Origin of the sequence: Roseovarius sp. CAU 1744 (assembly GCF_039839345.1) — a bacterium.
In the GTDB taxonomy this organism is placed as follows: Bacteria; Pseudomonadota; Alphaproteobacteria; order Rhodobacterales; family Rhodobacteraceae; genus Roseovarius.
This window is the reverse complement of record NZ_JBDOQV010000007.1, coordinates 56,077-110,732: the sequence shown is the minus strand read 5'-3', so window position 1 is coordinate 110,732 and position 54,656 is coordinate 56,077. Positions and strand designations below refer to the sequence as shown.

At 59.3% G+C, this 54,656-nt stretch carries 63 protein-coding genes (2 of these 63 only partly in view); 27 read left to right on the top strand and 36 right to left on the bottom strand.

All coding sequences use genetic code 11. The features are described from left to right. The 4 genes from lspA to AAFO92_RS15235 all read left to right on the top strand — a co-directional run. Window positions 1–161, top strand: partial view of a signal peptidase II gene (gene lspA / locus AAFO92_RS15250; protein WP_036050142.1) — the end only. Its footprint begins 349 nt before the window's first position; the window shows 161 of its 510 coding nt (coding positions 350–510); its start codon lies off the left edge, out of view; it ends in the stop codon at window positions 159–161. A gap of 37 nt (window positions 162–198) precedes the next feature. Further along, complete coding sequence (locus tag AAFO92_RS15245; protein ID WP_232279250.1) at window positions 199–720, top strand: TRAP transporter small permease subunit; 522 nt, start codon at window positions 199–201, stop codon at window positions 718–720. After that, window positions 671–2,083 (top strand): TRAP transporter large permease subunit, encoded by a 1,413-nt coding sequence (locus AAFO92_RS15240; protein WP_235868762.1) that lies wholly within the window; start codon window positions 671–673, stop codon window positions 2,081–2,083. The genes AAFO92_RS15245 and AAFO92_RS15240 overlap by 50 nt, the downstream gene beginning before the upstream one ends. Before the next feature lie 128 nt (window positions 2,084–2,211). Next, a complete protein-coding gene (locus AAFO92_RS15235) occupies window positions 2,212–3,459 on the top strand; it encodes a cytochrome P450 (RefSeq protein WP_085818087.1) in 1,248 nt (415 codons plus the stop codon). Here AAFO92_RS15235 and AAFO92_RS15230 read toward each other — a convergent pair. The 19 genes from AAFO92_RS15230 to cueR all read right to left on the bottom strand — a co-directional run bounded on the left by AAFO92_RS15230 (window position 3,443) and on the right by cueR (window position 14,678). Continuing rightward, window positions 3,443–4,102 (bottom strand): cation diffusion facilitator family transporter, encoded by a 660-nt coding sequence (locus AAFO92_RS15230; protein ID WP_175543425.1) that lies wholly within the window; start codon window positions 4,100–4,102, stop codon window positions 3,443–3,445. The two genes, AAFO92_RS15235 and AAFO92_RS15230, sit on opposite strands and share 17 nt — an antisense overlap. A 107-nt stretch (window positions 4,103–4,209) precedes the next feature. Continuing rightward, on the bottom strand, window positions 4,210–4,824 hold the full coding sequence (locus tag AAFO92_RS15225; RefSeq protein WP_005613352.1) for a class I SAM-dependent methyltransferase: 615 nt from the start codon (window positions 4,822–4,824) through the stop codon (window positions 4,210–4,212). Window positions 4,825–4,830: 6 nt separating this feature from the next. Next, complete coding sequence (locus tag AAFO92_RS15220; protein WP_027263685.1) at window positions 4,831–5,565, bottom strand: cytochrome c biogenesis protein CcdA; 735 nt, start codon at window positions 5,563–5,565, stop codon at window positions 4,831–4,833. After that, on the bottom strand, window positions 5,559–6,059 hold the full coding sequence (locus tag AAFO92_RS15215) for a hypothetical protein (protein ID WP_027263684.1): 501 nt from the start codon (window positions 6,057–6,059) through the stop codon (window positions 5,559–5,561). The genes AAFO92_RS15220 and AAFO92_RS15215 overlap by 7 nt, the downstream gene beginning before the upstream one ends. A gap of 20 nt (window positions 6,060–6,079) precedes the next feature. Beyond that, complete coding sequence (locus tag AAFO92_RS15210) at window positions 6,080–6,637, bottom strand: cytochrome-c oxidase (protein ID WP_027263683.1); 558 nt, start codon at window positions 6,635–6,637, stop codon at window positions 6,080–6,082. Window positions 6,638–6,642: 5 nt separating this feature from the next. Then, on the bottom strand, window positions 6,643–7,077 hold the full coding sequence (locus AAFO92_RS15205) for a copper chaperone PCu(A)C (protein ID WP_009824510.1): 435 nt from the start codon (window positions 7,075–7,077) through the stop codon (window positions 6,643–6,645). A 17-nt stretch (window positions 7,078–7,094) separates the two neighbouring features. Further along, window positions 7,095–7,736, bottom strand: a complete 642-nt coding sequence (locus AAFO92_RS15200; protein WP_027263682.1) for an SCO family protein — start codon at window positions 7,734–7,736, stop codon at window positions 7,095–7,097. Continuing rightward, on the bottom strand, window positions 7,726–8,565 hold the full coding sequence (locus AAFO92_RS15195; RefSeq protein ID WP_245962846.1) for a DsbA family protein: 840 nt from the start codon (window positions 8,563–8,565) through the stop codon (window positions 7,726–7,728). Before AAFO92_RS15195 ends, AAFO92_RS15200 begins: the two co-directional genes overlap by 11 nt. Further along, window positions 8,534–8,815, bottom strand: a complete 282-nt coding sequence (locus AAFO92_RS15190; protein ID WP_027263680.1) for a hypothetical protein — start codon at window positions 8,813–8,815, stop codon at window positions 8,534–8,536. The genes AAFO92_RS15195 and AAFO92_RS15190 overlap by 32 nt, the downstream gene beginning before the upstream one ends. 37 nt (window positions 8,816–8,852) lie before the next feature. Continuing rightward, entirely contained in the window at window positions 8,853–9,125 is a 273-nt protein-coding gene (locus AAFO92_RS15185; RefSeq protein WP_074920681.1) for a hypothetical protein, read from the bottom strand. A 3-nt stretch (window positions 9,126–9,128) separates the two neighbouring features. After that, a complete protein-coding gene (locus AAFO92_RS15180; protein ID WP_085818085.1) occupies window positions 9,129–9,653 on the bottom strand; it encodes a TlpA disulfide reductase family protein in 525 nt (174 codons plus the stop codon). Next, window positions 9,650–10,222, bottom strand: coding sequence for a DsbE family thiol:disulfide interchange protein (locus tag AAFO92_RS15175; protein WP_176236609.1), 573 nt, complete (start codon window positions 10,220–10,222; stop codon window positions 9,650–9,652). The genes AAFO92_RS15180 and AAFO92_RS15175 overlap by 4 nt, the downstream gene beginning before the upstream one ends. After that, complete coding sequence (locus AAFO92_RS15170; protein ID WP_085818084.1) at window positions 10,219–10,704, bottom strand: cytochrome c; 486 nt, start codon at window positions 10,702–10,704, stop codon at window positions 10,219–10,221. Before AAFO92_RS15170 ends, AAFO92_RS15175 begins: the two co-directional genes overlap by 4 nt. Further along, the gene (locus AAFO92_RS15165; RefSeq protein WP_254903793.1) at window positions 10,701–10,829 is read right to left on the bottom strand and encodes a hypothetical protein; all 129 of its coding nucleotides are present in this window, start codon (window positions 10,827–10,829) and stop codon (window positions 10,701–10,703) included. The genes AAFO92_RS15170 and AAFO92_RS15165 overlap by 4 nt, the downstream gene beginning before the upstream one ends. Before the next feature lie 4 nt (window positions 10,830–10,833). Beyond that, a complete protein-coding gene (locus AAFO92_RS15160) occupies window positions 10,834–11,331 on the bottom strand; it encodes a DUF411 domain-containing protein (protein WP_093743767.1) in 498 nt (165 codons plus the stop codon). 11 nt (window positions 11,332–11,342) lie between these two features. After that, entirely contained in the window at window positions 11,343–12,275 is a 933-nt protein-coding gene (locus AAFO92_RS15155; protein WP_245962845.1) for a sialidase family protein, read from the bottom strand. A gap of 20 nt (window positions 12,276–12,295) precedes the next feature. Beyond that, complete coding sequence (locus tag AAFO92_RS15150) at window positions 12,296–13,747, bottom strand: multicopper oxidase family protein (RefSeq protein ID WP_347536520.1); 1,452 nt, start codon at window positions 13,745–13,747, stop codon at window positions 12,296–12,298. 141 nt (window positions 13,748–13,888) lie between these two features. Beyond that, window positions 13,889–14,230 carry a hypothetical protein gene (locus tag AAFO92_RS15145; RefSeq protein ID WP_347536518.1) on the bottom strand — a complete coding sequence of 114 codons (342 nt, stop codon included), beginning with the start codon at window positions 14,228–14,230 and terminating at the stop codon, window positions 13,889–13,891. Between the two features lie 19 nt (window positions 14,231–14,249). After that, window positions 14,250–14,678, bottom strand: a complete 429-nt coding sequence (gene cueR / locus AAFO92_RS15140; protein WP_347536516.1) for a Cu(I)-responsive transcriptional regulator — start codon at window positions 14,676–14,678, stop codon at window positions 14,250–14,252. A gap of 564 nt (window positions 14,679–15,242) precedes the next feature. Here cueR and AAFO92_RS15135 point away from each other — a divergent pair. Then, window positions 15,243–17,558: a heavy metal translocating P-type ATPase gene (locus AAFO92_RS15135; RefSeq protein ID WP_347536515.1), complete on the top strand. Its 2,316-nt coding sequence runs from the start codon at window positions 15,243–15,245 to the stop codon at window positions 17,556–17,558. 132 nt (window positions 17,559–17,690) lie between these two features. Here AAFO92_RS15135 and AAFO92_RS15130 read toward each other — a convergent pair whose 3' ends face one another. From AAFO92_RS15130 to AAFO92_RS15100, 7 genes are all read right to left on the bottom strand, one after another. Next, window positions 17,691–18,050, bottom strand: coding sequence for a hypothetical protein (locus AAFO92_RS15130; RefSeq protein ID WP_008335971.1), 360 nt, complete (start codon window positions 18,048–18,050; stop codon window positions 17,691–17,693). A gap of 4 nt (window positions 18,051–18,054) precedes the next feature. Then, window positions 18,055–19,506: a mercury(II) reductase gene (gene merA / locus AAFO92_RS15125; RefSeq protein WP_009807474.1), complete on the bottom strand. Its 1,452-nt coding sequence runs from the start codon at window positions 19,504–19,506 to the stop codon at window positions 18,055–18,057. A 57-nt stretch (window positions 19,507–19,563) separates the two neighbouring features. Continuing rightward, on the bottom strand, window positions 19,564–20,913 hold the full coding sequence (locus tag AAFO92_RS15120; protein WP_008335974.1) for an NAD(P)/FAD-dependent oxidoreductase: 1,350 nt from the start codon (window positions 20,911–20,913) through the stop codon (window positions 19,564–19,566). Window positions 20,914–20,976: 63 nt separating this feature from the next. Next, window positions 20,977–21,207, bottom strand: coding sequence for a mercury resistance system transport protein MerF (gene merF / locus AAFO92_RS15115; protein ID WP_050759304.1), 231 nt, complete (start codon window positions 21,205–21,207; stop codon window positions 20,977–20,979). 97 nt (window positions 21,208–21,304) lie between these two features. Next, entirely contained in the window at window positions 21,305–21,601 is a 297-nt protein-coding gene (locus AAFO92_RS15110) for a hypothetical protein (protein WP_222481190.1), read from the bottom strand. 22 nt (window positions 21,602–21,623) lie between these two features. Then, the gene (locus tag AAFO92_RS15105; protein WP_009807473.1) at window positions 21,624–21,929 is read right to left on the bottom strand and encodes a hypothetical protein; all 306 of its coding nucleotides are present in this window, start codon (window positions 21,927–21,929) and stop codon (window positions 21,624–21,626) included. A 12-nt stretch (window positions 21,930–21,941) separates the two neighbouring features. After that, on the bottom strand, window positions 21,942–22,349 hold the full coding sequence (locus AAFO92_RS15100) for a mercuric transporter MerT family protein (protein ID WP_176244179.1): 408 nt from the start codon (window positions 22,347–22,349) through the stop codon (window positions 21,942–21,944). Between the two features lie 96 nt (window positions 22,350–22,445). On the opposite strand from AAFO92_RS15100, the gene AAFO92_RS15095 reads away from it, so the two are divergent. After that, entirely contained in the window at window positions 22,446–22,847 is a 402-nt protein-coding gene (locus tag AAFO92_RS15095) for a helix-turn-helix domain-containing protein (protein ID WP_008335980.1), read from the top strand. A 329-nt stretch (window positions 22,848–23,176) separates the two neighbouring features. On the opposite strand, the gene AAFO92_RS15090 is transcribed toward AAFO92_RS15095, so the two are convergent. Then, entirely contained in the window at window positions 23,177–24,244 is a 1,068-nt protein-coding gene (locus tag AAFO92_RS15090) for a hypothetical protein (RefSeq protein ID WP_008335981.1), read from the bottom strand. Between the two features lie 227 nt (window positions 24,245–24,471). On the opposite strand from AAFO92_RS15090, the gene AAFO92_RS15085 reads away from it, so the two are divergent. After that, the gene (locus tag AAFO92_RS15085; RefSeq protein WP_132446245.1) at window positions 24,472–25,353 is read left to right on the top strand and encodes a recombinase family protein; all 882 of its coding nucleotides are present in this window, start codon (window positions 24,472–24,474) and stop codon (window positions 25,351–25,353) included. A gap of 59 nt (window positions 25,354–25,412) precedes the next feature. Here AAFO92_RS15085 and AAFO92_RS15080 read toward each other — a convergent pair whose 3' ends face one another. Continuing rightward, window positions 25,413–28,301: a Tn3 family transposase gene (locus tag AAFO92_RS15080; RefSeq protein WP_347536510.1), complete on the bottom strand. Its 2,889-nt coding sequence runs from the start codon at window positions 28,299–28,301 to the stop codon at window positions 25,413–25,415. Between the two features lie 60 nt (window positions 28,302–28,361). Between AAFO92_RS15080 and AAFO92_RS15075 the strand changes: the two genes are divergently transcribed. The 15 genes from AAFO92_RS15075 to AAFO92_RS15005 all read left to right on the top strand — a co-directional run bounded on the left by AAFO92_RS15075 (window position 28,362) and on the right by AAFO92_RS15005 (window position 41,715). After that, window positions 28,362–28,907, top strand: coding sequence for an NUDIX domain-containing protein (locus AAFO92_RS15075; RefSeq protein WP_347536508.1), 546 nt, complete (start codon window positions 28,362–28,364; stop codon window positions 28,905–28,907). Further along, the gene (locus AAFO92_RS15070; RefSeq protein ID WP_347536506.1) at window positions 28,900–29,469 is read left to right on the top strand and encodes a recombinase family protein; all 570 of its coding nucleotides are present in this window, start codon (window positions 28,900–28,902) and stop codon (window positions 29,467–29,469) included. Before AAFO92_RS15075 ends, AAFO92_RS15070 begins: the two co-directional genes overlap by 8 nt. A gap of 173 nt (window positions 29,470–29,642) precedes the next feature. Further along, entirely contained in the window at window positions 29,643–30,836 is a 1,194-nt protein-coding gene (gene repA / locus AAFO92_RS15065; protein ID WP_009827042.1) for a plasmid partitioning protein RepA, read from the top strand. Further along, the gene (gene repB, locus AAFO92_RS15060) at window positions 30,820–31,749 is read left to right on the top strand and encodes a plasmid partitioning protein RepB (protein WP_347536503.1); all 930 of its coding nucleotides are present in this window, start codon (window positions 30,820–30,822) and stop codon (window positions 31,747–31,749) included. Before repA ends, repB begins: the two co-directional genes overlap by 17 nt. A 213-nt stretch (window positions 31,750–31,962) precedes the next feature. Beyond that, window positions 31,963–33,174: a plasmid replication protein RepC gene (repC, locus tag AAFO92_RS15055; RefSeq protein ID WP_347536501.1), complete on the top strand. Its 1,212-nt coding sequence runs from the start codon at window positions 31,963–31,965 to the stop codon at window positions 33,172–33,174. A 1,218-nt stretch (window positions 33,175–34,392) separates the two neighbouring features. After that, entirely contained in the window at window positions 34,393–34,863 is a 471-nt protein-coding gene (locus AAFO92_RS15050) for a hypothetical protein (RefSeq protein WP_347536499.1), read from the top strand. A gap of 40 nt (window positions 34,864–34,903) precedes the next feature. Beyond that, window positions 34,904–35,836, top strand: a complete 933-nt coding sequence (locus AAFO92_RS15045) for a zincin-like metallopeptidase domain-containing protein (protein ID WP_347536497.1) — start codon at window positions 34,904–34,906, stop codon at window positions 35,834–35,836. A 23-nt stretch (window positions 35,837–35,859) separates the two neighbouring features. Further along, window positions 35,860–36,069 (top strand): DUF6330 family protein, encoded by a 210-nt coding sequence (locus tag AAFO92_RS15040; protein ID WP_347536495.1) that lies wholly within the window; start codon window positions 35,860–35,862, stop codon window positions 36,067–36,069. Window positions 36,070–36,156: 87 nt separating this feature from the next. Then, a complete protein-coding gene (locus AAFO92_RS15035; protein WP_347536493.1) occupies window positions 36,157–36,546 on the top strand; it encodes a DUF3768 domain-containing protein in 390 nt (129 codons plus the stop codon). Window positions 36,547–36,704: 158 nt separating this feature from the next. After that, window positions 36,705–38,687: a ParB/RepB/Spo0J family partition protein gene (locus tag AAFO92_RS15030; protein ID WP_347536492.1), complete on the top strand. Its 1,983-nt coding sequence runs from the start codon at window positions 36,705–36,707 to the stop codon at window positions 38,685–38,687. Window positions 38,688–38,759: 72 nt separating this feature from the next. Further along, on the top strand, window positions 38,760–39,353 hold the full coding sequence (locus AAFO92_RS15025) for a regulator (RefSeq protein ID WP_347536490.1): 594 nt from the start codon (window positions 38,760–38,762) through the stop codon (window positions 39,351–39,353). Beyond that, on the top strand, window positions 39,353–40,006 hold the full coding sequence (locus AAFO92_RS15020; protein ID WP_024099305.1) for a hypothetical protein: 654 nt from the start codon (window positions 39,353–39,355) through the stop codon (window positions 40,004–40,006). The genes AAFO92_RS15025 and AAFO92_RS15020 overlap by 1 nt, the downstream gene beginning before the upstream one ends. A 126-nt stretch (window positions 40,007–40,132) precedes the next feature. Beyond that, window positions 40,133–40,459 (top strand): type II toxin-antitoxin system PrlF family antitoxin, encoded by a 327-nt coding sequence (locus AAFO92_RS15015; RefSeq protein ID WP_005668772.1) that lies wholly within the window; start codon window positions 40,133–40,135, stop codon window positions 40,457–40,459. Continuing rightward, a complete protein-coding gene (locus tag AAFO92_RS15010; RefSeq protein ID WP_012187354.1) occupies window positions 40,456–40,974 on the top strand; it encodes a type II toxin-antitoxin system YhaV family toxin in 519 nt (172 codons plus the stop codon). Before AAFO92_RS15015 ends, AAFO92_RS15010 begins: the two co-directional genes overlap by 4 nt. A gap of 324 nt (window positions 40,975–41,298) precedes the next feature. Next, window positions 41,299–41,715, top strand: coding sequence for a GFA family protein (locus AAFO92_RS15005; RefSeq protein WP_347536488.1), 417 nt, complete (start codon window positions 41,299–41,301; stop codon window positions 41,713–41,715). Between the two features lie 206 nt (window positions 41,716–41,921). Here the strand turns inward: AAFO92_RS15005 and AAFO92_RS15000 are convergent, their stop codons facing one another. The 4 genes from AAFO92_RS15000 to AAFO92_RS14985 form a co-directional block, all read right to left on the bottom strand. Beyond that, a complete protein-coding gene (locus AAFO92_RS15000) occupies window positions 41,922–42,266 on the bottom strand; it encodes a copper-binding protein (protein ID WP_347536486.1) in 345 nt (114 codons plus the stop codon). Window positions 42,267–42,302: 36 nt separating this feature from the next. Further along, a complete protein-coding gene (locus AAFO92_RS14995; RefSeq protein ID WP_347536484.1) occupies window positions 42,303–45,482 on the bottom strand; it encodes an efflux RND transporter permease subunit in 3,180 nt (1,059 codons plus the stop codon). Continuing rightward, complete coding sequence (locus tag AAFO92_RS14990) at window positions 45,479–47,653, bottom strand: efflux RND transporter periplasmic adaptor subunit (RefSeq protein WP_347536482.1); 2,175 nt, start codon at window positions 47,651–47,653, stop codon at window positions 45,479–45,481. Before AAFO92_RS14990 ends, AAFO92_RS14995 begins: the two co-directional genes overlap by 4 nt. A gap of 109 nt (window positions 47,654–47,762) precedes the next feature. Continuing rightward, a complete protein-coding gene (locus AAFO92_RS14985; RefSeq protein WP_347536480.1) occupies window positions 47,763–48,275 on the bottom strand; it encodes a hypothetical protein in 513 nt (170 codons plus the stop codon). A gap of 93 nt (window positions 48,276–48,368) precedes the next feature. Between AAFO92_RS14985 and AAFO92_RS14980 the strand changes: the two genes are divergently transcribed. Then, entirely contained in the window at window positions 48,369–48,710 is a 342-nt protein-coding gene (locus AAFO92_RS14980; RefSeq protein WP_347536478.1) for a copper resistance CopC family protein, read from the top strand. A 3-nt stretch (window positions 48,711–48,713) separates the two neighbouring features. Next, window positions 48,714–49,586: a CopD family protein gene (locus tag AAFO92_RS14975; protein ID WP_347536476.1), complete on the top strand. Its 873-nt coding sequence runs from the start codon at window positions 48,714–48,716 to the stop codon at window positions 49,584–49,586. A 112-nt stretch (window positions 49,587–49,698) separates the two neighbouring features. On the opposite strand, the gene AAFO92_RS14970 is transcribed toward AAFO92_RS14975, so the two are convergent. From AAFO92_RS14970 to AAFO92_RS14955, 4 genes are all read right to left on the bottom strand, one after another. Beyond that, a complete protein-coding gene (locus AAFO92_RS14970) occupies window positions 49,699–50,310 on the bottom strand; it encodes a transmembrane anchor protein (protein ID WP_347536474.1) in 612 nt (203 codons plus the stop codon). A gap of 12 nt (window positions 50,311–50,322) precedes the next feature. After that, entirely contained in the window at window positions 50,323–51,039 is a 717-nt protein-coding gene (locus AAFO92_RS14965) for a HupE/UreJ family protein (protein ID WP_347536472.1), read from the bottom strand. A gap of 531 nt (window positions 51,040–51,570) precedes the next feature. Then, window positions 51,571–52,536: a CDF family Co(II)/Ni(II) efflux transporter DmeF gene (dmeF, locus tag AAFO92_RS14960; RefSeq protein WP_347536470.1), complete on the bottom strand. Its 966-nt coding sequence runs from the start codon at window positions 52,534–52,536 to the stop codon at window positions 51,571–51,573. A gap of 29 nt (window positions 52,537–52,565) precedes the next feature. Continuing rightward, window positions 52,566–52,838, bottom strand: coding sequence for a metal/formaldehyde-sensitive transcriptional repressor (locus AAFO92_RS14955; protein WP_347536468.1), 273 nt, complete (start codon window positions 52,836–52,838; stop codon window positions 52,566–52,568). Window positions 52,839–53,292: 454 nt separating this feature from the next. Here AAFO92_RS14955 and AAFO92_RS14950 point away from each other — a divergent pair, with 454 nt between their 5' ends. From AAFO92_RS14950 to AAFO92_RS14940, 3 genes are all read left to right on the top strand, one after another. Beyond that, complete coding sequence (locus AAFO92_RS14950) at window positions 53,293–53,439, top strand: hypothetical protein (RefSeq protein WP_153218031.1); 147 nt, start codon at window positions 53,293–53,295, stop codon at window positions 53,437–53,439. Next, entirely contained in the window at window positions 53,414–53,584 is a 171-nt protein-coding gene (locus tag AAFO92_RS14945; protein WP_249994553.1) for a hypothetical protein, read from the top strand. The genes AAFO92_RS14950 and AAFO92_RS14945 overlap by 26 nt, the downstream gene beginning before the upstream one ends. Window positions 53,585–53,708: 124 nt before the next feature. Continuing rightward, window positions 53,709–54,656, top strand: the beginning of a protein-coding gene (locus AAFO92_RS14940; RefSeq protein ID WP_347536465.1) for a strawberry notch-like NTP hydrolase domain-containing protein. It continues 3,315 nt past the right edge of the window; the window shows 948 of its 4,263 coding nt (coding positions 1–948); it begins with the start codon at window positions 53,709–53,711; its stop codon lies off the right edge, out of view.

Sequence of the window (54,656 nt, the reverse complement as noted above, 5' to 3'; positions counted from 1 at the left end):
ACTTCCATTACGGGTCATACCACTGGCCGTCCTTCAACTTGGCTGACGTGGCGATCTTTTGTGGGGCAGCATTGCTGTTCTGGGACAGCTTTCGCACCTCGAAAGTCAGGCCGGAAAATCGGGAACAAGACAATCGCAAGGGAGATGTCACGGGGGGATAACAGCTAACAGGCAAAGAACTTTGGGAGGGAATTCGGCTTGAGATTTTTGGATTGGATTGACCGTGGCATTCGCGGCATCGGCGTCGTGACTGCGTGGCTGACAGTTGTTTCGATTGCTGCTTATGGCGCGCTTCAGATGCTGGATCGCAAGCTACAACTTGGCGTGTCGAGCTATTTGCCGGACCTGTCCACGTCACTGCTGTTCATCCTAATTTTCTTGACCTTTGGGTATACCTATCTGCGCGACGGTCACGTGCGCGTTGATGTTCTTCGCAGACATTGGTCCGCCCGCCGCATTGCTTGGATCGAACTGATTGGCGGCCTTTTTGTCCTTCTGCCGCTCGCCGCCATCCTGACCTACTACGGATGGGACGGTTTGATGCGCACCACGAAATACGCGGAAACCCAGTTGTGGGCACAACGCATTGCCGGGGTCATCGGCCCCATCCTGCTGGCTCTTGCCGGGATGATCGTAGCCCTTCGCAACATCGCCTTTCTGACAGGGAGACGTGCGCAAGGTGCACCGGAACAAGCAAGCGGCCTGCACAATGGTGAATGAGGTCCTCACGGTTGCCATGCTTGTCGTGATGGCGATTGGGGTTTTCAGTGGCTTTCCGGTGGCGCTGGTGCTCGCGGGGACAGGCTTCTTGGGGTTTGTCGCTGCGGTTTGGGTGGGGATCACTGATTTTCAGCATCTGGGGCTGATCTACCTGAGGGCCCGTGGTGTACTGACCAATGAATCAGTCCAATTCACCAGCGTTCCAATGTTGATTTTTCTTGGCCTGATCCTGAATGCCAGCGGGATTGCCGAAACCATGTTTCGCTTGCTGGGGCGTCTTCTGACAGGCGTTCCCGGTCGCTACGCCATTGCGACTTTGCTGATCGGCCTCGTTCTTGCGCCCGCCGCCGGGGTGATCGGTGCTTCCGTCATAACTGTGGCGTTGGTGGCCTATGCCCCGATGATGGCGTCGGGCTACGCACCGCGAACCGCAGGAGGCGCTGTCGCAGCTTCTGGAGCATTGGGTGTCGTGTTCCCGCCAGCCGTGATGCTGTTCTTCATCTCGAACGTGTTCTATCTGCGCATCGGATTGATGTATGTGGCCCTCATCGTACCTGTGCTTCTGATGGTCATGGCCTTCGCGGTCTACTTTGCGGTCACCTTGAGAAAAACGGTCGAAATCCCGCTGGACACACCCAAGACCAATCTTGTGTCAGACCTCTTGTTTGTACTCGCGTCTGTCGCGGTCATCGCATCCATTCCGCTCAGCATCATTCTGGGCTTTGCGACACTAACAGAGGCGGCTGGAGTAGGGGTTTTTGGCGCGCTATTGGTCGCGCTGGCGCGAAAGCGCTTGTCTTTCTCATCGTTGAACTCTGTCACGGTGCAGACAAGCACGATGACGTCGATGGTCTACTTCATCGTATTGGGCGCATCGGTATTCTCGCTGAGTTTCCACCTGGTCGGTGGACCGGACGTCATCTTCGAGTGGATATCCGCATTCGATCTCACCCGGTGGGAACTGTTGGCGATCCTCCTTGGCGTGATCATCATACTTGGGTTTGTTTTTGACTGGATCGAGGTGCTGCTGGTCTTTGTACCAGTGTTGATGCCGATCTTTTCGGAACTCGACTTCGCAGATCACGTCGGCTCTGCCTACTTTGCGCAAATCTGGATCGCTGGCCTGATAGCACTGGCCTTGCAGACGTCTTTTCTGACGCCTCCCTTCGGCTATGCCCTATTCTTTGCCAAGATGGCGGCACCGAAGGGTATCAACCTTTCCGATATCTATCGCGGCGCGGTACCGCTTGTCGCCATCGAGATCGTATTGATCGCAGCCCTGATCTCGTTCCCTCAGCTTATCACTTGGTTGCCTGAAATGTCCCTTGGGGATGTGGATGCGCCGCAGCTAATCCAGCGGTGAAAGATGTTTTGAGCGCGGATGCAGTGATTTCCTTCGAAGCGGCACTGCTCTTTCGGGGCCACTTCCGCACCGCGAACAGAAAGGCTGAACGGGGCCTGAGCACGGGAAAGCAAACAGGAGGATAACGAATGTCCAGCATACCATCCGCAGAGGGCTTTGACAGCACACTCACCCTGCTGCGAAATCCGTATGGATTCATCTCTCAGACCTGCCGCGCGCTCGACACAGATCTGTTTGAAACCCGCATCCTCCTTCAAAAGACGATCTGCATGACCGGGTCGGCGGCTGCGGAAGTATTCTATTCCGACGATAAGCTGATCCGCGCGGGCTCGATGCCAGGCCGCATACAGAAGACCCTGTTGGGTGAAGGCGGCATTCAGGGATTGGACGGCGCTGCCCACCAGCACCGCAAGAAGATGTTCATGTCGCTGATGGGGACCGAGCATATAGCCGCGCTTCAGGGAATGTCGCTTCACATGCTAGACAATTATGCACCGGATTGGGAGGCGAGGAACGAAGTCGTTTTCTACGACAAAGTGCGCGAAATGCTCACGAGAGCCGTTTGCGCCTGGTGTGGGGTTCCGCTTCCCGAGGCGGAGGTGGCGACCCGAACGGCGCAACTTACAGCGCTTTTTGAGGACGCCGGGGCCATCGGCCCGAAACATTGGGCTGCACGTCTGGCGCGCCACCGCCTGGAAAAATGGGCAGCGGGGATGATTCAACAGGTCCGCGATGGCGAGCTTCAGCCGACGCAGGAAAGCGCCCTTCATGTCATCGCGACGTGGCGTGATCTTGACGGCGCGATACTGCCCCCGAAAGTCGCCGCCGTGGAGTTGTTGAACGTCTTGCGTCCGACCGTGGCGGTGTCTGTATTCATCGTGCAGACGGCGCACGCCCTGTACAGGTACCCAGAATGGCAGGAGAAACTGCGGAACGACGAAGGACTGCTCGAACCCTTCGTTCAGGAGGTCCGCCGCCTCTATCCATTCTTTCCTGCGGTCGCGGCACGAGTCAAAAGTACTTTCGAGTGGCAAGGGTATCGCTTTCCCAAAGGACACCGGGTTCTGCTGGACCTCTATGGTACGAACACCGATCGGCGTTCATGGGATGCGCCACTTGAGTTTCGGCCCGAACGGTTTCGGGGCCGCGCCGAAAACCCCTACGACTTCATTCCACAGGGCGGCGGCAACCACTACACGAACCACCGCTGCCCGGGTGAATGGATCGCGATCAGTCAGATGAAGGCGTTTTGCAGGTATCTTGTGAACGACATCGACTACGATGTGCCGGATCAGGATTTGGAGCTTGACCCAGGAGAGCTGCCATCACTGCCCCAGAACCGGTTCATCATGCGCAACGTCAGGCGTCGGCAGTAGCTTCGGCCTCACCCGGCCCGACCGACCGCGCATCCTTCGTGGCCTCGAACGCCTCCCACGCAACGTAGGGCACGATCAGAAGCGCCGCGACCGGATCGGCCCACCACCAGCCCATCCATTGCGTCAGACCGATTCCGGCCAACACCACAATGGTCTGGTATTCGCAGATCATGGTATCCTTGGCATCGTATTTCAGGGCGGGTGAATCGAGCCGCTTGCCGTAGCGATACTTGCCCCAGGCCAATAGCGGATTGACCACTAAAGAGACAAACAGGATCGCGATCCCCCACCAATTGAAGCCCGGTGCCTCCTGCGAGATGAAGGCGGACACCGCCTCGTAGAGGATCGCGGCGACGACGATCCAGAAAGCACAGGCGACCACATAGAGCGCGACCTTCTTGCGATGCAGGACCGTGCGCTTGTCGCCACCGTCCTTCTCGGCCTTCAAGCGCCAGATCAGCGTCCCGGCTGAGGTGGCTTCGACCGTGCTGTCGAAACCCCAACTCACTAGTGCGGCGCTGCCGGTCAGAAGTCCAACGGTGACGGATACGACGACCTCGATCAGATTGTAGACAAGGCTGGCGATCTCGACGCGGATGCCGCGTGTCAGATTGGTTTGTCTATCATTTTTCTGCTTGCTCATGATGCGGTAACCCCTGATATATTCTATAAGTTCCCGCCGAGAGTTGGTTACCTTGTCATCAGTATCTCGCCATTTGGAAGCCGACATTGTTCTCCTTCTAAGCTGCCTCAATAAAGGCGAGCTTGCCCCTCATACATGAAAACAAAGGGTTTCGGACCTTTCGCGTAGCCGGTGTCGAGCCGCTCCATGCGGAAGCCGTTCTGTTCGACCAGAGTGTCTGTCTGGCGGTCAAGGTGACAGTTTCCGGCACAACGTTTCCAGGCAAGCGTGAGCCAGCGCTGCCAACGCTGGACGCTGGGTTCCGGCGCTGTTCCATGCTCGACGAAGCGGAAGACGCCGTCAGGTTTGAGAACGCGCTGGATCTCGGCCAGCACCTTCTCCGGTTCCGACACGCTGCAGAGCGTCCAGGTAGCAATCACGCAGTCAACGCTGCGATCTTCCAGCGGCAATGCTTCGGCCACGCCCTCGATCATCTCCGTTGTCGGTGTCAAGCCCTGAGAAGCCTCCGCGGCCTGATTAAGGAGTTCTGGTGAAGGGTCCACACCGACGATCTGATCCACGGCGTCGGGGTAGAGCGCGAGGTTCAGGCCCGAGCCGATCCCGATCTCCAGCACGCGCCCCTTCGCACCTGAGACTGCGCGCCTTCGGTAGGGAAGAAGCTGTTCCTGACCCATGGTGAGATGCGTGAGGCCCGGAAGGATGTGTTTTTCGTAGAACCGCATGAGCTGTTATCCTATTCGTCCAAGAACCGGAAACGCATCAAGCATCCAGTACGACAACGCGCTCAACTGTCCCGTCATCATCGCCACGCCCATGAGGATCATGACGACGCCCGCAATCTGGTGAAGGCGACGGCCGACCCGGCCGATGGCGCGGAGCCGGCCCGCGATCTGATCGGTGAAACCGGCAACGATCAGAAATGGTATCCCGAGGCCAGCGGAATAGACGGCAAGGAGCATGACGCCTTCGCCCATCGTGGCGCTGGCCGCGCTGGTTGTCAGGATCGCGCCAAGAATTGGGCCGATACACGGAGTCCAGCCGAAACCGAAGGCAAGCCCGAGGACATAGGACGCAGCGGGTTGGCCCCCGGGGATGTTGAGATTGAATCGGAAGTCGCGTTCCATGACCGAAACACGCGCGGCCCCGATCATGAAAAGCCCGAAGACAATGATGATGCCGCCCCCAACGAGGTTGAGTTCATACCGCCACTGAAGCAGGGCCTGACCCAATGCTGTCGCGGATGCGCCAAGCCCCATGAAAATGGTGGAGAAGCCGAGGACAAAACACAGGCTCAGCCAGACCGCGCGCGACGGCGAGGCCGCAGCCGCCCCGCCTTCAGCGGCTGTGCGCCCGGCCACGTAAGAGACATATCCTGGCACAAGAGGCAGCACGCAGGGAGACAGAAACGATATCGTACCGGCCAAGAGCGCGGCGGTGAGCCCCAGAAGCGAGATATCTACCATGAACCACGTTCACCCCTGAATAGCTTGCGCAAGGGCACTCTTGTGGCAGCCCAATATGCCAGGGTCGGGACGATGATCCATTGCAGCAGGGGCGTGAGACCGGCGTCGATGACGGGGACCACCGGCATGATGTCGCGATAGGCCCAGGCCGCCCGGATCACGATGTTCAACCACTCGCTGAAGATCGTGTAGGAGACGCCCAGGGCCACCGCCAGAAGCAGGACGCGCCCTGCGCGTTCCGACGGCCATGCGTGCACCCCGACAAGAAACAGGGCGAGCAGGAGCGTGCTCATGGCGATTAACAGATCTCCGCCGGTGCAGTGGACGACAGCGAACACAATTTCTCCCCAGGTGCCTTCGACCCAGATCGTGTAGAGCGGAATATGTGCCATTTCCCAGATCAGATGACCGACAGCGGTATAGACAATGTATCGGCGGATGACGGAGAGCCACCCGGTGTCGTTCATCTCAGTGGTTTCGGTATTCGCTGTCATGCCGGGGGTCCGTTCTTCGATTAATGTGCGTTTGTCAGGCCGTTGACGTACAGGATCATGTTGATGTGCCGGAAAGCGGAACCCGCAAAGACCCCGGAATGGCGGTTGCCGCGCGCGATAACATGCACAAGCGGAGCCTCGGGATCTGGCACAATCGCGCGATACTGATCGATCAGATTCTCCATCGGCTCTTCTGCGCGAGCAATGACCACGTTCTCGGCAATCGGTCCGGGAACCGGATCACTGGCGTCGGTCACCACAAGGAAGGTCACCATGTCCAGCATGGGAGATGCATTCACTCCGCCCCTCACCTTTTCAAGAAGTGCCTGCTGATCAGCACAGGGCAACCCGCAGTTGGACGGGACGAAACTAAGAACGACGACCTGATCGGAGAGGCTTTCCAAGTCCAACGGTTTTCCGTCAGCGTCGACCAGATTCAACGTCGGCAATTCGTTGAGGTCAACGGCAGTGAAAGCAGGTTCTTTTTGTGCCATCACCTCGTCAAGACGGTCGCCAGGATGATCTGCGTAGGCCGGGCGGCCCGCGACGAGGGCTATCAGCAGGAGTATGTTTTTCATGACTGTTACTCCTGCGGTCCCATTGCGCCCGGCCCGAGAACCGGGACGCTGATTTCCATTCGGGCACCCGATGCGAATGTCAGGATCAATGGCAAATCGGTGCCTTCTTCGAGTTTTTCCGACAGGCCCATCAGCATCAGATGCATGCTGCCGGGCGCGAGGGTCACTGGTTCTCCGGAGGGCAGGTCCAAGGCGACGACCTCAACCATTCGGCTAACATCATCGCCGCCGGTCTCGACGGCGTGAATGGTGACGTTTCCAGCGATCGGCGTCGTGATTGCGACCAGTTGATCACTTTGATTGCTCGTGAGCGTGAGATAGGCCGCAGCCGGACGCGAGGCGAGGATGCTCGCGCGGGCCCAACCGTCCGATATCGTTACATCGGCCGATGCGAAAAATGGCCAGAGAGTTAGCGCGGTTGCAAGTGTCGTAATTTTCATTTGGCAAGTTCCATTGTTTATAGCTTTTTGCGGATTTCCTGCGCCAGCGCCTCGGGCGGTTGGCCGCCTTCCTGATAGACCGCCTCAAATTCGCCACCGGGCCGCATGAGGTATATGTGCCCGGCATGCGCCATGAAATAACCGTCCGGCGCGCTGTCGTCCTCGGTCCGCTCGTACCATGTGCGGAAATTTCTGGTGGCCTCGGCAACCTGCGCTTCGGTTCCGGTCAGGCCGATCAGGCTCGGATGAAAGACTGATACATATTCCGCCATGACCGGCACTGTGTCGCGTTCCGGATCGACCGTGATGAAGATCGGCGCCACCTGGTCCGCATCTTTGCCGAGCAGGTCCAGCACGCTGGCCATATATGCCAGTGTCGTCGGGCAAACATCGGGGCAGTTGGTGAAACCGAAGAAAACAAGCTGCCAGCGGTCGGCGTAGTCAGCCTGTGTCACCTCTTGTCCGGTGTGATCTATCAGTGAAAATTCGGATCGAATATCCGCCTCACCCGAATAGCGGACGGCCTTCGATCGGTTGCCAAGATAGTTATCCAAAGCCCAAAAGATCGCTAGCCCAGCGAGCGCAACAGCTATCGTGCTCCACAATATGGATCTCAGGAGCCGCGATTTCGGAGGGGTTTCACCGGGTTCAATCGACATCTTCGGCCTCCGAAATCAGCGCCTGAAGATCGGCCTTTTCCAACAATCCAGGAAGAAGTGTTTCCCCGATCAGAAACGTCGGCGTGCCGGATATTCCAAGCTGCCGTGCGAGATCGTGAGACTTTGCGATATGGGCATCGACTTCAGGCGCGTCCATGTCTGCCTGCAACTGGTCGTAGTCCAGCCCCGCCTGCTCAGCGGCCCTTCTTATAAAGACGGTATTGGCGCGCGGATGTGCCATCAGCGCCTCGTGAAATGCTTCGAACTTGTTCTGTTTTATCGCCGCCAGCGACGCTCGAGCCGCCAGTTCGGAGTCGGGTCCGAGAATTGGCCATTCCCGCATGATGATGCGCAAGTCCGGGTTCTCCTCTATCAATTCGAAAAGGACCGGGGCCGCGCGTCGGCAATAGGGGCAGTTGTAGTCGAAGAATTCGACAAGCACGATGTCGCCCTCAGGATTGCCCATCACGCCGGTGTTTCCGTCCGCAAGCAGGAGGTCACCCACGCGCGCAATAGCAGCATGTTGTTCGGCCTCGGCTTGTGCCTGAGCCTCTTCCTCGAAGGCCAAGAGCGTATCCACTAGAACTTCCGGGTTCTCGCGGATCGTTTGCAGGATCAAGGCTTTGATGGCCTCTTGCTCAACCTGGTCGAGCGGCGTCGATTGCTGGGCCAGCGACGTCGTGGGCGCAGAGATCAGCGCCCAAAGCAAAACTCCAAGCATTTGGTGGGTAGTTTTGAATGTCATCTCGATTTTCCGCGCCTTCTCGCCGGGGGCATCAGCCCCCGGCGATGGCTGTTCAGCCCTTGTCGGTCGAAGGGGCGGTTTCATTCTTGGAGTTGTTCATTGCCTCCATCATCTCGGTGCAGGCCTCCATCATCGGGCCCATTTTCTGCATCATCTTCATCATGGGCATCATGCCGTCCATGCCGGACATATCGCCGTTCATCATGTTGCCGGCCATGCCGCTCTCACCGTCCATCATCTGGCCGGACAAACCGGTGTTGTCCTGGGCAACCACGCCGGTGGCCAAAAGTGTGGACACGGCAGTCGCCATGCTCAGGTTCTTGAAAAGTGTCATTAAGTTTCTCCTTCAGGTTTTCTAGAGCTTTTCGGGTTCAGTCCCTCGACAAGCTCGGCTCTGCGGCCGAGTTACTTTTTTCGCATGAGTTGGATTTGCACATCACGCAGACGCCAAGCCCGCACATCACGGCGCAGGGTGCCACGGCCAGGATCAGCGGCGCGGCTCCGATGGCCGTCACCCAGCCCCAATTCAAGTAAAGCCCGGCGCCAATGATCGCCATTGACGCAAGAATCAGACTTCGCCGTCCCAATTGCGGCCGCCACGGACGTGCCTCCGGCGTTTCGGTGTAAGGTGATGTTTCGGACATTGGCTATTCACTCCTTTCGTTGATGATGGTCTGGATTTGGGCCATGACTTCATGGCTGTCCCATTCGGCCGGCCCCACAAGTCGTCCGCGCTCGAAACCGTTGCGATCGATCAAGATCGTGGTGGGAAGGCCCAGTACACCGAATGCCAGCATCGCCCTTGTGCTGTCGGCGAGGTACATTCCCAGATGGCGAATGCCGATTTCCTCGTAGAAGCGGCGCACCACCTTCATTCCCGCGCGGTCGATGGACAGTGGCAGGACATGGAAATCGTCCCCGCCCAGCTTTTCCTGCAAAGCGTCGAGCGTTGGCATCTCTTCACGACAGGGAACACACCAGGTTGCCCAGATGTTCAGCAGAACGACCCTGCCCCGGAAATCCGCCAGCGTGAGATCGCGGCCTTTTCCATCGACGAAAGGTGGCGACAGCATCTCCCGCGGCTTTTCGTGAAGCGGCATTAATGGTCTGGCTTGAACCGGCCCCGCGACGCCGAGCGCCGCCATACCAGCCAATAACTCGCGTCGTTTCATGATCCGGCTCCTTCCTGAAGGCGCCGCACCACGGGAAGGATGTCTTCCTCCAGGGAACGACGGTCAAAGGGGCCGATATGCTTGTAGGCAATTCGGCCCTCGGCATCGATCACGAAGGTCTCGGGCAGGCCGTAAACGCCCCAATCGATGGAGACGCGCCCGTTCCGGTCGGCGCCGATGCGGGTGTAAGGGTCACCAAGCTCATCAAGAAAGCCCAAGGCTTCTTCGGGACGATCCTTGTAGTTGATGCCGTATATTGCGACCTCGTCCCTGGCAGCCAACTCGTTCAGGAGGGGCATCTCTACCCGGCACGGCACGCACCAGGACGCCCAGACGTTCACGATGGACACCTGCCCTTTCAGGTCGGCGGTCGACAGACCGTCGGCTCGTCCCTCTATCGGCGGCAGGTCGAACTCGGGCACCGCCTTGCCGATAAGTGGTGAGGGTAGAGTGTCGTCACCATTGAACAGCCCCCAATAAAAACCCGCGCCGATGAGGGCGAAGATCGCGACTGGCATCATAGTTAGTAGCCGACCCTTCCGGCGGCGGGGTTCCTCGGTCACGCTCATAAATCACCTTTGTCGTTGGCAGATACTTCCGCCTGGAATTCGCGCTGTCGATCCGGCCAGGTGCTTTTGATGTAAGAGAGAACATCGGCAATCTCGTCGTCGGTCAGAATGCCATCGTACGCCGGCATGTCGCTTTCGTAGCCGGGCACGACGGCGCCGACGCCGCCTTTGGTCACAATAAAGAGGTTCCGGTCCGAATGGTGCCAGGTATGGCCGGTTTCGTCATGTGGCGGCGCGGGCATGCGCCCATTGTCCAGACGCCGCCGCCAATCGGGCTGTCCTTCCAGATCGGCACCGTGACAGGATGCGCAATTCTCAGCATAGAGCGTCTGCCCTGCCGCGATGTCGGCTACAGTCACGGGGTCGCCAAGGAAGGTCAATCCGTCCACCGAAGCTTCGTCGCTTTCCGACTGCGCGAGGACGGCAACACCGATCGCGGTCAATGTGGCAACAGCGGCACCGATTGTTGCGGCCCGCCTCATGTCGCACTCCTGAGGTATTTCACGAGTGCGACGATGCTGAGCAGCAGAACCGCGGCGACGAGCAGGAGCAAAAGCCCTCCACCGAACATCATCACCCCCATCATCGGGCCGGTCATCATATCCATGCAGTTACTCATCGGAGTAAACGGTGATCCCGCCCTCGCCGAACGCATAGGTCTTGAGCGTACCGGTCTTTACGCGTGCCATTCCTGGCGCGTTCGAAGGCATGCCCGGCAAAGTAATGCCGGTGATGTCGGGCTTCTCCGTGACCAGCCTTTCCAGGATCTCCGAGGGTACCAATCCACTGACATAATAGCCTTCGATCTCGGCCAGATGACAGCCGAGCCCCTGCTCGGGAACGCCGACTTCGATTGAGCGCTTATCAAAATCCCGATCGTCGATGCGTGTCACCTGATAGCCGTTCTCTTCCAGATAATCGGCGTAGCTGTCGCAGCAACCGCAGCCCGGATCGCGCCAGATCGTGATCTGCTTCGTTCCGTCTGACACGTCGGTACTTGCGGGACCGGTCGCGTCTTCGGTGCTTTGTGCCGAAGTCAGCGTCGTGAAAGTGAAGGTTCCGCCGACGCCAAGTGCAGCAAGCGAAGCCAGGACATATCTTCTGTTCATGGGGTTCTCCATCATGCGACCGCGAGCGCGGCCCAGGTAGCGCCGCCATCGCGGCTGAGGTTCAGGGTGCCGTTGAGGAGGGCGGCTATGTGATTTTCGTCCCTTGGGTGAAGCGCGATGGCCCTCCCCTGCCCTTCTGCCTTGTGCGTCCAGACCACGCCGCCGTCCTGCGACGCCCAGACCCCCGAGGGCAGTGCCGCGTAAAGCTTAGACGGTGCCGTCAGGGCACTGGCCAGCGACAGGACCGGTTCGTCCGCCGGCAGGGGTGCCTCGGCAGGCGGTGCGTCGCCCGCCGCCAGAGCGTCCATCGCATTGCCCGGCTGAACGTCCTGCCAGCGGCAGAAACAGTCCGGAACGCGGGTCAGGCCCTTCTCGGTTCCCGCATAGATCCATATGCCGCCCATTCCGGTATCGAGATCGACCGATACCAGCGTCAGCGGGTCGCGCTCGGCCGCGTCGAGCCAGGGCCGGTCCATGGCCAGGGCCCAGGTTGCGCCTGCATCCTCGCTCTTCCAGAGGCCGTCGCCGCGGATCGCGGCATAGATCATGTCGGGGTTTCCGGCGGCCACAGCCAGCGCCGTGACCTCACCGGAGGCAAGCCCGTCGCTTCGGGTAGTCCATGACGATCCGCCATCGCCGGACACGGCCACCCCTCCCCGCGCCAGTCCGGCAAGGAGACGTCCGGGACGCGCAGGATGCGTGGCGATCGAGGAGACCGGGGAAGGTGTCGGTCTCTCTTGCCAGCTGCGACCGCCGTCGAGGCTGGCCCTCAGTGTTGCGCCTGCGATCAGCAGCGTGTCGCCGTCGAAGGCGAGCGTTCGAATATCGGCCGCCCGGTCGGCCGCGCGCACCGCGCCGGGCAATACGAGCACTGCGGCTGCACCCATACCCAGTGCCAGGAAGTGGCGTCTGTCCGGCTCAAAATTCAAGGTACTGTTTGTCATATCTTGTCCTCCTCCGGAGCTCATGCGACGCGGATCACGCCCATCATTCCCGCAGCCTGGTGTTCGAGAATGTGGCAGTGGAACATCCAGTCGCCGAGGTTGTCGGCGACGAAGGCGATCTCGACCCGTTCGCGGGGCGCCATGAGCACCGTGTCCTGCCATTCCCGATGCGGCGTCGGCGCACCGTTTCGGCTGATTACGCGGAATGAGTGGCCGTGCAGATGAATCGGGTGATCAAAAGCGGTCGCGTTGGTCATTTCCAGAATGTGACTTGCGTCGCGTTTAAGCGTCAGGAACGGGTCGAGCACATGCCCCTCGGCGGCTTTTCCGTTGACGAACCAGATGCCGCGTCCGTCATGCATCATGCCCATCATCCCGCCGCCCATCATGCCGCCACGCCGCTCCAGGCCCATCTCCCGCTCCACCATCATGCCCATCATCCCGCCGGTGAACGTCACCTCATGACGCTGCGCAGAACTCAGGTCTGGTTCCGGAATGGGGTTGGCGGGCAATGCGATCGGCCAGTCGGGTGTGGCCTCGCGCAGGGCGGTATCAGCGTAGGTGAAATCGAGGACTCGAAAATCGTTCCCGCGATAGGCACGGTCTACAAGCTGGGCTTGCGCGCCGGGCTCACCGATGCAATCCAGGATTACGTCGGCGCGCATTGCGGGTCCAAGAACGACAAGACCGCCCGGCGGGTCATGTGGCGTGACGGGTTGGCCGTCGAGTGCGATGATGCGCGGTGTATGGTCCCCGAAATCGAGCGCGAAGATCCGGGCATTCGCGGCGTTAATCAGGCGGAGGCGGATCCGCTCCCCTGATGCCACCTCGAATGTCTCCGGCACAAGACCGTTGATCGTCACGGTGTTGCCGAGGCGGCCCGCGTGACTCACGTCATGGGCATTGCCGAAATCGTCAGAAATCGATGCGTCGTCGGTCAGTCGCCAGTCGTCCAGCACCCAGGTAACTTCGCGGTCGACACGAGGGGGATTGGCCTCCTCGACGATAAGGGGACCGTAGAGACCGCGCCCGACCTGCTCGAAGCTGCGCTGATGTGGGTGATACCAGAAGGTGCCGGCATCGACTGCATCGAATTCATAGACGAACTTGTCGCCCGGGGCGATCGGCACCTGTGTAAGGTGCGGCACCCCGTCCATTGCGTTCGGAAGCCGGATACCATGCCAATGCACGGTGGTTTCCTCTGCAAGGTCGTTGGTAACCTCGACCTGCAGGCGTTCGCCTTGCCGGATGCGGATCTCCGGGCCCGGTACCTTGCCGTTGTAGCACCAGGCCGCGGTGTCGGAATGTGGCTCAGGAACAATCCTTGTTCTTCCCTGTGCGGCCCGGAGCGAGAATTTCTGGGTGGCGGCTTCCGCCGCCCCCGGACAAGGCAGAGTGGTGGACATGACACCCGCGAGCGACGACGCGACAAAGGCGCGGCGCGTCACGGTAGGTTTGCATTTCAAAGACATCGGTCTGGGGCTCTCTGATAATTCGGTCCTCCGCCGGAGCCAAAGCGGCAACTGCGGTTGGGGAATACCTGCAACGCGGAGCGGCATTGCTCCGGCGTCACGGCATGACACTGCGGCCGCGAAACCGCGGCGCGTGTCAGATCAGAGAAGGATTTTTGGAGGCTGTTTGGCAGGTGGGCTGGTCAGACCGCGAAGATCCCGCGCGATCGGCAGTCCATGAGCGCTCGAAACTGCAAGTGGACCAAGTTCCGCCGACGCTTCCACGACCGCGGCGGCGGCCGCTGAGTTGCAGACAAAATCACATGCGACGCCCAAGGTTCCCGCCGTATCGTCATCACATGCCTCGCAGCCGACACCTGCCATTTCAACTCCGGCTGCGATCATTTCCGATGCCATCCTGGCCGAACCGGCCGCATGCGCAACCGAACTTGCCGCGAAGGCGGCAAGGACGGCTATCATGATGAGGCGGGCGACGAAGTGCATATGACTAATTTACCAGTGTTCAGTAGGTTGTTCCAGCGGGATATTTTTGCGTCTCCGCGAGGTCGGAACCCGTCAGGTCATCCATTATCGGGCAGTCAGGACGATCATCGCCATGACAGCGAACGACAAGATTGCGAAGCGTCGCGCTCAGCGCCTGCAACTCCTCGATTTTTTGGTCCACCCGTGCGAGGTGACTTTGGGCGATCGCCTTGACGTCGGCGCTGGACCGTTCGCGATCCTCGTATAATGACAACAGCGTGCGACATTCCTCGATGCTGAAACCCAACGACCGCGCCCGGCCAAGAAACGCCAGCTTGTGCAGATCCTGAACAGCGAAATCGCGGTACCCGTTTTCGCGCCGCGACGGTTGCACGAGTCCGATATCCTCGTAATACCGGATTGTTTTTGCGGGCAAACCGCTCTTCTCTGAGACATTTCCGATATTCATGGCTGACAATCCTCTTATCAGGACCAGATATAGGGCTTCCACTTACTGGAAGGTCAAGGGAGGTTGATCATTTTCCTTGGATCGTCGGCTCACGCATGTCTCGCGCGCAGAATACGTCGCTTCTACACCCTTTAAAATAACTGCGAGTCAGACGATGGCCTGTCCCAAAACCTTCAACGAGTGCAATGCTGCCGTTCTTTCCTGACAGGTTGAAGGTGGTGAGAGCGAACCTGACAATGCTACCGACGACATTATGTGCGCAGGTATTTCACCAACGCCACGATCGCGAGAATCAGCACCACAACGACAAGAAGCCACACGACCCCCATTCCAAGCATCATTCCGCCACCCATCATGCCACCATCCATCATCACTCAATTCCTTCCATTTGGTTCTGTTAAGATTTTAGCTAAAGCATTGTCATCGAAATTCAATTTCCAGCGCTGGAAGATTGGTAGTTTCCGTCCGCAGTAGAACTGGTTGAAAATTTGCGGGTCATCTATTGACCTTCCAGTTACTAGAAGCATTACGTGGAATGTCGGCAACCTTGCGAAGGGACCTGACATGGACACTGCAAATACAGAGACGCGCGAAGAGATAGATCCCGTCTGCGGGATGAAGGTCGATCACGCGACGGCCAAACACCGATCAACTCACGCGGGCGAAGAGTTTCTGTTCTGCTCGTCACGATGCAAGGGCAAGTTCGACGCCGAGCCCGAGACATATCTGGGCGCAGGGAAGGCCCCGGAGCCGATGCCTGAGGGCACGATTTTCACCTGCCCGATGCATCCCGAGATCGAGCAGGTCGGACCGGGTGATTGCCCGATCTGCGGGATGGCTTTGGAACCCAAGGGCGTGCCCACAGGTGACGAAGGCCCAAATCCTGAACTCGTCGATTTCACCCGCAGATTCTGGATCGGTGCAGTCTTGACGGTTCCGGTTCTTATCCTGGCCATGGGAGGCTTTGTCGGCCTGCCAGTACGGTCCTGGATTGGCGAAGGCGTGGCGCATTGGCTTGAACTGGTCCTGGCGACCCCGGTCATCCTCTGGTCGGGTTGGCCGTTTCTGGTGCGAGGTTGGAAGAGCTTCCGCACCATGAACCTCAACATGTTCAGCCTGATCGCGATGGGCGTCTCTGCCGCCTGGGTATTCAGCACCGTAGCTGTGTTGGCCCCGGGCCTGTTCCCGAGCGGATTTCGCGACGCGGACGGCAATGTCGGCGTCTACTTCGAAGCTGGGGCAGTGATTGTCGTGCTGGTTCTGCTTGGTCAAATTCTGGAGCTGCGCGCACGTGAGCGAACCGGCTCCGCCATCCGGGCCTTGCTTGACCTCGCGGCCAAGAGCGCCCGAATTATCCGTGCCGATGGAAGTGAGGAAGAAGTGGCGCTTGAGGATGTGCAGATCGGCGATCACATCCGCGTACGACCGGGCGAGAAGGTGCCGGTGGATGGCGAAGTGATCAACGGGCGGTCCTCTGTCGACGAGTCGATGCTCACCGGTGAACCCGTGCCTGTCGAAAAGGTGACAGGCGACGCCGTTACCGGCGCTACGATCAACGGCACTGGCAGTATTATCATCGAAGCGAAACGCGTCGGCGAGGACACAATGCTCGCGCAGATCGTCGAGATGGTGGCAGCCGCACAAAGGTCGCGCGCACCGATCCAGAAGCTCGCCGACGCAGTGGCAGGGTATTTCGTGCCGGCCGTGATCGCCGTGGCCATCGTTGCATTCATTGCCTGGTCGATCTGGGGGCCCACCCCTGCCCTCGCCTATGGGCTCGTTTCCGCCATCGCCGTGCTCATCATCGCTTGTCCCTGTGCGCTCGGGCTCGCGACACCGATGTCGATCATGACGGCGACCGGACGGGGCGCTCAGGCGGGCGTCCTCATCAAGAATGCCGAAGCTCTGGAAGCGTTCGAGAAGGTCGACACCCTGATCGTCGACAAGACCGGCACATTGACCATGGGCAAGCCGGAGCTTGCCGCCGTCCTTCCCGAGGACGGCCATGACGAAGCCGAAGTTCTACGGCTGGCCGCCAGCCTTGAACGCGGATCCGAGCACCCACTGGCCGAGGCCATTGTTCGCGGTGCCGAGGCCCGCAAGATAGACCTTGCCAAAGCAAAGGACTTTGAGGCGGTCACCGGCATGGGTGTTAGGGGGAGCGTGGACGGCAAGTCCGTCGCTCTCGGGAACGCTCGGATGCTGGGCGAACTTGGTATCGACGCGCCTGCCGCGACCGAAGTTGCCAACGCCCGCCGCGACGAAGGTGAAACGGTGATGTTCATCATCATCGACGGGCACGTCGCCGGCCTTGTCAGTGTCGCCGATCCGGTCAAGGAAACGACGCCCGCCGCATTGAAGGCGCTACACGAACTGGGCTTCCGGATTGTCATGGCGACAGGTGACAACGAACGCACGGCGCGTGCCGTCGCGTCACGGCTGGGCATCGATGATGTCCGGGCCGATGTTTTGCCCGAAGACAAGGCGCGCATCATCCGCGAGCTTCAGGCCGAGGGTCGCAAGGTCGCGATGGCTGGCGACGGCGTAAATGACGCGCCTGCCCTGGCGCAGGCGGACGTCGGGATCGCAATGGGAACCGGTGCAGATGTGGCGATTGAGAGTGCGGGCTTCACGCTGTTGAAGGGCGATTTGAATGGACTTGTCCGAGCGCGGCGTCTTTCGCTGGCGACGATGCGAAACATCCGGCAGAACCTCTTCTTCGCGATGATCTACAATACGGCCGGCGTTCCGATCGCGGCGGGGATCCTGTATCCATTCTTCGGGCTGTTGATCTCTCCGATGTTTGCGGCCGCTGCGATGAGCCTCTCGTCGGTCTCGGTCATTGGTAATGCGCTCAGGTTGCGGACGGTCCGGTTATGACCTGCATCAAGCTCCGGGGTCCAATAATCCATCGCGCAGATACAGCGCTCTCCTGTCGATTGACCAAGTGTTCTGCAAAATCGTAGGCGACGCCGACCGGGACGGCCAAAATCCGTCGTTCCGCACGGCCCATCAACGATACCTGCCCTCGCGCTCCGTGATGGCCGCGATAGCCCACGCGCCAATCCCGATCACCGCACCCAGCCACTTCCAGCCTTGGCCGCCAAGATCCACAAAGCCATACCCGTAGGCCAACACAACCAACGCCATGACCAGGAAAAACGGCCCGGTCCAGAAGCAATGCCGCCGTTTGCACCGGCGGGCATTCCACAGACAGGCCGTCCCCATCCAGATCAGGGCGCCGACCCAAATCCAGGTCTTGATCGGATGCGGGATACCGATCGCCAAGATCATCGCTGCAATGGGCAGACCCCAAGCGATCAACGCACCGGGAAGTGTCGACAGAAGATCGGTCCTTTCCTTCAGCACCATGGCATTACCCCGCGCAGCAGCTGAGTTTGGCCACATCCTTGTCGAAAGTCTGGGCCGCAAGTTTCAGCCCTTCAACCGTGGTCAGATATGGGAAAATCGTTTCGCCGAGGGCCTTGGAGGTCATGCCGAACTTGAGCGCCATTGCCAGCGTCTGGATCGTGTCCGAGCCTTCGGGCGCCACGATCTGGCCGCCCAGCAGGCGGTCGGTCTTGGCGTCGGCCACCAGCTTGATCACGCCGCGGGTGTTGCGGGCCGCGGCGGCGCGCGGGACGTTGTCGAGCGTGATCACGCTGATCTTGACCTCGTGCCCCGCCGCCTTGGCCCCAGCCTCTGAAACGCCGACACCGGCCACTTGCGGGTCGGTGAACACGACCCATGGCATCGCCGCATTCTCATAGCGCATTGGCTCCAGTCCAAGGGCATTGTTGATTGCCACCTTGGCACCGTAGGCGGCCATGTAGACGAACTGGTCACGGTCGGTGACATCGCCCGCCGCCCAGACGCCGGCCCGCGTCGTGGCCATGTCAGGACCGACCTTGATCGAGCCGCGCGCGTCGGTCTCTATCCCGAGGTCTTCCAACCCGAGGTTCTCGGAATTGGCCACCCGTCCGGTGGTCACAACCAGCCGTTCGGCGGACAAAACCTCGGTCTTTCCATCGCGTTCGACAGTCAGAATGACGCCGCCCGCAGCTTTCGCGGCCGAGACGTAAGCAAGACCGGTCTCGACCGCGATGCCTTCGGTCTTCAGCGCTTGCGTCAGCGCCTGGGCCACCTCCGGCTCGGCGCCGGGCAGAAGGCGCGAGCGGGTCACAAGCGTGACTTTCACCCCCAGCCTTGAGGCCATCTGCGCCAACTCGCAGCCGATATAGCCGCCGCCCAGCACAATGATGCTTTCGGGCCGGTCGGGCAGGGTCAGCAGACCGGTGGAATCGAGGGTCTCCACGGTGTCGATGCCTTTGATGGCAGGTTGATGGGGGCGCGAGCCGGTGGCGATCAGGATGCGCGGGGCGGATATCACCCGCCCGCCGACAGCGACGCCACCCTCGACCAATCGCGCCGGGCCGTCCTCGATATAGGTGACGTTCTCATAGGCGGGCAGCAGGTCGATATATTTCTTGTGCCGCATCTCCGCGACCAGATCGGTCGTGCCTTTCACAACGGCTGGCCAATCCACCGCATGTTCGCAGGACGCAATGCCCGGGAACCGGGCAGCGGACGCGCCACCATGGGCCGCCTCTGCGGCGCGGATCATCGCCTTGGACGGAACGCAGCCGACGTTCACGCAGGTGCCGCCGATGGTGCCGTGCCCGACAAGCGCCACCCGCTTTCCGGCTTCAGCTGCAGTGATCGAAGCCGAGAACCCGGCAGAGCCCGCACCGACGACGATCAGGTCATAACTGTCGGCGCCGACATCCTTCGAAGAGCAGCAATCATGTTCCTTGACGGTTTGATCCATTTTCATTTCCTTTACTTGAACCGGGCGCCACCATCTTGGCGGCGGTCAAATTTCAATTCACACCATCGACCCGATGTCGGAGGCGTAACTGGGATAAGCGAAAATCATCGCCTTGATCTGATTTGCGGTCTGCCCGGCACCCATGGCCATGGCGAAAAGATTGATCTGCTCCTCGGCTCCTGGTCCGATCAGGTGCGCGCCGAGTATTTGCCCGCTGCCCCGTTCGACAAGAACCTTGAATCCGGTGTGTTTCGCGCCGACGCGCAGCGACGAATACCAGCCCTCCGTCTTCTCGAAATGCACATCGAACTTCAGCCCCTGCTCCCTGGCCGCCGCTTCCGACAAGCCCACGGTAGCAACCATGGGCAGGGTGAAGACCACTGACGGGATCGGCGGATACTTGATCTCCCGCGCGTCCTTGCCGCCCAGAATGTTCTTCCCCGCGATGCGTCCCTCTGCCGCCGAGACCGGGGTCAGATTCAACCCGCTATCAGCGCAGTCGCCGGCCGCGAAAATGGCCGGGTTGGTGGCGCGCATCGCGTCGCTCACCTTGATGCCACGGCGTGAGTATTCGACTCCAGCGGCCTCGAGGTTCAGCCCGTCTATGTTGGGCACGCGGCCGGTGCCATGCACCACCAGATCGCAAGTGATCGTTTCGGTGCCGTCGTGACGTTCCACGGTGACCACGACTTCGTCGCCCTGTTTCTCGATCTTCGCCACCTTCGCTTTGGTGCGCAGATCGACGCCCAGCTCTGCGGTCGCCTCGACCAGCATCGCGACCAGATCGGGATCAAAGTTGCCCAGGGGGCGGTCCATCATCTCCAGCACGGTCACCTCGCGCGCGCCCGCGCGCTTGGCCACATGGGCGAATTCCATCGCGATGAACCCGCCGCCGACAAAGGCGATGCGGTCGGGACGCTCGGGCAGTTCCAGGAAATCGGTCGAGGTGGCGAGATACTCCTCGCCCGGGATGTTCAGCGTCATCGGTCGGGCACCGGTGGCGATGTGGAAATGCTTCGCCCTCAGGGTCTCGCCGTTCAACTCGATCGCATCGGGGCCGGTAAACCGTACCTCTCCGTGCAAGACGTCGATCCCGGCCTTTTCCAGCCCGGCCTCGATGCGCGGTGGCATCGCGTCGGTGAAGCTGCGCTTGAAGGCGATCATGTCGGACCAGTTGACCGAAGGCTGCGCCTCCAGCCCCTTGCCCTTCATGTTTTCCGCCCACTCGACGCCCTCGGTGACGGCGATCAGCATCTTCTTGGGATCGCAACCGCGCAGGGCGCAGGTGCCGCCATGGGGCTCGCTGTCGATGCTGGCGACGCTCCAGCCGGCATTCGCCGCCATCCGGGCGACGCCATTGCCACCGGTTCCACCGCCGATCACGATAAGGTCGTAGCTCTTCGTCATAAGGTTTTTCTCTTCAATGCTTTGTCTGAGGCGCTATTTGGATGGATGTCAGCCCAGTTTCCCTCAGGACGCCGAGCCGCGCGCGTTCTTGCGCCAGAGCGCGTAAATGGTCAGCAGGATAAAGATGCCCAGTGCCGGAAACAGCACGAGGTCGAGATATCCGACGACGGCGGCCAGGCCGACCGCGCCGAAGAGGATCACCAAAATGGGCGTAAAGCAGCAGAGCGCCACAATGATGGTGCCGATGATGCCCACTTTCAAAAGGCCGTTCGAAGATGTGTCGTCTGAAGGCATCGTAATTTGTTTCCTCATGTCTGGTGCATCAATTGCGTGGTGCCACCGGATCCGGGATCGACCCGAACAGCCCAAAGACCTGTGCCGGTGCGTTGCTCTACTCGGCCGCGAAATCGGCCGGGCGGTGGATACTCTCACCGGCGGCCCGGGTTTTGGTGCAAGTCTCATCCGGTGCGCCATCGACACCTGCTGATCCCCTGCGCCTGATCTCGCGAACAACCAGCGCCGCGCCAATTGCCGCGACGACAGCGGCTATTCCGCCGAGCCCCATCAACCACCCGCCAATCCCGCCGAGAATGGTGGCTAGGATGACGCCACCGCCGCCGCAGCAGATCACCATGATCGGCGCGGCAATGATGAAGGCCAGAAGCCCGCCCAAATGTTTGTCATCCATGGCCATACCCGTCCTTCCGTGCTCAGGACTCCCCCGCCTGGAGCACCTCGGCCGGATAGCCATTGGCCAGAACCGCCTCGATGATCATGTCTGGGTTGGCCGCCTGATCGTCGAAGGCCACGACGTAAGTGCCCGTGCCAAACTCCTCGCCTTCCTGGAAGTCGACGATTTCGACCGTGGGCACGCCGCGCATCGCCGCCGCGACGGTGAACGAGCAGGTCGGGCATGTCAGTTCGGCGACACCGACATTGATGCGCTGTTCTTCGGCACTGGCGGGCATTGCGGCCAGAATGCCGAGAGTTGCGAGTGCGAGAGAGAGATGTTTCATCGGTTACGCCTTTCAGTAGGACAGGATGTAGGGGGTCAGGTAGGGGAAGATCATCGCCACGGCGACGATCCCGCTGGCAATCCAGAGAATGGACCGCATGAGTGTTCGGTTCATCGGTCGCGCGCAGGTGCCATCAACGCAGGCTTCGGCCGGGATCGGGCTATACGCCTTGTAAAAGCCGTATCCGATGAAAGCGGCACTCAGTGCGAAGGTGATCCACTTATATTGATAGAACGCGCCCAACTGGGCGATGAACACGCCGGTGACGCCGAAGCTCACCAGCACCAGCGGCAGGATGCAACAGGAGGTCATGGCCAGCGCGCCGAGTACGCCGAGCCCGGTTGTCGCCCATGCCTTTTTGTCAGCTGCCGGGGTTTCGCCCATTGCCGACTGGCGGCCGGCGGATGTGGTTTCAGTCATGGTTCGAATCATCCTTGCCTCAGTGATGATCTCAATCTAGGGTCTGTAGCTGGTACAGGCTCAAGGGGGTTTGGTGTGAATAATCATCACAGATCGGTGAAGGTCCTCAGGCGCGGAGATCTGGCCAAGCTGACCGGCTGCAATCTCGAAACTATTCGCTACTACGAGAACATCGGCGTCATGCCCGAGCCGCCGCGCTCCAGCAAAAATTATCGCGTCTACGATGACAGACATGTCGCGCGTCTGCGCTTCATCATGCGCGCGCGCGAGTTGGGGTTCACGCTCGACGAGGTTCGCGATCTGCTCGCATTGGTCGATGGCGGGGCCCAGACCTGCGGCGAGGTGCAGGGTCTGGCAAATGCGCATCTCGCTTCAGTCCGCGCCAAGATCGCGGATCTCAAGCGCATTGAGCACGTCCTGTCGTCCACCGTGGCGCAATGTAGCGGAGACGATGTGCCCGAATGCCCCGTCATAGATGCGCTGAGGGAGGAGGCCTAAAAGGTTTCTTGAGGAAATCCGCGGCAATCAAACCGGACAGTCCTTGGCTTCCGCGCTAGGAACACCGTGACCAATATCGCGGGCAGCGAAGAAACCGCGCTCTGAGGTGCCCCTAGTTTCCTAGACATCCGCTTCCACGAATCAGGCCGTAGCCGGCCAAGCTGATCAACTCGGACAGGTGCAGGCACAGAGTTACCGCAAGATTTATCGCTCGATCCGGCACCGCGGCTTCGAGGTGCTCGCGCCTCTCCTGAAGGTCGCGTATTTTACTGGAAACTGAATGGCTGAAATCCCGCTTGGGCATGTTCTTGTTCGCATTTAGGCAAATTCTAATTTGCTGTCCGCCACATTCGAAACTTTCCCTGCCCTGTTACCTCACGGACCAATCCCCTTTCTTCCATCCAGGTCAGGTTCCGCTGGACCGCCGCTCGGCTAGTGCCGGTCAGGGCCTCGGCCATCGGTGCGGAGAGGAGCGGCCATTCGGTCAGCACGGCACGCAAAGCCGGTGGAGTTTTGCCTGAGAGCGAGCTCATCTCTGCTTCTGTCCTCGCTGACCATGTCTCGATATAGTCCAAGTGCCGCATCGCGGTCAGGCAGGCAGTCTCCATCCCATCCAGCCAGCGAGCAAGACGCTCCGGTGGTAAGCCCGACGCGCGCAACCCCCCTGCCCCACCCATAGCTAGTGGTGCAAAGTTCGCTCCCTTTCCGTCGCTGGCCGTGATCCTTGCCGCGGTAACGGCTGCTTCGATCTGGTCGCCTTGTTGCCCGAGACCCGCCAAGCTCCAGAGGTGAAACCCCATGCAAGCCCGCGTGATCGGGTGTAGATGAACAGCTGATTTCATCACCTCCAGCCATCCGCCCGCGCGCTCCTCTAGCCGCTCGGTGGCATCCTCGATGTTCTCGGGATCGCGGCGGTCCAGAAAGGCCGCCAGATCGACCATTGGACCCGGACCACCCATCAGGCGGCGAACAGCCCAGCCAACTCTTGCCAAGGCATTCGGGTCATCCTGTGCGCCAGACAATCGCATTGATATCCAAAGAGCGAGGCGGTCAGAACTCACCCGATCCCCTGCAAGCCAGCTGAGGTCTGCCGCCTCGATCAGTGCCAGTCTGTGTCGCCAGCCATCCGGGCCACGCAGCAAGCGGTCATCCAGCGCACCCAGGCGTCCAGCCACCTTTGCCAGCCGCGCAGCCTGAGCCGCTTCCGCCTTTGCCCAGTCGTCGATGACAGCAATGTCGGACGGTTCTGCCCGTGGCCCGGGCGGCAAATCATCCGGTTCTTCTTCGAGCGGCCCCGGCAGGAACCAGAGGTCGTCCTCGTGAGCCCCCACATCCCCCTCGGTGGTGATGAGGGGGTCGTCAAAATCATCAGGAAAAGTAGATGCTTGCGGCTTCATATGTGCAAAATATCTATATTATGCACATTACCCAAGCGATTTTGTGGCAGTTGCCCGCGCTCTTTATATAGTACGGACGCGCGACTGTCGGCGGAACCTCTCAGATCGCGCTCAGTGCAAGAAAACCAAGGGATTGTGCACCAGCACGACAAGAGATCACTTGCTTGCATTCGTTTTCAAACGGTCGTTTAGTAACGGCATATGAAATTGCAATCGGCCCCGTTTTCATGCCCCTGATAGGCTATGCCCGCGTTTCCACGGAGGATCAGACCCCCCTGCCCCAGTCCGAGGCGCTGCAATCTGCGGGCTGTGCCGAGATCTTTGAAGAGCACGCCTCAGGCGGCAATCGCGCGCGTCCTGTACTCGCGCGTTTGCTCGAACGCGTCCAGAGCGGCGATACGCTGGTCGTTGTGCGGATCGACCGGCTTGCGCGATCCCTGTCGCATCTGCTGGAGGTGATCGAACGTCTGGAGGCCAAGGGAGCTTTCTTCCGCTCGCTGCAGGATCCAATCGACACCGCCTCCCCTCAAGGAAAATTCACATTGCAGGTTCTGGGCGCCGCGGCCGAGTTCGAGCGCGCGCTGATACGTGAGCGCACAAAGGCCGGGCTTGCCTCTGCGCGCGCCAAAGGGCGCGTTGGTGGCAATCCTGGGCTTCGCACCAAAGATCCCGCCGCGCTGCGCAAGGTGCGGCTGGCACGACAGGACGGCTACATGGAGCGCCTGAACGAAACCGCGCAGGATTGGGTGCCCCACGTGCGACGCCTACGGCCGGATATGGCCTGGGAAGATGTTTTGCGAATCATTAATGGCCCCCTGCCCCACGACCGGCACTGGACCCAAAGCCGCCTACTCCGTGCTGTGAAAGCCTATGTCCGCGACGGGTTTCTACCAGATGAAGTGCTTGGCCGCGCCGGACGCCGCGAAACCGATGACCGCCTGCCAGCTATCGTGGCTGCCATCAAAGGCTCGGACCCCGAAATCACACTGCAGGCGATCTGCGACCGGCTAGAATCGATGCGTGAGCGCACCCCTCGAGGCCGTACTAGCTGGCAGCCGTCTTCGGTCAAAATGCTGCTTGAGCGTGCGGAAAAGTTGGGGCTCCTGTGAACACGACACTTGTGGGGTCTGTTCCGGCTGGGGGCAGAATGACACCTTAAGGTCGGATGTCATCGATTTTTCCACCTGTATTCGCCCGTGAGCAGGATATGTGCCCATCCAAGCGGCGAGATATGCGCCAGAAGCTCTGGTGAACAGTCGAGACCTGCGCGGTTTCGGGCGGAGACTGCGTGGCCGAGGTGCTTGGTGTTCCAATAGATGATGATCGTGGCCAGCAGGTTGAGACCTGCCATGCGGTAGTGTTGGCCCTCGGCGGTTCTATCGCGGATTTCGCCCTGACGGCCAATGCGCAGGGCGTTTTTCAAGGCGTGGTGCGCCTCCCCCTTATTCAGACCAACATTGGCACGTCGCTGCATATCGGCATCGAGCAGCCAGTCGATGATGAACAGCGTGCGCTCTATTCGCCCGATTTCCCGGAGCGCTAGGGCGAGTTCATGCTGACGCGGATAGGACGCGAACTTTTTCAGCAACTGACTGGGCGGCATAATGCCTGCCGCCATCGTGGCGACAGCGCGGAAGATGTCGGGCCAATTCTCGACGATCAGTTTTTCTCTGACCTTGCTGCCGACCTGGCCACGCAATTCCTTTGGCGCATTGGCTGGATCGAAGAGATACAGCCGCTTCGAGGGCAGATCGCGTATACGGGGAATGAACCGATATGACAGCAGCGCGGTGACGGCGAAGACGTGATCCGTAAAGCCACCAGTGTCGGCGTACTGTTCTTTGATTTTCCGACCGACCTCGTTCATCAGCAATCCATCCAAGATATAGGGAGCCTCGTTCACGGTCGCCGGGATGTTTTGGGTCGCGAACGGCCCAAACTGGTCGGAGACATGGGTATATGCTTTCAGCCCTGGCTCGGAACCATATTTGGCGTTGATGAGGTTCATCGCCTCTCCCTGACGCGTGGTCGGGAAGAATTGCCCGTCGCTGGATGCGGTAATGCCACTGCCCCAGTACCGCGCCATCGGCAATTCCGACTGTGCAGCGATCACCATGGCGAGAGCACGGTTGATGGCGTCGCTTTCGATATGCCAACGCGACAGGCGAGAAAGTTGGAAATAGTCGTGCGAACTTGTCGCCTCGGCCATCTTGCTAAGGCCAAGATTCAGCCCCTCGGCCAACAGCACGTTCAGCAGCCCGATGCGATCCCTGCAGGGAACGCCGGTGCGCAAATGGGTGAAGGCTTCGGTAAATCCGATATCGTCATCCACTTCCTGCAGCAGATCAGTGATCCGAACCGCAGGCATGCGGCCATAGAGATCGAGTACCATGGCATCAGCCTCGTCAGGCACGGCCCCGGTCAGTCGATCTTTTTTTAGGATGCCATTTTCAATGGACCCACCCGGGATAGCGCCTGTTCTCGCGGCTTTAGCCAACCTCGCTAGCCCTTCGTGCAGCCGTGCCTTTCGGTCGGCCAGCCAGGTTTCCGGCTCGAATGGCATGGTCAGGCGAGGTGTTGTTTGGGCAGCCTCCATCGGCACAAGCGCCTGTTTCAAGTCGGCATAACGCCGGGAATGCGGGAGCCAGATGTCACCGGATCGGAACGCTTCGCGGATTTGGAACAGCACAGCGACCTCCCAAAGCCGGTTGTCATCGGGCTCCTGGGCATTGAGGTGGCGATGCCATTTCGAATTTCGACGCAGGAAAGCAGTCTGGCGGGGCGCACTGGCCTGATCTTCGGCGATGATCTTGGCCGCTTTTATCAATGGTGCGGCCACGGGGGCATTCTGGATATCTAGCGCACGCAGCATGCGGGGCGCGTACCGCCGGAACCGGTGATATCCATGAATGACATGCGCCAGGGCATCGGCGGCCATTGTATCGGTCAACTCGGCGGCTGTTGACACCATGCTTTCGAGACGTGTCCAGCCGCAGGCGGTCTCTGTTGCATCATCAAGAGATGCACCGTCGCCTTTGGCTTCCAGCAGGGCAGCTCCAAGGTCTTTAAATGAACGTAATGTCTCCTGCAGCGATGATCTGGCATCCGCGATCCGCGCATCGCACAGTTTCTTGGCATCCCGCCAGGTTTTGCCGACGATCCGGTCATGGGTCTCGATCATAGCGTCAGTGATAGCGGCGGCCCACTCGATAGCGCATACAGCGAGGATCGCCAAACGCCGGTCGCTTGTGATGTCGCGCAGGCCATCTGCGAAGTACCTTTCACCCTGGCGGCGCAGGCGCGTGACCCGGTGGGGCGGAACATCCCCCAGGATTCCGGGCAGCACTGCCAATGCCTGCAGGAATTCCAATCTGTCCAGGAGCCGGGACGCCCCCGCCGAGTTGTTGCCCACCTCGAACTGGCGCAACCAGACGAACCGGCTGATCTTGCCATCGACGATCTCGGTCAGAAGTGCGTCCAGCGGTTCCTTCGTTTGGTCATCAAGCCTGGCGGCAATCCGGGTTTCTATTCTGCGCTCCGCCGCGACAAGCGCGTCGGCGCACAAACGCTCGATGACCGTGACGCCTGGCAGGATCGTCTGCGTCCGGCGGCATTCCTCGACAAACCTGCGCGCCAGGTCGTCGTTGGACCGGGCCGATTCGGCCTCTTTCTCAAGCCAAGCCTTGAGGCACCGTGCGCCCTGGCCCGAGAACATCTTGAAGCCGTAAATCTGGCGAATGGCGTGCAAATGTTGCTGACGAGTCTGACGCCGCGCGGCATAGGGCAAGATATCGTCGCCGGTCAGGCCAAGCTGCGTCGCGATGAAGCGCAGAACCTTTTCCGGGATGACCTCGTCAGACGAGAGAAGGCGTCCGGGATATCGCAACGCACAGAGCTGCAAGGCAAAGCCGATCCTGTTTTCTGATCGCCTTCGGTCGTTGATATGCTCAAGGTCATCATCGGCGAGGGTGTAGTGGTGCAGCATCGACGCGTCGTCGGTGGGCAAATCGAAAAGCGCCGAACGCTGGCGCTCGGTCAGGATGGATCGTCTTGGCATGGGATTGTCCTCAAAATGGTGTTGATCATTTTGAGACAGCGCATAATATAAAGACGAATAATGAGACAGGTTTGGTTGCAAAACACCGGTTGTCCGGATTGCCCGGAAACCTGCCTCAAAAACGAACGGTTAAAAGACATATCTATGCTCCCGGTCAAAAGCTTCAGCGTTTCAATTTTCATTCTCAAACCCGATGACGGTGAGACCAAGGTGCTGCTTCTCCGCCGTACAGGGTACTTGGCAGGTCTGTGGTGTCAGATCGCGGGCGGCATCGAGGACGGAGAAAAAGCTTGGCAAACCGCGATACGCGAGGTTCGCGAAGAAACAGGCATCGAGCTATCGGAAATCTGGTCTGCCGACATCCTTGAGCAATTCTACGAGGCAGACAAAGAATGCATCACTTTGGTGCCCGTCTTTGTCAGCACGGTGCCCACAGATACCACCGTCACGTTGAACGACGAACATGACGCCTATGAGTGGGTCAGCTTTGAGAAGGCGAACACCATGCTTAGCTTCCCTGGGCAGCAAAAAGCCTTGGCTGCTGTGAAAGCTGAGTTCGTCGATAAGGAACCAAACCCGCATCTGAAAATTGAGATGAATGGCTAGGGTGGGCGATATCCTCGGCTACGCGAGAGTCTCGACCGCCGATCAAGACCTGACTGGCCAGGTCACCCGTCTCAAAGACGCCGGGGCCATTCGCGTGTTCGAAGATGTGGTTTCAGGCAAGCAGTTCGACCGCCCGGGTTTGTCGGCCCTGATGGACCATGCCCGCCCTGGTGACAGCTTAGCTATCATCCGGTTGGACAGGCTCGGACGCTCACTCAAAGAGCTTTTAGAAACCGTCGAAAACCTGAAAGAACAAGATATCGGACTGATCAGCCTCGAAGAGCGGATCGATACCACATCCGCCGCCGGGGAACTGATCTTCCACGTCTTCGGAGCCATCGCCCATTTTGAGCGCCGTCTCATCTCAGAACGCACAAAGGACGGCATCGAAGCCGCTAGAGCGCAGGGCCGAAAACCAGGGCGACCGCCCCTCGAAGCCGAAACCGTCTTGGCATTGCAAAACCTCGTCCAAGCCGGAATGACCGCCGGACAAGCCGCAAAACAGCTCGGCATCGCAAGATCAACAGCTTACAGATTGATCAAGGAAACAGCGAAGCCCTAGCTAAACGGCCTTAAGGTGTCATTCTGCCCCCAGCCGGAACAGACCCCCTTGTGTTGGCTTAACGGATTGCCACTAAATCTAGAAAGTGCTTGCACGAATCTGGCTGGTCGGGCAATAGTCTCGAAAAATAACGCGCGGTCACATAAAAAACGCGCCCACGGATCGGGGCAGACATGAGCGAAGCAGAACAAGATCTAGATATCGCCATCGGGCACTACGCGGAACTTCTCGCGTCGAACCTGCATGCTCAGCGCGCTGCGCACTTCCCACCGGATGCAAAGAAGGTGATGCGCACTTTGACCAGCGGCGAAGCTGCTGAGCTCCTTGGCGTCGACCATACTTATCTTCGGAAGCTTCATCGAGAAGGAAAGATCGTTGACGTTGAGACGACGGCGGGAAGTCATCGCCGCTATACGCTCGACGATATCTGGGAAATCCGGCAGACGCTTGAAGGAAACGCAAAAAAGTCTGGAACTTACGTGCCTGGGCGTCGCGACGGTGACGAGCTTCAAGTCATTTCAGTGGTGAACTTCAAGGGCGGGTCCGGCAAAACGACGACGTCTGCTCACCTCGCTCAGCGCTTGGCGCTCAAGGGGTACAGAGTTCTTGCGATCGATCTCGACCCCCAAGCATCTCTTTCGGCTCTTCACGGAATCCAGCCAGAACTCGACCTCATGGAGGGCGGAACCCTCTATGATGCCGTTCGCTATGACGATCCGGTTCCGATCGCCGAAGTGATCCGCAAGACCTACATCCGCGGCCTTGATCTGATCCCGGGCAACCTTGAACTCATGGAGTTCGAGCACGAGACGCCTGCTGCGATCCAGCGAGGCGGAGCAAAGGCGTTCTTCGCGAGAGTTCATGACGCACTCGATAGTGTTGAAGCGAACTACGACGTTGTTGTGATCGACTGTCCGCCGCAACTTGGTTTCTTGACAATGTCAGCACTTTCCGCGTCCTCGGGTGTGCTCGTGACGGTTCACCCGCAGATGCTTGACCTTATGTCGATGTCCCAATTCCTGCGAATGACGGCGGATCTCCTGGGAGTAATCAGGGATGCAGGCGCAAATCTGCGCTTCGATTGGCTCCGCTTCTTGCCAACGCGATACAAAGTCGGCGACGCGCCACAGACCGAAGTCATCGCCTTCATTCGCGGGCTCTTTGGGAGGTCGGTCCTGACCAATCACATGGTTGAGTCGACCGCAATTTCTGATGCCGGCTTGACCAAGCAAACGCTCTACGAAGCTGACAAGAAGGACTTCACGCGTCAGACGTTTGATCGTGCGATCGAATCTATGAACGCAGTGAACGATGAGATCGCTGAAATCATCCAGAACACATGGGGGCGGAATGGCAAGAAAGCCTAAACTTGGCCTGCCGCTGCAGACCCTTCGCAACGCTCCTGACGCTCTTGAAGGGCGCCGACTGCGTGGCGGTGTTTTTGAGATCGATCCGGCGCAGATTGTTACCGAAGGACGGTTGGATGACAGGCTTCAGATTGAAGTTGAGGGCCTGAAGAACTCTATTTCCAAGAACGGTCAGCGTGTGCCTGTCTTGGTCCGCCCACTGGAAGGCGATCGCTACAACCTGATCTATGGCCGCAGACGCTTGGAAGCATGTCGCGAACTCGGTATCAAAGTTCGAGCCATCGTCACAGAGGTTGAAGGTGATCAAGCGCTTCGAGATCAGCTTCTCGAGAACCAAGAGCGTCGTGATCTGAGCTTTATTGAACGTGCGCTTGTAGCGACGGCGCTTCTGGACGGCGACCATTTGGAAGGTGCTGAGCGCACCAATCGTGGTGTCGCCGAAGTCCTTAACCTCCACGAAGCTGGGGTTTCACAGCTCTTGAGTGTCGTTCGGACGGTCGGTGAGGATCTCATCCAGGCAATTGGTGCAGCTCCTGGGATTGGTCGCCCGAGATGGGAAGAGCTCAAAAAGGCTATGGGTGCCTACGACGGTGATCGGGACCAACTGCTAGCCATAGCTCATGCAGCCAAGTCCGACAGTTCCGGCTCGGTCGATGAGGTTTCTGAGCGGGCGTTTCTCGCAGTTCTGGCAGCTGCGAAGAGCGCAGAGAAGAAAGTAAGCCCGTCTAGAAAGGGTGTGCCTGCTTTGGCGATCCCCGGTGTCGGAGCTGCGACGGTCAAGACCGGCCGCCAAGGCAAGCAGCTTAAACTCGATCTGACTACGGATGAACCTGATTTTATCAGCTGGTTGGAGGGCAATGCCCCAAAGCTGATTACCGAGCTTCATGAGCGCTGGAAGCGTTCAGAAGACTGAGGAAGAGCAACCAACAAGAAGGAGGCACGATACAGGCAAAAAGAAAAAGGCCCCGAGAAGCTAGCTTCACGAGACCTTTGTAAGGTTTCGCACCGGGATCAGCCCGCTACAAAATCTCAGTTTTCGCACTTCTGAATGTAGCGTTCTGGCCCCTACCCCGCAAGCGCAAAGCGATTCGCGGGCCCTAGAATTTTTGTCTTCGTGAACATTTTCATGGAGTACACACCAATTTCGCCGTTTATGCGGCCGATTTCGCACGCTCATTTGCGCGTCATCGAGCGACCCGAGGCATCTGTTCCGGCCAGACCCGTTAACAAGTGGGAACTCCTGCGCGAGCTCTCCAAGGCGCAAGCGGCCTTTGGGGTCTCGGAACGTGATCTGACTGTTTTGCAGGGGCTCCTCAGCTTCTTTCCGGACGATGCGCTTGGCGGGAACGCCGAGATGGTCGTCTTCCCCTCGAACAAGGCAATCTGCGAGCGCCTCAATGGCATGCCGTGCTCAACGATGCGTCGTCACCTCGCGCGTCTCGTCGAGGCTGGCTTGCTCCAGCGGCGCGATAGCCCCAATGGGAAGCGCTACGTCCGCAAGCACGGCGAAGACCGCGTCGCCTTTGGCTTCGATCTTTCCCCGCTCTACTGCCAGTCTGAGGAGATAGCACGGGCCGCAGAGGCCATACGTGAGGCTGAGGAGCGCGTCAGGCGCCTGAGAGAGGTCGTAAGCCTCATGCGACGCGATCTCGCGGCCCTCGCCGAGTTCGGAGACGAGATGCAGCCAGGCCTAGGCTTCTGGGATCAGCTTCGCGACAAGGCTGCCCTCACAGCCCGCGCGCTTCGCCGCAAGCTTTCAATTGAGGACCTCGCGGCCTATCGAGCCGATCTTGAAGCTCTCCTTGACCAGGCACGCAACATCATTGATGGCCCTGAAACAGAAGAAATGAACACCAATGATGCCCAATCTGAGCGTCACCATCATAATTCAAATAAAGAATCTATAGATTTTGAACCTGCTTTAGAAAAAAGCGAGGCGGCGGCGGGTGTGCCAGATGTGGATACGAATGAGCCGGTGGCTGACGTTGATGAACAGGACACAAGACATCTGCCAAAGATCCCGCTCCACCTAGTGATAGCGGCATGCCCCTCGCTTAAGACCTTCTACCAAGGTGAGATCCGGCATTGGCATCAGCTTTTCGATGCGGCGTGCCATGTGCGGCCAGCCATGGGGATCAGTGCGTCTGCATGGGAAGAAGCACAGCGGTTCATGGGTCCGGAGCAAGCGTCGATCGTCGTTGCTGCGATGCTGGAACGCTTCGCCGACATAAGATCGCCTGGTGGATACTTGCGAGCTCTGACTACCAAAGCTGCGGCAGGCGAGTTTTCCTGTGGCCCAATGGTCATGGCATTGATTGGCCGGCGGAACGCGGCTTAACAGCTGTTAAACTCCGATCGCGTGCGGCTGGCATGGCATAACTTAACAGCTGTTAAGTAGGCTCTCGGCACACAAACGGTGCCTGAGAAAGAAAAGTTGGGGGGTTGAGGTATGGCGGTATTTGAGATCGTGAAAGTGGCTTTCGCCTTCGTCGCGGCGAAGATCTGATGACGAGGGCATCCCGATCACCATGGTGAAACCTCAGCTGGTGACCATCGCTGCTAGTAGCGCCAAGGCGGCTACCGAAGAACATACAGATCGTTGCGCTGCAGCCAACCTAGCAGTTGCGCGCCTCCGCGGCCCCTGCCCTTTTCGATGTCTGAGATCTGATGATGAATACCCTCAATAACTGGCTCTACGCTTTCCGGCGCCTGCTGACGGCGATTTGGGTCCTGGCCTCGGATATTCGCTTGGCCTTCATCGGTGCTAGTGCCTGAGAGGTAGGTTGTGGATGTCTGTTGCATGATATCGTGGCTACGGGCCGTAGCGCACAAGGAGCAGACGATCGATGGTTGCCAAAACCGTTTGACCAAGGGCTCGATCCTCGAACTCCCGCGCGCGGGGAAGGGGACCCCGTAACTTCTCAGTCACTTCGATAATGGCGACATGGCCAGCGAGGCAATCGGCTCCTCAAGCGCAGCAGCTGGTTGCCAGCGGTCCCGCGTTCCGCTGATTTGGTCGTAGTGGACGACGAGGACATCGCAGAACAGCGGTTGCAACTCAATCTCTTGATTTCATGACACCCGAACTCTTCAAAAGAGTGCTTTGATGTTGGCTGCGGAATGATCTGATCCGTCCGATGGCGGAAAACGATTTAATAACAATAGGTTATTGCGTTTTTGGTATTCGCGATGAAAAATCATGCCCATAATAGCCTTCATCGAAATGGCTTCCCTTTCCAGGATGCCGATCCGCTACATCGACGGGAAGCCAAAGGATCAGCGCGCTTTACGAAGAAGTTGGCAGTTGCGGGCCGATTGAGCGGTCTGGGCTATCTCGTGAAGAAGAAACCGCCACAGGTCTAGCCGATAGGCCCTGTGGAAGTTCTCATCCCGTCGCGCCAGTACAGTTCCGTGGAGGTTGGGTGTTTCATGGGTTTGGCCCACGAAAAGTAAAAGTGTTCTTCGGGTTTTGTGACTGACGGATGAGGGCCTTTGGGGTCCCTCAGATGGGTCCGGGCCGGGTTCCGGTCTGCCGTTCCTGATGAAGGGCATTCCGATGCAAACAGGTGTCTTGCGCGTGCTCCGCGCGACCGCTGCCTCCTGGTGGCGGCATATAGAGCTGCACCGAACTGGCCAGACGGCGCTGGCACAGCGGCTCGAACGCCAGACCGTCTTGCGAGATCTCGGCTATCTCAGGCAGGCAGCGACGCTGCCGAATGCCCATGTGATCTGCGGAGAGGGCGGGACATTCCTCCATCTTGGTTGGACCACCGTTTCGACCTTCGCGCCGATCGAGCGCTTTCCCTTGGCCGCTCTTGCTGTCGCACGAGGGACCCCGTTCATCGATATCCGACCCGTCACCGGTGTCATCGCCTTCGCGAACCTGCCGCGGGTGGCGCGGGACGGAGCGGGCGACTCTGAACCTTGGGGTCCCGGCAGGTCCGTGTCGCTGACCGACTACATCGACATGGTCGAAGAGCTCGGCGCGAGGATCGCCAACCATCCGCGGCCCCGTCAGTCAATCTGATCACCATTTCCTCTCACCAAAACTCGAAAGGAGGCCAGCCATGGCCCGATCCCGCACGCCCAAATTCGATGCCTCCGAGGCCATCACAAACGAAATCATCCGTATTATTGAGCGCGGCGTGCTGCCGTGGCGAAAGCCCTGGACCGCAGGTGGCAGCTCGCGCCCCCTGCGCGTGGGCGGTGAACCCTACCAGGGAGTGAACAACTTCCTGCTCACCATGCGAACGGTGATGGCGGGCCACAGCTCACCTTTCTGGATGACGCTGCCGCAAGCCAATGCGTTGGATGCCAAGGTCCGCAAGGGCGAGAAGTCCTCCGTGGTGGTCTACTATGGTCAGAGCCGAACCCGGGGGCAGGGGGACGACGATCATGACGATGGTGATGCAGACGATCCTCGCGTCTTCCGTTTCCAGAAATCCTACCGCGTGTTCAATGCCTGTCAGATCGAGGGTTTGCCCGACAGTTTCTACCCCGACCCGGAGCCAGCGCCTGAACATCCACCCTCCGAACCCATCCCGCACATGCAGGCGTTTTTCGACGCCATCGACATCACGACCGTCTTCACGGGAACGGAAGCGTACTACCTGCCGCCCGTGGACAAGGTCTACATGCCGTCCATCACGCGGTTCGAGAACCCGCGGAATTTCTACGGGGTGTGGGCACATGAGCTGGCCCATGCCACGAAAGCCCCCCATCGACTGAACCGTGATTTCGGGTTCTCGAAGTTTGGCAACACGTCCTATGCGCGCGAGGAGATCGTCGCGGAATTGGCCTCGGTGTTCCTGGGTCAGACGCTCGGCTTCACGGCGCATACGCTCGAGATGAATGCCGCCTACCTCCACAACTGGTTGCGTGTCCTGCGCTCGGACAAGGGAGCGATCTTCCGGCACGCCGCGGACGCGCAGCGCGCCTGCGACTACCTGATCGCCAGATCGGAGGCGGGCAGGGCAGGTGGCAGCGCCAAGGCGGCCTGACCACACGGAGAACGGAGACGTCCATGTCACGCAAGGAATCCAAGACGCTGCGGGTGGCCTGCTTCGAAGACGGCCGCCGCAAGATCATCACCTTCAAACGCGGTGCCTATTGGTGGAGCCCGTACGAGGGCGCTTATCCGCTCTCGGCAGCACTTGAGAGCATCAAGGAACAAGGCGGCTGGATCGAAACCATCCCCAACCCGAATTACAGACCCAAGGGGCTGTTCGGGTAGGGCACTTTCTGCTTCGGTCCTGCCGCCAGGCGGAAAAGAAAAAGCAGGCTTTGGATTGGGTGTTTCAACTTCACAGAGGAATGCCCCATGACCATCACCGCACAACCCCAGACAGACCGCCCTGATCCGAATGTGATCGCGGCGCAGAACGACGCGTTTCGCAAGCTCGCGTGCCTCGGGGTGCCGCCCACGCAGCCCATCCAGGGCCGGATGCATGTCACCCGCTCGCTTATGGAGGCCGGTGACGGCTTCATGGCCGAGGCGGTGAAGGCAACCGGTGAGTTTGCCACGTTCGAGCCTGAGAATGACCCGGAAGGCCGGCACGATTTCGGCGCGATCGAGATCCGTGGCGAGACCGTGTTCTGGAAAATCGATCTCTATGAAGCAGACTCGGATTTCCGCTACGGGGCCGAGACCCCGGACAATCCTGCCACGACCATGCGCGTGCTGACCATCATGCTGGCGCGCGACTGGTAGGCGAGGGGACACCCCCCAAACCTTACACGTCAAGCAATGAAGGCCCACTGGCCCCTCAAAGGGAGAGTGGGCCTTTTGTCGTGGTGATCCCTGAAGCCGGGGATTGGTCACGCGCAAGCGCGCGCGGGCCACACCTCACCCACCTGGAAGGATATCCCATGACCACAAGCTTTGCCCCTCTCACCGTCGCCATCGGCGATCTGGTCTCACATCCCGCCAATGTGCGCAGCAACTCGCCGGAAACCTATGATCCTGAGAACATCGCCCATCTGAAGGCAAGCATCACCGTTCTGGGTCTCCTGCAGCCGCTCATGGTCCAGAAGCTCGACGGCAATTATGCTGTCCTTGCCGGTGGCCGACGCCATGCAGCCCTGAAGGAGCTGATCGCCGACAAGGCCACCAAGGGGTTCACAGCGAAGACCAAAGTGGACTGCCGCCTCGTGCCGGAAGATTGCGATGTCACCACGGCGTTGTCTCTTGCCGAGAACATCACCCAGGCGCCGATGAATGCCATCGACGAGTTCGAGGCTTTCGCGCGGATGATGGAGGTCGACGACCAGACGCCCGAGACGATCGCAAAGACCTTCGGCACCACGGTGGCGGCCGTGAAAGGCCGGTTGCGCTATGGCCTAATCCACCCCGACATCCGCGCCGCGGCCCGGGCCAAGACGATCACGCTCGACACGATGAAGGCCTTTGCGGAGCATCCGAGCCAGGAGGTGCAGCGCGAAGTCTTCGAGGCGCTCACCAAGGAAGATAGCTACCTGCAGGCCTATACGGTCCGCCAGGCGCTCAAATCCCGCGGCGTGCAGGTCAGTGACGATATCGGGGCCTTCGTGCGCGCGGACTACGAGGCGCGGGGCGGCGCTGTCGCCGCTGACCTTCTGGAAGAGCATTCCGTGCTCGAAGACGCCGCGCTGGTCGAGACCATCCTGCTCGAGAAGCTCGGTGCCGCCGCCGAAGAGGCCCGTATGAGGCTGGGCTTTGCCTGGGCCGATGCGATGGTCCGCTATGATTACGCGACCATGGCGGACTATGGCCGCGTCTATCCCGGCCCGATTGAGCCGGATGAAGCGGCCCAGAAGCGCATCGATGAGATCACCGCAGAACTCGAGAAGCTGCAGCTCGAGATGGAGGATGAGGGGCTCGAGGACGGTGCCTACAATGCCCTTTACGAGCGCGTGGACGCCTTGGAAGAAGAAGTGCGCGATCTGCAGGAGGCCTACAGCGCCGAGGACCTCGCGCGGTCCGGGGTGATCGCGTCGTGGCAGGGTGGGCAGGTCACGCTCCATGTTGGCCTCGTCCGCCCCGAGGACACCGTGAAAGTGGAAGGCGCGCGCGGCTCGTCGGTCAACCCGACGGGGGAGGAGGCACCGGACGCCGGCGAAATCACCTATCCAGCCTCGCTGGCTGAGGACCTCAAGACCGAGCGGGCCATGGCCCTTGGCGCCGCGATGGCGCTGCATCCGGAAGCTACGCTCGATCTGACGCTCTTCAAGCTGGTGAGCGACGTTCTGGCCAGCGGCATGAGTGTCACGCAGGCGATCAAGATCGATGCCCGCAAGGAATACCGCAGCCATGCCAAGATGGACGAGATCGACGAGACCTCGCTCGAGCAGGTGGCGGCGGCGCATGATGCGCTTGATCTCTCCTGGCTCGATGACACCCGCGCGCCCGCCGATCAGTTCGCGGCGTTTCGCGCGCTGGAGGCAGGCGAGAAGGCCAAGCTCGTGGCCTATGCCACCGCCAGCACCACGCAGTCCTGCTTCGCGCGGGATCCTCGGCGCGACAGCCTGATGCATGCGTTCGAGATCGAGATCATGCCCGACATTCGCGCATATTGGACGCCGAATGCGGCGCTCTTCAACCGCTTCAAGAAGGCCTGGCTCCTGAAGATTCTCGGCGAGGATCTGGGTCTCGCCCAAGAGGCGGTGACGCTCGCCTCGTCGAGCAAGAAAGAGATCGTCGCCTTCTGCGACAAGCTCTTCGCCGAGCCTTTCGCCACACTCACGGACGCGCAGCGCGCTGCCGTGGCCACCTGGTGCCCGCCCATGATGCAGACCGCCGGTGTCGCCTGTGATGAGGCGGAGCCCGCTGCGGAAACCCCCGAGCCTGACAGCGAGGTCGCGCAAGCGGCCTGAGTCCTCACGCGACTCGCGCGAGGCATTCCCCGCGCGGGTCGACCCTCCCACACCCAACCGAAAGACATCCTCATGGTTATTCTCAAGTTCTCTGCGTCCGCTGTTGCGGAACAGATCGCCCATGCGCGCGCCTGCAAAACCTTCTTGCCCAACTGGAACGGGCCCGTGGACAGGCCCGCCCTGATCCTGATCGTCGGCAATGGCGTGCATCTGCGCTCGAACGGCATTGATGGCACAACCACCCGTATCGTCACCACCGAACAGGCCGATCCTTCCTTTGCTTTCGCCAATGGCATGAACCCGTTTCGGGATACCGACTGGATGGCGCAGCGCCGCATGGCGTTTCGCGATCTGACCGGCCAGTTTTACACCGACATCCTGGATGACGTGCAGGTGCTCATCGACCGGGGGCGAGGGGCCATCCGGCTCGCCACCGATGGCCACAGCATCCGCGTCTTCGTGCGCCGGGCCTCGGACTATCTCATCGGCGGGACCTACGAAGTGCCCTCGGGCCTCGGTGGCACCTTCAGGGTCATCCTCAAGGATGCCTGCGACACCTTTGCGATCGTGCAGAACTGTGGCAATTGCGAGGATTTTGACGCCATGCAGCCCTACCGCGTGCCGCTCGATGCGCTGATGGAAATCGATGACCGGAGGGCGGCGTGATGGGTTGGCTCTTCTACACCGACGGCCGCGTCCAGACCTACGCGGATGAGAAAGCGGAGATTGCTCGGCTGTGCACCTTCGAGGGCGAAAGGCGCAAGACGGAACTGGTCAAAGCCTGCAAGGTGGGTTCGACTTGGTACGCGGCGGCAAAGGTCACAAATATCGACGGCACCCCTGTCGAAGACACGACCTATGTCACCGATGCGGATGGCTCCATCACTTTTGCCGCCGTATTCCTTACCCGATACGATGACGGCTGCTGGGGCTACAAGGACATGGAGGAAAGCGCGGGACCGGTCGAATCCCGCGCGCCACTGAGCCTATTGGCCCTGCTGTCCGAGCTGAAAGACCCAGACAGCTATGCTCATGCCTGGCGCCAGCGCTGCCAGGACTGGGCTGCGATCCCGGACTACGAGGAAGGCGACAAGATCAAGCTCGCCACCCCTGTGACGCTCACCGATGGCAGTACCTGCCAGATTGTCACCGCGACCCACTACAGGCGCGGGCGGCAAAAGCGCCGCTGCTACCGCATCGAGGAAACTGGTGGGCTCGTACGCCTGTCGAAGGCCTCGCTTGCGGGCTCGGAGCTGCTCAGCTCCACGAAAGGTGCGGCTAGCCCGGTGCTGGCGGAGTTCCTGGCGGGGCGAAATTAGGTCCTGCGCCGGACGGGTCATCGACCTGCCCGGCGACAGCAGATCCTGCGGCTTATCTTGACATGGCAATGCAAATGCATTACCTAGCGCAAGCAGCAAAGACCCCCATTCTTTCAGGAGACTGCCATGACAGCCCTCGCACAAGATGTCTCGAAGCTCACGGATCGGTATCAGACGACCGTGCCGGCGGGTGTGCGCAAGCAGCTCAAGCTGGGCAAGGGCGACCAGATTCGTTACTGCACCGAGCCGAGTGGCAGGGTCTATATCGAGCCCGTGCGCAGCGACGAGGAAGATCCCGTGCTAGGAGCCTTTCTCGATTTTGTCGAGGCCGATATCAAGGCGCATCCGGACCGCATTCGGGCGTTCGATGGGGCTTTGCATGACCGTCTTGCAGCACTGGTCGGAGACGTTGACGTCGATCTCGATGCGCCGCTATCGCTCGAGGATGAATGAGCGGCGATAGCGTGCCCGCCCAAGCGCCCCTTGTCGTAAACGGATGGTCGATTTATGCGCATCCGCTCTTTCTGGATCAGCTCGAAGGGCTGATTGAAGAGGTCGAGGCGCGTAAGGCACGCGATCCTAAGACCTGGCGCAAGAAAAACCCGACGAAACGGCTGGCCGCCATCTTCAAGCTGGTCACCGAGGCCATACCGGTAGATCCGGGTGCCGCCGCCTTTCGGCAAGGCGGCACACTCGGCGATCACCGCAAGCACTGGTTCCGTGCGAAATTCTTCCAGCAGTATCGGCTGTTCTATCGGTTCAACAGCGATGCGAAGGTCATCGTGGTGGCCTGGGTGAACGACGACAAGACCCTGCGCGCCTACGGCAGCAAGACGGATGCCTATGCGACGTTCAAAGGGATGTTGGAAGATGGCAATCCACCTGACAATTTTGACGCGCTCTTGAAAGAAGCAGCGGCGGCGAACAAGCGGTTCGAGACGTCCCTTGAAGCGGCGCCCGATCGGTAAGTGGGGTCGAATGCCCGAGGGGCGGAATCCCACGCTAAGGCTGCCAGTGAGTGGGCATTATGCGTTTCAATCGCCGTCATACTTGGGCCAAGTGAAATAGGCGACATTGGTGTGTCATATGGCTGGTACGATGAAATTCTCAGAAGTCCCTCCCTATCCGTACACCTGCCGTTCGCTGCATCGTGTACGAACTGGTAAGATGCGGACGATGCAGACCTTTGCTGCCAGTGATCCAATGACCGCTCTCCCAACGTAGCCTCTTAAGAGCGTAAGGTTCTTGCGAAATTGGTTCTCCTTCCTTAAATGGTCCAAGGGGGAAAACTTATGTTACCTGAACAGTTCACAGGTGGGTGCGCGTGTGGGGCAATCCGATATAAGTCCGAAGGTGTTGCCCGCTACATGGGTAATTGCCATTGCCGTGATTGTCAGCAGGCTACTGGAAGCGCTTATTTTCCGGCAGTGCTGGTGAAACAAGCGGATTTCAAGCTTGAAAAAGGGGAACCAAAATGGTTCGAGCGCAGAGCTGATCGCGGCCATGCGATGCTTCGCGGCTTCTGCTCTGAATGTGGGTCACCGCTGTTTCTGATCAACAAGGCAAGTGAGGGAGCAATGATCCTGTTCGCCGGTAGTTTGGATGATCCTAGCTGGTACAAGCCAAGCCGTGACATTTACGTGCAGAGCGCACAGCCTTGGGATCAAATGGACCCGGGTCTCCCGAAAGCAGATGGAATGCCTGCCTAATTTTATCAGTGTTGCTGTTTTTCGGTTTCAGTCGTGAGCGACGCGTAGCCCCGACTTGAGCAAGGTCGGCATTTAGAATGAAGCTGCCATTCAACAAACAGGATTAATGACAGCTTCTGAAAGCAGCGAGAATTTCTGCAATAGAAGAACAGAGCGTTTTCCAGGCAAACGGAAGACGCCCATAAAGCATCATCACTGAGTCGCACTCACTCTGCGGGCATGAGGGCGCGGATCGCATACATTCCGTCTTCTCCTTTCTCAAGCATGATCATGGCATCTTCGCCTTCCTGGACCTCGCCGACTTCCGCGCCTTCCAACAATTGGAGGTCCATTGTCATCGCAGGCCAGCCGATTTCCGGGATCGGGCCATGCGAGAGATTAACCGTATCGCCGCTGATGCTGTTGATCGTGGCTTGCGTATGTATTCCGCCATGCATCGCAGCGTGATCGGCATGTTCCGAATGATCGGAGTGGCCGGAATGGTCGTCGCTGGCAAACGCAGTCGTAGCGAGAAGGCCGGAAAAGATCAGCGTGAGAATTGAATTGCGCATTTTGTCCTCCATTGAAGTTTTGCGATTGAGATAGGGCTATTCACCCGGGGTTGGGATTGGGGTGTTTGATGGGCGTGTTGCCATCCGGTGATTTGTCCGGCGCAGGATGATCCGTTTCCAGATCACGAACACCGCTGGAATAACGAAAAGCGTCAGGACCGTAGCGGTCGCCATGCCGCCGATCATCGGGGCAGCGATGCGTTGCATGACTTCCGAGCCGGTGCCGGTGCCGTACATGATCGGAATGAGCCCGGCAAAGATCGTGGCCACGGTCATCAGCTTGGGCCGAAGCCTCAGAAGCGCGCCCTCGAAAACGGCTTCTTCGATGTCGTCACGAACCAGGGGCCGCCCTTCTGCCTGCGCGGCCTTGACGCGCTTGTCCCAAGCAAGGTTGAGATAGAGCAGCATCACAATCGCCGTTTCCACGGCCACCCCTGCCAATGCGATGAAGCCCACCAGTACGGCAACAGAAACGGCATAGCCGAGATACCATATCAGCCAGACACCCCCCGCCAACGCCACGGGCAAGGCCAGCAGGATAATGGCCACTTCTGTCACCCTGTTGAAAGCCAGGAATAGCATCAGCGTAATAATGAGCAGCGTAGCGGGGGCAACAATCGAGAGTTTTTCCTGCACGCGTTCGATGTATTCGTATTGCCCCGACCAAGAGAGGGAATAACCCGGTGGCAGCTCGACCGCCTGCGCCACATAGGCACGCGCCTCGGTGACATATCCGCCCAGATCACGGCCCGCGATATCGATGAAGACAAAACCCGTGCGCCGCGCGTTTTCAGACCGGATCATACCCGGCCCATCCACCAGCTTGATCTCAGCCACGGCAGAGAGCGGAATATGCGCGCCGGAGGGTGTTACCATCGGCAGATCGGCCAGACGATCAGGGCTGTCGCGCCAGTCGCGGGGGTAGCGCAGGTTGATCGGAAACCGCTCCAACCCTTCGACGCTTTCGGCAATGGTCTGTCCCCCGATGGCTGTTTGAACCACCTGCTGCACATCGACAATCGACAGTGCATAACGGGCAGCCGCCGCGCGGTCGATGTCGATCTCGATATAGCGCCCGCCCACGGGCCGTTCTGCATAGGCCGAGGTGGTGCCCGGAATGTCCGCAACCGCGCGTTCCACGGCCACAGCGATCTCTTCGATCACATCCAGATCGGCTCCGGAGACCTTTACGCCCACCGGCGTCTTGATGCCGGTGGCCAGCATGTCGATCCGGTTCTTGATGGGTTGTATCCAGACGTTGGTGACACCCGGCACCTGCACGCGCTTGTCGAGTTCGGCCCGAATGTCATCCATGGTGATGCCCGGTCGCCATTCCTCCTCGGGTTTGAGCTGAATAGTGGTCTCGATCATGGTCAATGGTGCAGGATCGGTGGCGGTATCCGCACGGCCCAGCTTGCCATGCACATTCTCGACCTCGGGCACTTCGCTGATCAGGCGATTGGTCTGTTGCAGCACTTCGCGGGCCTTGCCGATGGACACACCGGGATAAAGCGAGGGCATGTAAAGAAAGTCCCCCTCATTCAACTCCGGCATGAACTCGGTGCCTAGGCGCTGTGCGGGATACCACATCGAAGCCACCAGCACGCCCGCCAGTAGCGTCGTCGCCCAGGGCCACGCCACTGCCGCGTCAAGGAAGGGGCGGTACATCCATTGGCACAGCACATTAAGCGGGTTGCGCCGCTCTGGGATGATCCGTCCCCGGATGAAATACCCCATCAATACGGGCACCAGCGTGACCGACAGGATTGCTGCCGCCGCCATGGCGTAGGTCTTGGTAAAGGCCAGCGGTTTGAACAACCGCCCTTCTTGTGCCTCCAGAACGAAGACCGGGATGAAGCTGACCGTGATGATGGCCAGCGAGAAGAACAGCGCCGGTCCCACCTCCGAGGCGGCATCACCAACTACCTTCCATCGGTTTCCGCGTGTAAGTTTTCCGTCTTCGATTTTGCGATGCATCGCCTCAATCATCACGATGGCCGCATCTACCAACGCACCAATGGCAATGGCGATGCCGCCAAGCGACATGATGTTGGCATTCACGCCCTGCATGCGCATCACAACGAAGGCTGCAAGCACACCCAGCGGCAGGAACAGCACGATCACCAGCGATGACCGCAAATGCAGCAGGAACGCGCCGCAGACGAGGATGACGACGAGGAATTCCTCGGTCAGCTTCTTTTTCAGGTTCTCTATCGCCCGCTCGATCACGCCAGACCGGTCATAGGTGGTGATGATCTCGACACCCTCGGGCAGAGAGCCTCGCAGTTCATCCAGCTTTGCTTCTACTGCCTGAATTGTCGTTAGCGCGTTTTCACCCCAGCGCATGATCACGACGGCCCCGACGGCATCGCCTTCGCCGTCAAACTCACCCACACCACGGCGCATCTCGGGACCAAGGCGAATTTCGGCAACGTCCCCTAGGGTCAGGGCTGCGCCCCGTTCATTGACCATGAGCGGAATGGCGGCAAGGTCGTCCAGCCCGTCCACATAGCCCGTCGCGCGGACCATGTATTCAGCTTCGGCCATTTCGATAACACTCCCGCCCATCTCGGCGTTGGCCATTTCTATGGCCTGCAAGAGTTTAGAAAGCGGAATGTCGAAGGCGCGCAGCTTGTTGGGGTCAACAACGACCTGATACTGTTTGACCATGCCCCCGATGGTAGCCACCTCGGAGACCCCATCTATGGTCTGCAACTCGAACTTCAGGAACCAATCCTGTATTGCACGAAGCTGCGACAGGTCATGTCCGCCTGTCCGGTCGATCAGGGCATATTGGTAAATCCAGCCTACGCCGGTCGCATCCGGCCCCAGTTCCGGGTTCACACCTGCTGGCAGGCGGGATTGCACCTGTGCGAGGTATTCCAGAACCCGCGAGCGCGCCCAGTAAAGATCGGTGCCATCCTCGAAAACGACGTAGACATAGCTGTCCCCGAAAAAGGAAAAGCCGCGCACATCCACAGCGCCCGGCACCGCCAGCATGGCTGTGGCAATGGGATAGGTCACCTGATCCTCAACCACTTGCGGGGCCTGCCCGGCATAAGGGGTTTTAACGATCACCTGTACATCGGACAGGTCAGGGATCGCATCCACCGGCGTCGTGCGCACAGCCCACAGACCCGACGCGCCCAGCATGAGTGCCAGAACCACCACGACAAAGCGATTGGCGATAGACCAGCGGATTATCGCAGCGATCATGACCCGTCCTCCGCCAGGCCCTGCAACGTCAAGGACATATCCTCGCCCTGCACAAGCAAAAGGCCGGTTTCCTGCCCCAAGGGTATCGTTGCCGGATCAAGCGCGCCATCTAAGGCAAAATCCATGGTCATACCCGGCATGCCGATCTCGGTGATCGGTCCGTGGGTGACATTGGCGGTGGATGTCTCAGGGTCAATACTATTGACCACGCCCATAACCTTCATCGGTTTGGCCATGGCCTCGAACGTTTTCAGAACCATGTTCATGCCATCAGGGCGGGCAAATGTCAGCGACACTTCCTGATCAAGCGGCAGCTTGGTTAGGTCCAGTTCCTCGGCCAGATCGAACGCCATCATCATCCCGGGCATACCGATCTCGGCAATCGGACCATGGGCAATCATTGCCTGGCGGGTTTCGGGGTCGACGGATTGAATGACACCGTCCACAATGATGGGCCTGGCGGCAGCCTTCGCCACGCTTTCGGCGGGCGCTTCCTCGGCCATCATGTTCGCTGCGGCCCCTTCAGGGCGCACCCCAACAATGACGTAAAGCCCGTCCTCTCCTTGTGCCAAGTCGAACTCGACATTGGTGTCTAGCGGAATATCTGCCGGATCGACACCGGCCAGGTCCATATCCATCTGCATGGCAGGCCAGCCAAGCGCCGGGATCGGCTCGTGGCTGATGCTCAGCTTGCCCTCAGGCGTTATGGCGTGGACCATTCCCATGCCGGTGGCATCCACCCCGTCATCCCGGCCAAGCACGCTGATCGCCAGCAGGCCATCGGCGCCCCGGAACACCTTGAACTTCACCTCGTCTCCGGAGGTCAATTCATCTAGAAAAACGTCCGAGCGAACGGCAAACTCCGTCTCCAGCGCGGGCCAATCCAGCGTGGGGATGGCCTCATGCCGGATTACCGCGCGACGGCTCTCGGGCGCAAAGGAGATCAGCACGCCCCGAGCCTCGACAGGGTCTGCCTCGGTCGGCGCAAAGCGCAGTATCCCGGCGTTCAAAGCGCTTTCGCTGTCGATCAGGAACTGGGCTGAGGCGACCACCTCGTCCCCAGGGGCAAGGCCCTGTTCAATCACGGTGCGGCCATTTGCGCCGAATCCGTCCCGCAGGCCAGTGGCGACAAGGCGCGGCCGGAACGTGCCCTCATCGGTTTTCAGGATCACACGCTCGGCACGACCTGTGCGGATCACCGCCTCGGAGGGAACCGTTAGAGCCTCTTGTGTCTCACGTGGCTTAAGGGCGACGGTGGCGAACATATTAGGTTTAAGAATACCCTCGGAATTGTCAAAGCGCAGGCGCACGCGTAGCGTCCGGGTCATCGTATCAAGTTCGGGGAAGACGTAATCGATCTCTCCGGTAAAGAGCCTGTTGGGAATATGCTCGAACCGCGCCTCGGCCAGCATGTCCAGCGATAGCCGCCCGATATCGCGCTCGAAGACGTCGGCAAGCAGCCATACCGTGGACAGGTCGCCCAACGTCATCGCACGGGTGTCTGGTTGCAGATACATGCCATCGGCGGCCGTCAGGTTGACAACCACGCCATCCTGCGGGGCGTAGTATCGGATTCGGGCCGCTGGCGCATCGGCCTTGGCCATCTCGTCGATCTGGCGCTGGTTCACGCCGAAATTCCGCAGTTTGGTGCGGGCGACGTTGATCTCGTCCGCATCCTTCCGCTGGGTTGCACGCATCAGCTCGGAACTGGCAATAGTGATTTCGGGCGCATAGAGCTCAAACAGCACGTCGCCTTGTTTGACGGCATCGCCCTCAGCGCGGACCTCAAGTTGTTCAATCCAGCCTTCAACGCGGGTGTGAATATGACTGGTGGCGTGTTCGTCGTATCCCACGAACCCAACCGTCTCGATCCGCCGCGCGATATCCTGCACGCGGGCCACAGCAGTGCGGACACCAATGGTATTCACCTCCGCTGCGGTTAGCGTGACGTCTTCCGGATCGCCAGAAGGTTCATCGCCGTCATAGACCGGGACAAGATCCATCCCCATGGGCGATTTACCGGGCCCCTCTTTGCGGAAATTAGGGTCCATCGGCGCGACCCAGTACAGAATTTGTGGTCCGGCCTCGGTGGCCCCCATCGCCATCTTGCCGCGTTCCCGTTCAAGCCATATTCCGCCCGCGATGCCCGCACCGAGAGCCAAGATCGTCAAGGCTACGTATCTTCCACGCATATCGTCGTCCTGTCTTTGACGCGCAGGCACAATATGTCCGCGCAAAGAAAGCCCGAGTGGCTATGCACGAGGGCTGTTTGTCAGAAGATCAGACGTGTTTTGGGGGCTTCTTGGCGTTTTCAGGTTCTGCCTTGCCCAGTTGTGGGTTGGCAGAGCTAGTGTACTTGCACGATACGGGATCAGCCAAAGCAGACACATTAGGCGTATCGGCCCCACCCATGTGGCAACAGGCGATCATCGGGCAGTTCGCGTGCCCATCATGTGCCTGGCCGTGTCCGACTGAGGACATATCATGGTTCGCATGGTCGCCCGTCGCATGTGAAGAATGGTCCATGGTCTGCGCACTCAGCGTGATGCCGGATGCATCCTTCATCATGGCGGCATGGGCTTGGGCCATGCCATAGCTGCTCAGTGATACACCGAGGACAACAGCAAACAGAGTTGCTTGCGCGATGAGCCAGTTAAAGAGACGCATTTTGGTGTAATACCAATGTTTTGCATCAATTCCAAGCGTCAACTCATAACCTGCGTCAAGAACGCATACAATTTGCTGTGAGCACCGTTTTCCCAGCCGCCACCCAAAAAAATCCGATCTTGACATTCCCCCTACTGGACCGTCTAGCGTAGTTCTCCAAACAGGGCTTTGCCTCTCGAAGTCTTGTTCAAACGGGCCAATCAGCACCTGGGAGTGACCATGAAGTCTTTGCTTCTAGCCTTTCTTGTAACGCTTAGTCCGATTGTGGCATTGGCCCATTCCGAAATGCAACAGACCACCCCGGCGGATGGTGCCGTCCTAACCGAACTTCCCGCTGAAATCGCGCTGAACTTCGCTGACAAGCTGCGTTTGACAGCAGTGAAAGCCCACCATTCCGATGGCGAGACCCAAGCCATTGACCTCAGCAGCTACAAGAGTTTTGCGGATGAGTTCGTATTGCCCATGCCGCCGATGGGAGACGGCTCATATGAAATAGAATGGCGCGGGTTGGGGATGGACGGGCACGCCATGCAAGGCACGTTCAGCTTCGAGGTTCAATAGCCAGTGCCAGATGCTTGGGCGCTCGCGGCGGTCGCCACCAAAGCCCTGATGTATTTCGGAATTCTGACCAGCGGTGGTTTGGTGTTGATCCGCCTGATCTTTGCATCTGAGATCGCCAGTGTCCTCTCAGCTATGCGCAGGTTTGCGGTCTTTTGTGCCTTGGTCGGGATCATCGCAGCTATCGCAAGTTTTGCACTGCGCGGCGCGGCGCTGACCGGCGATGCATCAGGTTTGATCGATCCCGATATGCTGGGCCTTATGTGGCAAACGCCGGTTGGCACGGCCCTGGTGTTTCGGTTGGCGGGATTGGTTCTGGTGCTCGTCGGACTTTTGATCGGCGGTATAGGGTGGAGCCTGGCCGGGATCGGCGCACTCATATCGGTTTGGTCTTTTGCGAGTATTGGACATATCTCGGACGGTGACGCGTTTTGGCCAAAACTCCTGCTGATGGCGCATCTGGTCGCCGTATCATTCTGGATTGGTATTCTGTTGCCCCTGAAGCGGTTGTCCAACGATTCAGATCGCTTGGAAGCCGCAAGCCGTTTAGGTCATCGTTTCGGTCAAATCGCAACCGCTGTCATTCCAGTCCTGATCGCTGCTGGATTGGCCTTGGGTTGGGTGCTTCTCGGCTCATGGGCAAACCTGTTCACAACGACCTACGGGCTCGCTCTCATAGCAAAGCTGTGCGTTGTTGCCTTACTGTTGGGCTTGGGCGCGTTGAACAAATTGCGCCTTGTTCCAAGGCTGGTTTCCGAAGGTGCTCCTGCGGCGGCCCACCTTTCCAAGTCCCTTGCACTTGAATGGGTCGTGTTCGCTATGGTATTGTTCGCCACTGCTGTGCTGACGACGGCCTTTGCCTTACCAGGAGCGCATTGAGCGCAACGCCTGTTTACGTCCTGTTCCTGTCGCTCAACAATTTCGCAGCGTTCGCGCCAAAGTCTGCTTTCGTGGGCGCATCCCGATTTTGGGATACGCCCGGTGCTCAAAATTACTCGTCGCGAACAATGGCGCTGTAATCACCGCGAAGTTGAAGCGTCACGGTAACCGCCTCGTCATCACGGTTGCGCCAAAACCAGCCGTGGTCTCCGGCGAAGGGCGTTTCAAAGCTACCTGCGCCCACGGTCTTGCCGCGACCTTTCTCGTAGGTCACGTTTTCGCCGCTTGCGTGGGCATGTAGGTCAAAGTTGATCCGACCGCCTTCGGAACTCCATTCATAGAAGAGCGTCGCACCTTCTTCCATTGTGGCCTTTATCTCGGTGAACTCACCCGGTGCGAGGGTGAAGGTGATCGTGTCCTGCCATGCTTCCTGAGCATGGGCCGTTGAGATAAAGAGCCCTAAGATGTCATTCATCAAAGAGGATTGATCATCGTTGTGTAGAACTGCGTCAGCCTCTGCTTCTGCCTTGAGCTCCTGCTTGATCGCGCCCATCTCGGTCAAGCCGAGGATCGTGCCAACGCCTGTGGGGTCTTGGCCCAATTCAGCGGGTATGTAGACCATTACGCCAAGGGCAACGGCCCCGATGCCAGCAATGATGGATGACCGACGAAGTTGCGCGCGTGAGGGCAGGTCTTCGAGATTTGGTTTTGGTGCATTGTGCATGTTCTTGTTCCTTTATGTGCTGGCCAAGTACCCTGCGACCTGAACATAGGTCAGCATGATACCGAGAAGGACCATGATCCAGTTGGCATAGGTGGCCTGAGCCATGAAGTTTGCGCTGCGCCGCCAGTATCCCATAACAATCAGGATGACGAAGAGCGCCAGAAGTTGGCCGACCTCAACACCGACATTGAACGCGAGAAGGTTGGCCAAGAGGCCGTCTTTCGCAATCTCATATTCGATGATCTTAGTGGCAAGTCCGGTGCCGTGGAACAGGCCGAAGATCAACGTCGCGGCTTTGGTATTGGGCTGGAACCCGAACCATTTTTGAAACGCCCCAAGGTTATCGAGCGCCTTGTAAACCACCGACAGACCGATGATCGCGTCGATGATGTAGGCATTGATGCCCCAGCCGAACCACACGCCCAAAAGCATCGTGACCGAGTGACCGATTGCAAAGAGGCTGACGTAAATCGCCACGTCCTTCATGTGGTAGAGGAAGAATACGACGCCCAAGAGGAACAGGATGTGGTCGTACCCCGTGATCATGTGTTTGGCGCCGAGGTAGATGAAGGGAATGATATGCACTCCCCAAATCTCTTGTATGTAGCCTGCATCACCGGGGGTGACGTCATGGGCCAGGGCTGCGCTCGCTGATAGAGCGAGCGCCGATAGAACGAGGAGCGCGAAACGCATCGGTATGCGTCTCACACCCTCAGTGAGGATGTTCATGGAATAACTCCGCTGTAAGATAGGAATGATCGTTGCTGAGCGGCAAATGCCGCTTCGATCATGCACGCGGAGGTCGGTCTATTCGGAAGTAGCGCGAGGGGCCGCTGCTTGACCCCATGCTCAGCAAGACCTCGCTGAACTCTGCCACAGGGTCACTGCGTTGGCCTGCCGAAAGGAAGGCTTGGCTGTGGTCATGGTCTGCCACGTCGTGGCTATGACCATGCATCGCCCATTGGAGGTCTTCCTCAAACCCATGAGAATGACCATGATCCTCAACGATTTCCAAATGATCTTGAATGGTCTCAAACACAATCGGCGCATGGGTGAAGGATGGCGAAACGGACCAGATGACAAGCGCTAGGCAGGTCATCGCTGCGGATAGTGTCCTTCCAATGGTCTGTGCGCGTCTCATGGGCTTACTGCTCTCTGCGGCTGAATACCACATTTTCTGCAAAGTACCGCCGGGAGGGCAAACGAGCAAGGTGATGGTAGTAGGTGGTCATTCTGACGCCGACCGGAGCAGATGCCGCATCACGTGGCTCGGCTAACCGGATGCACCTCAACGGTGGTGTGCGAGACGTCATCGATGCTGTTGAGTACAGTTTTATACTCCGACACCTCTCTGGGAGTCTCAGAAGCAATCGAAGCAATGACCGAATAGTGGCCGGGGCCGATCTGCCAGATGTGCAGGTCTGTAATCTTGTCCGTGCCCGTCTCGATTTCCTTACGCACTTTTGCTTCGATGTTCCCATCTTGAGGGACGCGATCCAGCAAGACTCCGCCTGCGTCTTTCATGAGACTCCAAGACCACCGAGAAATCACAATCGCGCCGACAATCCCCATCACAGGGTCTGCCCAGAACCAACCGTAGGCACGGCCCAGAAGCAGGGCGACAATGGCCAAAACTGATGTCAGGGCATCCGCCAAGACGTGCAGGTACGCGGCTCGAAGGTTGTTATCCTGACCATGCCCATGGTGATGCTTGTGTTCATCGTCGTGGTGATGGTGCCCATGGCTATGGCCATGATGGTGGTGATGATGATCGTCACGCAGCAACCATGCACTCAGCAAGTTCACGAGCAACCCGATCACCGCAACCAAGATGGCTTGGTTAAAACTGATCGGCACGGGTTTCATAAGCCGTTGGAAACTCTCCCAACCAATCAAAAGCGCGATCAGCGCCAAGATCACGGCACTGGCAAATCCGGCAAGATCACCGACTTTCCCGGTGCCGAACGTGAATGCACGATTGCTCGCGTTCTTACGTGCATACCGATAGGCCAACACAGCGATCAGCATTGCAGCGGCGTGCGTGGACATGTGCCACCCATCGGCAATCAGCGCCATCGAGCCAAACCAATGCCCGGCTGTGATCTCCACAACCATCATTGTGGCCGTCAATGTAATGACCAGCCACACCCTTCGCTCGTTCCGCTCTTGTTCAGCACCCAAGAAGACATGCTCATGTTCAAGCGAGGTGGCGGTCTCCTGGCTCATCTCTTGGCCTTGCTGTACAGTCTCGCCCGTCATTTGAGATACGACTTAAGAATCTGGATCATTTCTTCCGCACCCTTTTCGCGCGCCATGTCATCAGTCGCCCCGACAATGTGATTGCGGAGATGCTCTTCGAAGATTTCGTTTGTCAACCCAGTCATGGCTCCACGAATGGACGCGATTTGCCGCAACACTTCTGTACAGTCGGCGTCTGCCTCCAAGGCGCGTTCAACGCCCTCGACTTGTCCTTTGATCCGCCGCAAGCGCGCGATCAGCTTTGAATTGTCATGACTGAGATGGGCCATCTATCCCTCCAAGTATAGTATAGGGGAGTATATTATAAACTTTGTGACAGGCAAGTGTCAGCAGTGTGCTATGGACTAAGTCGAAATCCCCGAAAGCGGGCATTCGTGCGTCTTGCAGCATCGGTCAAAGAGGGCTCGTTTGAGACCTTCGCGGCATCCCGCCCCAACGTCGGCAATGGTGTGAAGGGGCGTCTGTGCGCAGATGTTTTGGTCATCCCCATAATGTAGAGATCTCAAGAGTCTTATCGTCCGGGAAGTTTTGCTGTAACGTTCGATCATCGCGTGAACGGGGAATCCGAGTTGAAACAGCCTTCAGACCGCAAACAGGCTTGCGACAAAGTCAATCTGTCCAAGGTCCATTCTCCCTACCGCCGATCTCGGGTCGCTCTGAGCGTTGCAGCTATGCCGAGAGACCTAGGCGAGCTTCTGGATAGGCGCCTCGAGGACCATCGCCGTGACCGGTGAGATGACGTCCCATGATGCCTGGTTTCGGTCCAAGGTGAAGGAGGCACTGAATGACCAGCAGGCCGCGACACCGCATTCCAACGTGATGAACCTTGTGCAGGCGGTGATTGATGAGAAGCGCCGCCAACAGTCTTGAACAGTGCGTTCTGTTCTTACCTGGTACCTTCGTGCGTTTCGGGGTGTTTTGGTGGGTTGCCGCCGCTTCTTCTGTCAAAAAATTGTTTGCCGATCGGCTGCGTGACTTAGCCTTTGATTCCGACAAGGGCGGGTCGCGCTCGTGATCTGAAATTCTGCACTCACTCTCGTTGCCCAACCTCCGTCATAGCTTTCGGCGGAAACCCCAAAAAGTGTAGAGCGGGCTTTTTGTCCTTTGGAACTCAGACCCTGATCCAAAGGAAAATCCCCATGTCCAAACCCAGAACGGCCAACCCGGCTCTCGCAATCTCCGAAGCCGATCTCGCCTCTGCGCTAGCGCTTATCGGCACAGAGATCCACCACCAACCCCTGCGCAGTTCAGCGCTGGCGCGCATCATGCGCGAGACGTTTCATGGCAGCGATGCCGGGGGTGCCTGGGACTGGCGCATGGCCTATGACCTGATGCAGGCCGCTGCCGTCCAAATGCTGCTGCGCGGCGACGGCGCGGCAGGTGACATCGCCGCGGCAAGGCTGCTTGCCTCACGGCTCCTGACGGAAACCCGCCGCTCCGAGCAGCAGATCCGGCTGCAGCAGTTTTCCACACCGCTGGCATTCGCGACCATGGCGGTGCGGGCCGCAGCGATCCGCAAGGGCGAGACCGTGCTGGAGCCCTCGGCTGGCACCGGTGCCCTGGCTGCTTTCGCCGCCCGGGCCGGTGCCACGCTTCTGCTCAACGAGATCGACCCCTTTCGCCAGCGCCTCCTGCGCGCGGTTTTCGGCGGCGAGGTCACAGGCCATGACGGCGAGCATATCGATGATCTGCTGCAGACGCCGGTTCTACCCGACGTCGTGGTGATGAATCCGCCCTTCGCCTCCTCGGTCGACCGCTCCCGGGACAAGCACATCGCCGCCAAGCATCTCATTGCGGCTGCAAAGCGTCTGGCACCCGGCGGGCGGCTGGTGGCGATCATGCCGCCGGGATTCACACCCGAACGCGATGCCGCGCATTGGTCCCGCGCCTGCGGCCTCCTGACGCCGCGACTGGCGTTGACGATGCCGGGGCAGGTCTACCGCAAGCTCGGCACCTCTGTCGAAACCCAGCTCATGGTCTTCAACAAGGTGCAGGACGACGGCGAGATGATCCGCGCCAGGGTTCAGGATCTGGAGGAAGCCCTTCCCTTTGTCGACGCCGTGGCCGCAAGCCGGCCTGAGAAGCGC

Excerpts from the sequence above, each read along its gene's own strand:
- AAFO92_RS15235 (WP_085818087.1), top strand. The coding sequence starts at position 2,212 with ATGTCCAGCATACCATCCGCAGAGGGCTTTGACAGCACACTCACCCTG.
- AAFO92_RS15230 (WP_175543425.1), bottom strand. The coding sequence starts at position 4,102 with ATGAGCAAGCAGAAAAATGATAGACAAACCAATCTGACACGCGGCATC.
- AAFO92_RS15225 (WP_005613352.1), bottom strand. The coding sequence starts at position 4,824 with ATGCGGTTCTACGAAAAACACATCCTTCCGGGCCTCACGCATCTCACC.
- AAFO92_RS15220 (WP_027263685.1), bottom strand. The coding sequence starts at position 5,565 with ATGGTAGATATCTCGCTTCTGGGGCTCACCGCCGCGCTCTTGGCCGGT.
- AAFO92_RS15215 (WP_027263684.1), bottom strand. The coding sequence starts at position 6,059 with ATGACAGCGAATACCGAAACCACTGAGATGAACGACACCGGGTGGCTC.
- AAFO92_RS15210 (WP_027263683.1), bottom strand. The coding sequence starts at position 6,637 with ATGAAAAACATACTCCTGCTGATAGCCCTCGTCGCGGGCCGCCCGGCC.
- AAFO92_RS15205 (WP_009824510.1), bottom strand. The coding sequence starts at position 7,077 with ATGAAAATTACGACACTTGCAACCGCGCTAACTCTCTGGCCATTTTTC.
- AAFO92_RS15200 (WP_027263682.1), bottom strand. The coding sequence starts at position 7,736 with ATGTCGATTGAACCCGGTGAAACCCCTCCGAAATCGCGGCTCCTGAGA.
- AAFO92_RS15195 (WP_245962846.1), bottom strand. The coding sequence starts at position 8,565 with ATGAAACCGCCCCTTCGACCGACAAGGGCTGAACAGCCATCGCCGGGG.
- AAFO92_RS15190 (WP_027263680.1), bottom strand. The coding sequence starts at position 8,815 with ATGACACTTTTCAAGAACCTGAGCATGGCGACTGCCGTGTCCACACTT.
- AAFO92_RS15185 (WP_074920681.1), bottom strand. The coding sequence starts at position 9,125 with ATGTCCGAAACATCACCTTACACCGAAACGCCGGAGGCACGTCCGTGG.
- AAFO92_RS15180 (WP_085818085.1), bottom strand. The coding sequence starts at position 9,653 with ATGAAACGACGCGAGTTATTGGCTGGTATGGCGGCGCTCGGCGTCGCG.
- AAFO92_RS15175 (WP_176236609.1), bottom strand. The coding sequence starts at position 10,222 with ATGAGCGTGACCGAGGAACCCCGCCGCCGGAAGGGTCGGCTACTAACT.
- AAFO92_RS15170 (WP_085818084.1), bottom strand. The coding sequence starts at position 10,704 with ATGAGGCGGGCCGCAACAATCGGTGCCGCTGTTGCCACATTGACCGCG.
- AAFO92_RS15165 (WP_254903793.1), bottom strand. The coding sequence starts at position 10,829 with ATGGATATGATGACCGGCCCGATGATGGGGGTGATGATGTTCGGTGGA.
- AAFO92_RS15160 (WP_093743767.1), bottom strand. The coding sequence starts at position 11,331 with ATGAACAGAAGATATGTCCTGGCTTCGCTTGCTGCACTTGGCGTCGGC.
- AAFO92_RS15155 (WP_245962845.1), bottom strand. The coding sequence starts at position 12,275 with ATGACAAACAGTACCTTGAATTTTGAGCCGGACAGACGCCACTTCCTG.
- AAFO92_RS15150 (WP_347536520.1), bottom strand. The coding sequence starts at position 13,747 with ATGTCTTTGAAATGCAAACCTACCGTGACGCGCCGCGCCTTTGTCGCG.
- AAFO92_RS15145 (WP_347536518.1), bottom strand. The coding sequence starts at position 14,230 with ATGCACTTCGTCGCCCGCCTCATCATGATAGCCGTCCTTGCCGCCTTC.
- cueR (WP_347536516.1), bottom strand. The coding sequence starts at position 14,678 with ATGAATATCGGAAATGTCTCAGAGAAGAGCGGTTTGCCCGCAAAAACA.
- AAFO92_RS15135 (WP_347536515.1), top strand. The coding sequence starts at position 15,243 with ATGGACACTGCAAATACAGAGACGCGCGAAGAGATAGATCCCGTCTGC.
- AAFO92_RS15130 (WP_008335971.1), bottom strand. The coding sequence starts at position 18,050 with ATGGTGCTGAAGGAAAGGACCGATCTTCTGTCGACACTTCCCGGTGCG.
- merA (WP_009807474.1), bottom strand. The coding sequence starts at position 19,506 with ATGGATCAAACCGTCAAGGAACATGATTGCTGCTCTTCGAAGGATGTC.
- AAFO92_RS15120 (WP_008335974.1), bottom strand. The coding sequence starts at position 20,913 with ATGACGAAGAGCTACGACCTTATCGTGATCGGCGGTGGAACCGGTGGC.
- merF (WP_050759304.1), bottom strand. The coding sequence starts at position 21,207 with ATGCCTTCAGACGACACATCTTCGAACGGCCTTTTGAAAGTGGGCATC.
- AAFO92_RS15110 (WP_222481190.1), bottom strand. The coding sequence starts at position 21,601 with ATGGATGACAAACATTTGGGCGGGCTTCTGGCCTTCATCATTGCCGCG.
- AAFO92_RS15105 (WP_009807473.1), bottom strand. The coding sequence starts at position 21,929 with ATGAAACATCTCTCTCTCGCACTCGCAACTCTCGGCATTCTGGCCGCA.
- AAFO92_RS15100 (WP_176244179.1), bottom strand. The coding sequence starts at position 22,349 with ATGACTGAAACCACATCCGCCGGCCGCCAGTCGGCAATGGGCGAAACC.
- AAFO92_RS15090 (WP_008335981.1), bottom strand. The coding sequence starts at position 24,244 with ATGAAGCCGCAAGCATCTACTTTTCCTGATGATTTTGACGACCCCCTC.
- AAFO92_RS15085 (WP_132446245.1), top strand. The coding sequence starts at position 24,472 with ATGCCCCTGATAGGCTATGCCCGCGTTTCCACGGAGGATCAGACCCCC.
- AAFO92_RS15080 (WP_347536510.1), bottom strand. The coding sequence starts at position 28,301 with ATGCCAAGACGATCCATCCTGACCGAGCGCCAGCGTTCGGCGCTTTTC.
- AAFO92_RS15075 (WP_347536508.1), top strand. The coding sequence starts at position 28,362 with ATGAGACAGGTTTGGTTGCAAAACACCGGTTGTCCGGATTGCCCGGAA.
- AAFO92_RS15070 (WP_347536506.1), top strand. The coding sequence starts at position 28,900 with ATGGCTAGGGTGGGCGATATCCTCGGCTACGCGAGAGTCTCGACCGCC.
- repA (WP_009827042.1), top strand. The coding sequence starts at position 29,643 with ATGAGCGAAGCAGAACAAGATCTAGATATCGCCATCGGGCACTACGCG.
- repB (WP_347536503.1), top strand. The coding sequence starts at position 30,820 with ATGGCAAGAAAGCCTAAACTTGGCCTGCCGCTGCAGACCCTTCGCAAC.
- repC (WP_347536501.1), top strand. The coding sequence starts at position 31,963 with ATGGAGTACACACCAATTTCGCCGTTTATGCGGCCGATTTCGCACGCT.
- AAFO92_RS15050 (WP_347536499.1), top strand. The coding sequence starts at position 34,393 with ATGCAAACAGGTGTCTTGCGCGTGCTCCGCGCGACCGCTGCCTCCTGG.
- AAFO92_RS15045 (WP_347536497.1), top strand. The coding sequence starts at position 34,904 with ATGGCCCGATCCCGCACGCCCAAATTCGATGCCTCCGAGGCCATCACA.
- AAFO92_RS15040 (WP_347536495.1), top strand. The coding sequence starts at position 35,860 with ATGTCACGCAAGGAATCCAAGACGCTGCGGGTGGCCTGCTTCGAAGAC.
- AAFO92_RS15035 (WP_347536493.1), top strand. The coding sequence starts at position 36,157 with ATGACCATCACCGCACAACCCCAGACAGACCGCCCTGATCCGAATGTG.
- AAFO92_RS15030 (WP_347536492.1), top strand. The coding sequence starts at position 36,705 with ATGACCACAAGCTTTGCCCCTCTCACCGTCGCCATCGGCGATCTGGTC.
- AAFO92_RS15025 (WP_347536490.1), top strand. The coding sequence starts at position 38,760 with ATGGTTATTCTCAAGTTCTCTGCGTCCGCTGTTGCGGAACAGATCGCC.
- AAFO92_RS15020 (WP_024099305.1), top strand. The coding sequence starts at position 39,353 with ATGGGTTGGCTCTTCTACACCGACGGCCGCGTCCAGACCTACGCGGAT.
- AAFO92_RS15015 (WP_005668772.1), top strand. The coding sequence starts at position 40,133 with ATGACAGCCCTCGCACAAGATGTCTCGAAGCTCACGGATCGGTATCAG.
- AAFO92_RS15010 (WP_012187354.1), top strand. The coding sequence starts at position 40,456 with ATGAGCGGCGATAGCGTGCCCGCCCAAGCGCCCCTTGTCGTAAACGGA.
- AAFO92_RS15005 (WP_347536488.1), top strand. The coding sequence starts at position 41,299 with ATGTTACCTGAACAGTTCACAGGTGGGTGCGCGTGTGGGGCAATCCGA.
- AAFO92_RS15000 (WP_347536486.1), bottom strand. The coding sequence starts at position 42,266 with ATGCGCAATTCAATTCTCACGCTGATCTTTTCCGGCCTTCTCGCTACG.
- AAFO92_RS14995 (WP_347536484.1), bottom strand. The coding sequence starts at position 45,482 with ATGATCGCTGCGATAATCCGCTGGTCTATCGCCAATCGCTTTGTCGTG.
- AAFO92_RS14985 (WP_347536480.1), bottom strand. The coding sequence starts at position 48,275 with ATGTCAAGATCGGATTTTTTTGGGTGGCGGCTGGGAAAACGGTGCTCA.
- AAFO92_RS14980 (WP_347536478.1), top strand. The coding sequence starts at position 48,369 with ATGAAGTCTTTGCTTCTAGCCTTTCTTGTAACGCTTAGTCCGATTGTG.
- AAFO92_RS14970 (WP_347536474.1), bottom strand. The coding sequence starts at position 50,310 with ATGCACAATGCACCAAAACCAAATCTCGAAGACCTGCCCTCACGCGCG.
- AAFO92_RS14965 (WP_347536472.1), bottom strand. The coding sequence starts at position 51,039 with ATGAACATCCTCACTGAGGGTGTGAGACGCATACCGATGCGTTTCGCG.
- dmeF (WP_347536470.1), bottom strand. The coding sequence starts at position 52,536 with ATGAGCCAGGAGACCGCCACCTCGCTTGAACATGAGCATGTCTTCTTG.
- AAFO92_RS14955 (WP_347536468.1), bottom strand. The coding sequence starts at position 52,838 with ATGGCCCATCTCAGTCATGACAATTCAAAGCTGATCGCGCGCTTGCGG.
- AAFO92_RS14945 (WP_249994553.1), top strand. The coding sequence starts at position 53,414 with ATGAGAAGCGCCGCCAACAGTCTTGAACAGTGCGTTCTGTTCTTACCT.